Origin of the sequence: Kitasatospora gansuensis, assembly GCF_014203705.1 — a bacterium.
Taxonomy (GTDB): domain Bacteria; phylum Actinomycetota; class Actinomycetes; order Streptomycetales; family Streptomycetaceae; genus Kitasatospora; species Kitasatospora gansuensis.
Genome location: NZ_JACHJR010000001.1, coordinates 3,139,534 through 3,197,204 on the forward strand (window position 1 = coordinate 3,139,534; position 57,671 = coordinate 3,197,204).

Here is a 57,671-nt window from a genome sequence, read left to right on the forward strand (position 1 = left end):
AGGCTGTTCACCACCTCGAACGGGATGTCACCCGGACGGCCCACCATGATCCCGTCCGCCATGGTCGCGAACCGCTCCAGCGAGACCGGCCGGCCCGCCGCCAGCGAGGGCGGGTACGCGGCCGCGCCGGCCGCCTGCACCCCGATCACCTGGACGTCCGGGCGGAGCGGCTTGACCGCCGCCGCGATCCCGGCCAGCAGCCCGCCGCCGCCCACCCCGACCAGGATGGTGCGGACCTCCGGGCACTGCTCCAGGATCTCCAGGCCGACGGTGGCCTGACCGGTGACGATGTCCCAGTGGTCGAACGGGTGGATGAACACCGCGCCGGTCGCGTCCGCGTACTGCTGCGCCGCCCGCAGGGCCTCGTCCACGGTGCTGCCGTGCAGCCGCACCTCGGCGCCGTAGTCCCGGGTCGCCGCCACCTTGGGCAGCGGGGCCGCCAGCGGCATGAACACGGTGGACCGCACCCCCAGCAGCGAGGCGGCCAGCGCCACCCCCTGCGCGTGGTTGCCCGCGCTCGCCGCCACCACACCACCGGCCCGCTCCACCGGCGACAGCCCGGCGATCCGGACGTACGCGCCGCGCAGCTTGAACGAACCGGTGCGCTGCAGGTTCTCGCACTTGAGGTGCACCGGCGAACCGATCAGCCCCGCCAGGTACCGGCTGCTCTCCATCGGCGTGACCCGGGCGACCCCGGCGAGCATCTTGTGCGCACCGCGGACGTCGTCCAGGGTGATCGGCCAGCTGTCCATGGAATCCTTACTTGGCAGAACCCAGGGGCTCGAGGAACGGCGACGCCGACCTCAGGAGCGTTGCAGATACGTGGGTGGTCAGGCACTTTCGCAGTGATACCCGCCAGCCACGAACCGTCGCCGTTCCCCGAGCCCCTGGTGGTGCAACCGACTGTGCTGCCTAGCCGAGCGCGCGGGTCAGGTCCGCCAGGAGGTCGTCGATCGCCTCGATGCCGACGGAGACGCGGACCAGGTCCGAGGGGACCTCCAGCGCGGAGCCCGCCACCGAGGCGTGCGTCATCCGGCCCGGGTGCTCGATCAGCGACTCGACGCCGCCCAGCGACTCGCCGAGGGTGAAGAGTTCGGCCCGGTTGCAGACGTCCACCGCGGCCTGCTCGCCACCGTTGACCCGGAACGAGACCATGCCGCCGAACGCCTTCATCTGCTTGGCGGCGATGTCGTGCCCGGGGTGCGAGGGCAGACCGGGGTAGATCACCTGGCTGACCTTGGGGTGGGCGGAGAGCAGCTCGGCGACCTTCGCGGCGTTGGAGCTGTGCCGGTCCATCCGGACGCCCAGGGTCTTGATGCCGCGCAGCACCAGCCAGGCGTCGAACGGCCCGGCCACCGCGCCCATCGCGTTCTGGTGGTACGCCAGCTCCTCGCCGAGTCCGGCCTCGGCCGCCACCAGGGCGCCGCCGACCACGTCGGAGTGGCCGCCCATGTACTTGGTGGTCGAGTGCACCACCACGTCGGCGCCGAACGAGAGCGGCTGCTGCAGGTACGGGCTGGCGAAGGTGTTGTCCACCACCAGCAGCGCACCGGCCTGGTGGGCCACCTCGGCCAGCCCGGCGATGTCGGAGATCCCGAGCAGCGGGTTGGAGGGGGTCTCCACCCAGAGCGCGCGGGTGTTGGGGCGCAGCGCGTCCCGGACGGCGGCCAGGTTCTGGGTGTCGGCGACGGAGAACTCGACGCCCCAGCGGGTGAGCACCTTGGCGAACAGCCGGAAGGTGCCGCCGTAGGCGTCGTTCGGGATGACGATGTGGTCGCCCGGCTTCAGCACGGTGCGCAGCAGGGTGTCCTCGGCGGCGAGGCCGGAGGCGAAGGCGAGGCCACGGGCGCCGCCCTCGATCGCGGCGAGGCACTCCTCGAGCGCGGTCCGGGTGGGGTTGGCGGAACGGCTGTACTCGTAGCCGTTCCGGAGGCCGCCGACGCCGTCCTGCTTGTAGGTGGACACCTGGTAGATCGGCGTGACGACGGCCCCGGTCTGGGGGTCTGCTTCCTGACCCGCGTGGATGGCGAGAGTCTCGAAGCCCTGGGGAAGCTGGTGCTCGGTCATACCGCTGAGCCTAGTGGTCGAAACGGGCCAAGGGCGGGCAGAGCGCCCGCGTTGCCGACCGCCCGTCAAGTGCGGCCCGCCGGGCGGCTACGATCTGCACTTTCCGCACACATGTTCAGGCTGCGGACGGAACGTCAAGGGGAGGACCGCATGGGCACGCCCGCGCGACCCACCGGAATGAGCACTGCGGGGCGGGCCGCCCTGGCGGTCGCCATGCTGGTCGGCTTCTATCTGCTCGCGGCCGGCATCGTGCTCGGTGTGCTGGGCCTCGACATCGCGCTGGTGGTGGAGACCGGGCGGTTCAACGCGCTGATCGGCAAGGTGGTCCTGGTCAGCCTGGCCTTCGCGTACCCGGTGCTCCGGGTGGTCTTCCTGACCCGCCGTCCGCGGGAGCGGGGCGAGGCGCACGGCCTGCTGGTGACCCGGGCCCAGCAGCCGGAGCTGTGGGCCAGGGTGGACCGGATCGCCGAGCGGACCGGCGTCCGCGGCCCGGCCGAGATCCGGCTGATCCCCGAGGTCAACGCGGGCGTCCGGGAGGAGACCAGGCTGCTCGGGCTGATCCCCGGCAAGCGGCACCTGGTGATCGGCGCGCCGCTGCTGATCGGTCTGACCGAGGCCGAGCTGGACTCGGTGCTGGCCCACGAGTTCGGCCACTACAGCAACCGCGACGTCCGGCTGGCCGGGGTCACGGTGGCCGGGCGGACCGCGATCCTGCACACCATCGAAAGCCTGCACGCGCGCGCCGACGGCCACCAGGCCGAGCAGGAGGCCGAGCTCAGGGCGAAGGCCGCCAAGCGGCTGGCCAAGGGCAAGAAGGTCTCCGACGAGGAGGCGGGCGGCGGTGTCGACCGGGTGCTGGCCAAGCTCTTCACCCAGTACGCCAAGCTGTACTTCCGGGTCTCCGAGTCGGTGAGCCGCCGTCAGGAGTTCGCCGCCGACCGGTCCGCCGCCGCCATCGCCGGGCGGGACGCCACCGCCGCCGCGCTGCGCCGGCTGCCGCTGCTGGCCGCCGCCGAGGACTTCTACCTGCACCGGTACGCCACCATCGGCTGGTCCGCCGGCCTGCTGCCGATGCCGGGTCAGGTGTACGGCGGGCTGGCCGAGCTGCTCGCCGACCCGAAGCGCCGGCAGGAGCTGGCCGAGCTGACGCTGGATCAGGACGAGGACCAGGCCGACCCGTACGACTCGCACCCGCCGATCGCCCAGCGGGTGGCCGCGATCGAGGCGCTGCCCGAGGACGGCCGGGCCGCCGAGGGGTCCGGCTCCGCGCTCGTGCTGCTGCGCGAGGCCGAACGGACGCTGGCCGACCTGGAGTCGGTCTCGCTGGTGCCCGAGGCCGCGACCAAGCGCCGGGTGGAGTGGCCCGAGCTGGTGCAGACCGCCTGCCTGGCCGACTGCCGCGAGGACTGCCAGCCGGTCCTGACCGCGCTCACCTCCGCCGGGCTGCCCGGCACGGTCGAGGCGCTGCTGGACGCGATCGACGCCGGCCGCACCTGGGAGCTGGCCGGCCGGCTCCCGCGCGACGAGCGGACCACCGCCGCGACCGGCCTGGCCGCCCGGGAGGCCGCCCGTCCGGTCTTCCGCGGCAGCCTGGCCCGGCTCACCGTGCTGGCGCTGGCCGAATCGGGCCTGGCCCACTGGGAGTTCTCCTGGTCCACCGCCGCCGTCCTGCACCTGCCGGACGGCTGGGACGAGGCCTTCACCTCCGCCCTGGACGCCGCGGTCGCGGACGCCCCGGACACCGCCCCACTGCGCACCCTGCTCACCACCGCCGGGCTCACCCCGGCCGCTCACTGAACCACCGGAGCCCCACGCATGCTGTTCCTCACCATCGCCGTCTGCGCGCTGCTGTTCACCCTGTTCAAGTCGCTGAAGGCCAAGCGGGCCGCCAACGTGAGCCACGCCGAGGTGCTGTCCGACCCGGCCCGGGCCTCCCAGTTCGGGCTGGTGCCCAACCAGGGCCTGGTGCTCGGCCGCACCACGGTCGACGACGACGCCCGGATCGCCCTGTCCGCCGTCCGGGACGGCAGCTGGCGGGAGGCCGCCGCGTACATCGACGCGGCGGGCACCGACTGGGACGAGCGCTGGAGCCGGACCGAGCTCTTCGTCGGCCCGGCCTCCCGGGACGACAGCTGGCTGAACGCCTGGCGGATGGAGCAGCCGGACAACTCCGACGCCGCCGCGCTGCACGTGGACGCCCTGGTCCACGCGGGCTGGGCGATCCGCGGCTCCGGCTACGCCAACAGCGTCACCGACGAGATGCGGGACGGCTTCGTACGGAAGCTCGAGCAGGCCACCGAGGCCGCCGCCGAGGCCGTCCGGCTGGCCCCGGCCGCCGACCCGAGCCCGTACCTGGCCCAGCTCGCGCTGGCCCGGGGGAACAACTGGTCGAACGACCAGTTCCGGGAGTTCTGGGCCGAGGTGGTCAAGCGCACCCCGCTGAACCGGGACGCGCACTGGCAGGCCATGCAGTACTGGTGCCGCAAGTGGCACGGCAGCGACGACCTGATGCACGCCTTCGTGGACGGCGCGATCGCCGCCGCCCCGGCCGGCAGCCTGCTCAGCACCCTCAAGCTGGACGCCCACAGCGAGCAGGACGGCAAGGCCGAGACCAGGAACACCGCCGAACTGCGGGCCGCCGTGGACACCGTGCTGGCCGACATCGCGGCCGCCCGGCCGGACCACCCGGAGCTGCCCGGCGCCCGTGGCCGGGTGGTCGGCTTCCTGGCCGGCCAGGGCCGGCACGCCGAGGCGCTGGCACAGTTCCAGGCGCTCGGCCCGGTGATCCCGGCCCCGTTCCTGGGCGAGCCGGACGAGTTCGTCGAGCTCCGGGCCCGGACCGTGGTCGCCCTCTCCCGCTGACGCCGACCGGTCGGCCGCCCGGCGGAATCCCGGGCGGCCGCCGGGCGTTGAAGGGGGCACCGTCCCCCGATCCTTGGGAGCAGCCGTGCTGTTCAACCGTCACAAGAGCGAGCTGGTCACCGCCGAGCAGGCCCTGCCCGGGCGGGCGGCCCCGCTGTTCACGCTGACCGAGCCGCACACCGTGCTCGGCACCCCGCTGACCGGCCCCTACCCCGCCGGTCTGGAGACCGCCGACTTCGCGATGGGCTGCTTCTGGGGCGCCGAGCGGAAGTTCTGGGAGCTGGACGGCGTCTGGACCACCCTGGTCGGCTACCAGGGCGGGCACACCGAGAACCCGACGTACGAAGAGGTGTGCAGCGGCCGGACGGGCCACACCGAGGCGGTCCGGGTGGTCTACGACCCGGCGCTGGTCAGCTACGAGACGCTGCTGAAGACCTTCTGGGAGGCGCACGACCCGACCCAGGGCTTCCGCCAGGGCAACGACCAGGGCACCCAGTACCGCTCCGCCGCCTACACCCACACCCCGGAGCAGGCGGCCGCCCTGGCCGCTTCGCAGGCCGCCTTCCAGCCCGCCCTGACCGCGATCGGCCTGGGCCCGATCACCACCGAGACCGGCCCGGCCGGCCCGTTCTACCCGGCCGAGCCCTACCACCAGCAGTACCTCTCCGACGCCAAGAACCCGAACGGCTACTGCGGCCTCGGCGGCACCGGCGCCAGCTGCCCGATCGGCGTGGCCAAGACGGACAGCTGAAGCATCCGCACACGGTTCGAGCCCTCCCCGGTCTTCCGGGTGAGGGCTCGAACCGTCGAGCGTCGTCCCGTCAGAGCGCAGTTCGCTCCACCGGGATCCACAGCTGGGTGTCCGACTCCGTCCAGTCCGCCGACGGTCGGGTACGCAGGATCTCGGGCCCCGGCCGACTCGCGTACGGGTTGGACGGGAACCACTGCGTGAACACGTCCCGCCACAGGTGCTGAAGCGCCTGCGGGTACGGCCCGGTGTTCTCGAAGACGGCCCACGTACCCGCCGGGACAGTAAGCACGTCAAGGTCCTCGGGTGCCTCGGCGCTGGTCACCACCGCATGCCAGTAGTCGAGTTCGCTTCCCTCCTCACGGCTGTCGGAGAGATGCGCGATCACCGAGAGGATCCCCTCCGGCTCCTGGTCGGACAGGCTCGCGATGCGCTGCACAGTCTCCGGTCCGATGCTCCGAACATGCTCGGCGATGTGCGGGTTCACCCCCTCGTGGATCAGAGGGACTGTGGCCTTCTTGCCGACGACACGGAACTCCTCCTTCTCCACGACCTGGTACTTCATGGTGCTGCTCCCTTCGATGACGAGTCGGAAGGACATCCGGGACTGGGACTGCAGAGCCGCACCGGTCCGCCTGGCCTCACCGGGACCGACACCGTGCACCGCGCGGAACGCCCGTGCGAACGCCTCGGCCGATCCGTAGCCGTACCGCGTCGCGACGTCCAGCAGCGTCCGCTCCCCCGCGAGCACCTCGGCCCCCGCGACGGTCAGCCGCCGGCGCCGGACGTACTCCGACAGCGGGATCCCGGCCAGCATGGAGAACAGCCGCCGCAAGTGGTAGTCGGACGTCAGCGCGATGCGGGCCAGCTCGGCCACATCGATCTGCTGGTCGAGATTGCCCTCGATGTGTTCCATGGCCTGGTTCAGCCGTTCCAGCACCCCGGTCTCCTTCCCTTTCGATCACTCACCCTAGGAAGTCCTCACCCTGCCGCACCCGACATCCTGTGCCCGCTTCGGTCGGGTACGAGAGACCACCGGCGGTCTCCTCACCCCCACGAATCGGAGTCGGACCAGCACCACGGCACGACCGCAGCACACTCGCCGGCCACCCGCTATGAAGCCACCGGCCAACTCGCCCTCCTACAACGGGCGCTGTGCCACTACGGGTCACATGGCAGAGCAGACTCGGCGGCACCGGCGCCAGCTACCCGATCGGCGTGGCCCGCACCGAGGGCTGACGGTCGCTCAGCACGACGAAGGCCCCGCCGGGAAACCGGCGGGGCCTTCGTCACGTACGGGGTGTCAGCCGGCGGCGTCGGCCAGCATCTTGAGCTGCTCGTAGGTCATGCCGCCCTGGTTCAGCAGCTTGATCTGGGCCTCGGGGATGCCCTTGGCCACCAGCTCCTTGACCTGGGCCGCGGTCAGCGGGGTCGCGGCGGTCTTGCCGCCGGTCGTCGCGCCGCCCTTGGCGCCCATCTTGCTGCCCATCATCGAGGTGACGATCTCCTCGAAGTCGGACATGGCGAACTTGGTCGCACCCTCCGGCGCCTTCGGGGCCTCGGCCGCGTCCTTGCTGAAGGTCATCTTGACCGGCAGGTGCGCCTCGGCCGGCAGCTTGCTGTCGATCTGGGCCAGGTCGAAGGAGAGCGCGGAGACCGAGCCGTCCTTGATGAAGACGTCCAGGCCGACCTTCTTGTCCGGGATCTCGGTCGGGGCGGCGGAAGGCAGCTCGTCGCCCATGCCCGGGATGTCCTTGAGCACCGGCCGGATGCTCTTCAGCAGGTCGTCCGCGAGGGCCTTGGCCGGAGCGGAGACGTAGACGTGGTCGGCGCCGTCCTGCTTGCCCTTGTCCTCGAAGGTGACGTTGCGGGAGAGGACGTCCTTGACGGTGTTCACCAGGCCGGAGGCGACCTTCGGGTCGACCGACGGGGCGGCCGAGGCGGCGCCCTTCTTGGCGCCGGCGGCCTTGGTGGCCTGGTCGGCGAACTCCTTGAGGGTCTTGCCCTCGATGGAGATCCACTTGCCGGAGACGGCGTCCTGGACCACCTTCGGGAAGGCCCCGGCGGCGCTCTTGAGCTCACCGGCGTCCTCGCCGGCCAGCTGGGCGATGCTGTCGACGTCGGCCTTCACGTAGAAGTTGCCGTCGACCCAGCGCAGCTCGGCGTAGCTCTTGCCGCTCTTGCCGGACAGCGCGTACGAGACGTCGAAGCCGGGGTCCTGGCCGAGCGAGTTGAGCGGGTCGGCGCCGGACTGGGCGTTCTTGAAGGCCTCGATGTCCTTGAGCGGCTTGTCCGCGCTGATCGCGACCGAGATCTTCAGCTCGGCCATCAGCTCGGCGGCCTTGCGCTCCATCGGCTTGCCCTTGGAGCTGGCGAGCTTGTCGAACGCGATGATCTCGTCGGCCGTCGCCCCGAAGGAGAGCTCGGCCTTGAAGGTCTTGCTGTCCTCGAGGTTGCCGAACGCGTCGGAGACCTTCTCGGCGGCGGACAGCTGCTTGACGGTGCCGCAGGCGGCGAGGCCGGTGGCGAGGACGACGGTGCAGGCGGTAGCGGCGACGGCCCCCCGGACCGTGCGGCGCATGGTGGTGTTGATGGTGCTCTCCCCCAGAGGCTGCGCCCTGGTGCCGTGTTACAACCGGGGCGACGAGGTTTGGCTGCTCGTGGATACGTCCCCAGACAAGCAGCTTTCACCCGCCGGGGCACCCCGATTTCACCGGTCGTGGCGGAATCGGGACGTGCCCCCTAACTTATCCGGTTCTTATGACAAGTCAGACACCCGGGGTCAGACCGCGCTGCCCGCCCGCCAGGTCGCCCAGTCCATGTTCCAGCCGTTCAGGCCGTTCGACGGATCCACCGTCTTGTCACCGGAGTTGATCACCTCGACCACGTCGCCCACGATCGAACTCGCGTAGAACTTGGCCCCGTTGGTGTTCGGATCCGAAGCACCCTTGGCATCCTTGAGCGCGATGCAGCCGTGGCTGGTGTTGGCGTTACCGAACTGCGAGTCGGGCGACCAGTAGTTGCCGTGGATGAAGGTGCCCGAGGTGGTCAGCCGCTGCGCGTGCGGGACGTCCGGGATGTTGTACTCGTCGCCCAGGCCGACCGTCGCGGAGTCCATCTTGGTCTGCTGGTACTGCTCGGAGATGACCAGCTTGCCGGCCCAGGTCTTGTGCTCGGGGGCACCGCCGATGATCGGGTAGGTCGCGGTGACCTGGCCATCGGTGGTGACCGTGAGGGTGTCGGCGGAGAGGTCGGCCACGCTGGTCTGACTGCGGCCGACGGTGAAGTTCACGTCCTTGGACTGGGTGCCGTAGACGCCCTTGGCGCCCTCCACGTCCTTCAGCCGGAGCTGCAGGGTGACCTTGGTGCCCTTCGCCCAGTACTGCTCCGGCCGGAAGTCCAGCCGGGTGCTGGAGAACCAGTGGCCGACGATCTCGACGCCCGGCTGCGCGGTCACCGTGATCGCCTGCTGGACGGCCTTCCGGTTGGTGACCGGCTTGTTGAAGTTGATCGAGACCGGCATGCCCACCCCGACGGTCGCGCCGTTCTCCGGGGTGAAGTAGCCGATGAAGGTGTTGGCCGGGGAGGCGGTGCCGAACTTGGTGTTGGCGTCCGCCTCCAGCTTGTCCGCGTCCGTCGCGACGGCCGCCACGGTGTACTTGGTGCCGCTGGTGAGCGGCCCGGTGGAGGCCCAGCTCGTCGCGTCGGCGGCGAGCTGCCCGGGTATCTCCTTGCCGTCCTCGCCGGTGAGCTTGACCGAGCCGAGCTTCCCGTCGACGACGGTGACCTTGACCGGGTCGGTGAAGGAGGCGTCCGTCACACCGTCCGCCGGGCTCACCGTGATCTTCGCGACCGAGGTCTTCGGCGAGCTGCTCGCGCCGCTGGCGGCACCGCCGCCACCGCCCTTGTCGGAGTCGCCGCTGCAGGCCGCCAGCAGGAGCACCGGCGCGCCCAGCAGGCCGCCCAGCACTCCACGTCGGGTCCAGCTGCCGCCGGGGCTGGGGCGCTGCTCTTCGGCTGACGTCACGGTGGGTCTCCCTGCTCTTCACCTGCGGGCGTTACGGATACAAACAACGCAATCCAGGACGAACCGGTTCCGTCACCAAACGGTTGAGATCGTATGAGACTACTGAAGATGCCGCCATAACGGACGAATCGCCCGCCCGGAGGAGTCCGGACGGGCGATTCGGTGGTGCGAGGGGGCGGACTACTCGGCCGGCTCGACGGAGTACTCGTCCCAGTTCTCGTCCGTCGGGTCGAACTCGGTCTGGGCGGACTCCCAGGTGGCCGAGGTCAGCTCGATGCCCGGCACCTCGCCGAGCAGCGCGACCGGGTCGATGAAGTGCGCGAGCGAACCGGACGGGTCCACCTCGATCGCCTCCACCGACTGGGTGCGCTCCTCGTCGTCCAGGTACTCGTCGCTCTGGACCTGGGCCAGGGCGGCGGCCTTCAGGGCCTGCTCGTCGGTGATCTCGGCGATGATCTCGATGCTGAGGCGTACGTAACGCGGGGCGTCCTGCTCGGGCAGGTCAGTGCTGGTCATGTGTGCGAGCGTAGGCGAGTCGCGCCGCTCCCGGAAAACAGGGAGGGCCGGCCCCCGGAAACCGGGGACCGGCCCTGCCGTCTCCGTCGGACTCCCCCACCCGGGAGTCACGGAGACGCGCCTCGCGGCGCGGTAGGTGCCGCAGGAGCCGCCGCACCCTGACTCCGGTCGAGACCGTTGCCAGGGGCGGGACGACGGCAGCCCCTACGGGCGGACACGGTGGGCCGGGTCAGGGCCGACCGACGTGTCCGTGGTGACCGCGGTGCCGGGGAGCCGCTCCCGACTGTTGCTGTCACCATGCTCGGCGTCTTGCCGTGAGACATACATTGCCCGAGCCGTGTTAACCGCGTGATGCGCGGAGGTGACGCCGGTGTACCACTTCGTCGGAAGACGAATCCTCACAGCTCAGACACACCAGGCGGCCTGACGACGGGTCAGTGACCGGCCCGGCTGGCCAGGAAGGCCAGCAGGTCGTGGCTGGTCACGATGCCCTGCGGCTTGCCCTCGACCAGCACCACGGCGGCGTCGTCCTTCTCCAGTACGGTCATCAGACTGGTGACCGTCTCGCCGGAGCCGACCACCGGCAGCGGCTTGGACATCACGCTCTCCAGGCTGTCGGTGAGCGCGATCCGCTGGGTGAACAGGCCCTCCAGCAGCTCCCGCTCGACCACCGAGCCGATCACCTCACCCGCCATGATGTCGGGGTGCCCGGCGCCCGGGGAGACCACCGGCATCTGCGAGACGCCGAAGTCCCGCAGCACCCGGACGGCCTCGGCGACCGTCTCGCTCGGGTGCATGTGGACGAACTGCGGGATGCCCCCGTGCTCGATCGCGTCCTTGCGGGCCAGCACCTCGCCGATGTGCGCCTCGTCGGTCCCGGACGGCAGGAAGCCGTAGTCGGCCATCCAGTCGTCGTTGAAGATCTTCGACAGGTAGCCGCGGCCGCCGTCGGGCAGGATCACCACGACCACGTCGTCCGGGCCGAGCTGCTTGGCCACCTCCAGCGCGGCCACCACGGCCATCCCGCAGGAGCCGCCGACCAGCAGGCCCTCCTCCTTGGCGAGGCGGCGGGTCATCTGGAACGAGTCCTTGTCGGAGACCGCGACGATCCCGTCCGCCACGTTCCGGTCGTAGGCGGTCGGCCAGAAGTCCTCGCCGACGCCCTCGACCAGGTACGGGCGGCCGGTGCCGCCGGAGTAGACCGAGCCCTCGGGGTCGGCGCCGATCACCTTGACCGCGCCGCCGGAGACCTCCTTGAGGTAGCCGCCGGTGCCGGAGATGGTGCCGCCGGTGCCGACGCCGGCGACCAGGTGGGTGATCTTCCCCTCGGTCTGCTCCCAGAGCTCGGGGCCGGTCGAGTGGTAGTGCGAGGCCGGGTTGTCCGGGTTGGAGTACTGGTCCGGCTTCCAGGCGTTCGGGGTCTCCCGGACCAGGCGGTCGGAGACGTTGTAATAGGAGTCCGGGTGCTCGGGGGCGACCGCGGTCGGACAGACCACCACCTCGGCGCCGTAGGCCCGGAGCGTGTTGATCTTGTCGGTGGAGACCTTGTCCGGACAGACGAAGATGCAGTGGTAGCCCTTCTGCTGGGCCACGATCGCCAGACCGACACCGGTGTTGCCCGAGGTGGGCTCGACGATCGTGCCGCCCGGCTTGAGGGCGCCGGACGCCTCGGCGGCCTCGATCATGCGCATCGCGATGCGGTCCTTGATCGACCCCCCGGGGTTGAAGTACTCGACCTTCGCCAGCACGGTGGCGCTGATCCCCTCGGTGACCTTGTTGAGCTTCACCAGAGGTGTGTTGCCGACCAGGTCGATGATCGAATTGTGGTACCGCACGGGGGTCCTCCCGGTCTGGGGCACTACGACAGTTATGGGTACTTCAAAGCCTAGGGCGTCTCAAGGGGTGGACGTGCACCCACGGGGCGTCCGATTCGACCGGTTCCCTTCCCGCACGTTCACCCACCGGATGGACGATCCGCCCCGATAGGCCCCCGGATCGGTGGGTACCTAACAGGAACAGAGCACTGGCGGCGCCCCGGGAGGGGCCAGGTGAAGGGGGACCGGGGTGGCAGCGTCAGAGGTGTCACGGGCCCGGGTGGCCCGGAAGATCGCCACGGCGGCCGCGTACGGGGGCGGCGGTCTCGGTCTGCTCGGGGTCGGGCTGATCGGCCTGCTGGTGACCGAGAGCAAGCTGGCGGTCCGCGCGGTCGGCCTGCTGGAGGGCGACCCGCCGCCCGCGGACGGGGTGTACGGGGCGGCCTTCGCCGACCCCGCGAGCGACCAGCCGCCGCTGGTGCTCGCCTTCCTGGGTGACTCGACGGCGGCCGGGCTCGGCGTGACCAAGGGCGAGGAGACCCCCGGCGCGCTGCTGGCCACCGGGCTCGCCTCGGTGGCCGAGCGCCGGGTCAGGCTGGTGAACGTGGCCCGGTCCGGCGCGCAGTCCGTCGAGCTGGCCGGCCAGCTCGAGCTGGCCCTGCCGCACCGCCCCGAACTGGCCGTGATCATCGTCGGCGCCAACGACGTGACCAAGCACACCGCCGCCCCGGTGGCGGTCCGTCAACTCGGCGAGACCGTACGGGCGTTGCGGGCGGCCGGCTGCCAGGTGGTGGTCGGCACCTGCCCGGATCTGGGCACCATCAAGCCGGTCCGGCCGCCGCTGCGCTGGGTGGCCAGGCGGCTCAGCCGGCAGCTGGCGACCGCCCAGACCATCGCGGTGGTGGAGCAGGGCGGCCGGACGGTGTCGCTCGGCTCGCTGCTCGGCCCGGAGTTCGCGGCCCGCCCGGAAATGTTCGCGGCCGACCGCTACCACCCGTCCGCGCAAGGCTACGCGACCGCCGCGATGGCACTGCTGCCCTCGCTCTGCGCCGCGCTGGACCTCTGGCCGGAGGAGTCGGGCCCGCGGATCGAGGCCGAGCAGGTGCTGCCGATGGCGGTCGCGGCGGCCGCGGCGGCCGGGCGGTCCGGCACCGAGGTGGCCGCCGCCGAGCGGCTCGGCGACCTCGGCCGCCGCTGGGCGCAGGTCAAACTGCGGCTGCGACTCGGCCTGCCGGACAGCTCCGAGAGCGTCCCCGAGGCGGGGTCGGCGAACTCACACACGGGAACGGGTGACGTCCGGGCTACTTAGCGGTAACTTTCCTCCCGGGCTGCCCGCTTGACCCGGAGTACGGTCATAAGTGAACGCCCACTAGCCCGGACACCCAGAGGAGCCCGCCATGCCCGAAGCCGTCATCGTCAGCGCCGCCCGTTCGCCGATCGGCCGGGCCTTCAAGGGCTCCCTCAAGGACATCCGGCCGGACGACCTGACCGCGCAGATCATCGGCGCCGCGCTGGCCAAGCTCCCCGAGCTGGACCCGCGCGACATCGAGGACCTGATGCTCGGCTGCGGCCTGCCCGGCGGCGAGCAGGGCCACAACCTGGCCCGGATCATCGCGGTCCAGATGGGCATGGACTACCTGCCCGGCGCCACCATCACCCGGTACTGCTCCTCCTCGCTGCAGACCACCCGGATGGCACTGCACGCGATCAAGGCGGGCGAGGGCGACATCTTCATCTCGGCCGGCGTCGAGACCGTCTCGCGCAGCATCAACGGCACCTCGGACGGCATGCCGGGCACCCAGAACCCGCTGTTCGGCGACGCGGTGGCGCGGACCGCCGACCGGGCCGCCAAGGGCGGCGGCGAGTGGCACGACCCGCGCGAGGACGGCCTGCTGCCGGACGCGTACATCGCGATGGGCCAGACCGCCGAGAACCTGGCCGCGCTCAAGGGCATCACCCGGGCCGAGCAGGACGAGTTCGGGGTCCGCTCGCAGAACCTGGCCGAGGCCGCCATCAAGTCCGGCTTCTGGGCCCGCGAGATCACCCCCGTCACGCTGCCCGACGGCACCGTGGTGAGCACCGACGACGGCCCGCGCGCCGGGGTCACCCTGGACGCGGTCTCCGGCCTGAAGCCGGTGTTCCGCCCGGACGGCACCGTTACCGCCGGTAACTGCTGCCCGCTGAACGACGGCGCCGCCGCCCTGGTGATCATGTCCGACACCAAGGCCCGCGAGCTCGGCCTGACCCCGCTCGCCCGGGTGGTCTCCACCGGGGTCAGCGGCCTCTCCCCCGAGATCATGGGCTACGGCCCGGTCGAGGCCAGCCGCCAGGCGCTCAAGCGGGCCGGGCTGACCATCGACGACATCGACCTGGTGGAGATCAACGAGGCCTTCGCGGCCCAGGTCATCCCGTCCTACCGGGACTTGGGCATCCCGCTGGAGAAGCTGAACGTGAACGGCGGCGCGATCGCGGTCGGCCACCCGTTCGGCATGACCGGTGCCCGCCTCACCACCACCCTGATCAACTCGCTGCAGTGGCACGACAAGCAGTTCGGTCTGGAGACCATGTGCGTCGGCGGCGGCCAGGGCATGGCGATGGTGATCGAGCGACTCAGCTGAGTGACCGAGCGGGTCTGAACCACCCGTTCGGAGTGACCCTGTGTGACTGAGGGCCGGATCACATCGCGATCGTGATCCGGCCCTCCGCATGCCCTTTCCGGCCCGTTTTGTCGACGCCCCGAAGTCGGTCAACTCCGCTGCGTAGAACGGCACTACCTAACAATTTGAGGACAAGGCAGAAAGTCCCGGACAAATCGGACATCTGCCACTGCAGTAACTCGCCCCCATGCGGCAGTGTGGAGACGTAACCCCGTTCCGCTCCTCGCTAGGAGTACGTTCCGTGAGCGCCGTGTACATCTCCCTGCTGCTGGTCCTGATCGCCCTCTGCACCGCTGTGTTGCTGCAGCTGCGCAGCCTGACCCGTCGGCTCGCCGTCCCGTCCGAAACCTCAACTGCCGCCGCCCCGGCACCGGTTGACGAAGCCGTGATCCGCCGTGCGGTCAACGAGGCGCTGGCCGCCGACCGTGAGCGGGAGATAGCCGAGGCCCGGGCGTTCTGGGCCGAGCAGGAGGCCAGGGCGGCCGAGGACGCCCCGCTCTTCGACTCCCCCTTCACCAGCGCCGGGCTGAGCGCTGCCGAGGAGTGGCCGCTGTTCTTCCCGCGGCCGACCGGCCCGCAGGACGCGGCCGACCACTCCGGCACGATGGACCCGGAGTTCGGCGAGGCGCTGCGCTCCGCGTTGGAGGACCTGATCAACGAGGACGGCGGCACCCCGGCCCGCCCGGCCTCCGCCGGCCACCCCTCCGCCGGTCACCCCTCGGGCGGCCACCCCGCCGGCGCCGGTGAGACCGGCGAGGCCCGCGCCCGCCGCGAGGCCGACCTGCTGGCCACCGGCCTGGAGGCCGGACTGCTCGACACCGAGCCCGCCCAGGGCGCCGAGCCGGTGGCCGCGCCCGACCCGCGCCGGCACCCCTCGCACCCCGACTTCGTACCGAGCCAGGCACCGTCCCGCGAGTGGACCGACACCCGGCTGGCCTCGCTGGCCGAGGAGGCCGTCGCGCTCACCGACGTCCGGCCCGGCCCGCTCGGCACCCTGGACGTGTACGCCTTCGCCGACGGCACCACGCTCTGCGTCGCCCCCGGTGACCGGGAGGCGGCCTACCGGCTGATCGACGCCGTCCGGGCCGGTGAGGACGTCCGTCTGCTCGGCGGCTCGCGGTTCTCCGGCTCGTACTCGCTGACCTTCTCCACCGACGAGGAGACCGTCTACGTGCTGGCTGACCGGGTGGTCGCCAGCATCTGATCCACCGCGTCCGATCCACCGCGCCGAAGGCCGGTCGAGTCCCTGGGGTTACCGACTCGACCGGCCTTCGGCGTGCCCGGCCGTACTCAGGCGGTCAGTTCGTCGACGCTGCGGACCTCGGCCGCCGCCTCGGCCAGCGTCGGGGCGTCCGCCACCGCCGCCAGCTCCCGCCCGGCGACCGCGAGTTGGTCCCCGGCCGCGAAGGCCCCGGCGTCCGGGAACGGGCGGTCCCGCTCCCCCGCCGCCGCCAGCGCCCGGCCGGCCAGCCGGGCCGCCAGCGCGTGCACGGCGGCGGCCCGGCTCGGGTACCCGGGCACCGGCCCGAGCAGCCGGCTCTGCGGCATCGAACGGAAGCGGTCGGCCAGCCGGTCCACGGCGGTCAGCAAGGTCTGAGGGTCTGCCATGCCGCGAGCCTAGGGCCTCTCTTGCTGCGGAAACGCCGGAGGCGCGGCGGACCGGGTGGTCCGCCGCGCCTCCGAAGTGCGGGTGGTGACTAGTCGTCGCCGCGCAGGATCGCGATCAGCCGGAGCATCTCCAGGTAGATCCAGACCAGCGAGACGGTCAGCCCGAAGGCCGCCCGCCAGGACTCCTGCTGCGGGGCGCCGCCCTGGATGCCCGCCTCGATCTCGGCGAAGTCCAGCGAGAGGAAGAAGGCGCCGAGCGCGATGCCGACGATGCCGACCAGGATGCCGAGCGGGCCCGAGCGCAGGCCCATGTCGGCGCCGAACATCGAGGCCACCATGTTGACCAGCATCAGCAGCACGAAGCCCATCGCGATCGCGATGCCGATCCTGGTGTAGCGCGGGGTGACCCGGATCCGGCCGGACTTGTAGGCGATCAGCATCGCCGCGAAGACCGCCGCCGTGCCGAGCACCGCCTGGATCGCGATGCCCTCCCAGATCGTGTCGAAGGCGTGGCTGATGGCGCCGAGGAAGAAGCCCTCCAGCGCCGCGTAGGCGATGATCAGCGGCGCGCTGACGCTGCGCTTGAAGCTGATCACCATGCCGACCACGAAGGCCGCCAGGGCCGCGACCACGGCCGGGCCGAAGTTGGCGGCCGGCAGCGCGAACCAGGCGATCGCGCCGGACGCCACCAGCGTGAGCAGGGTGAGCGCGGTCCGGGCGACCACGTCGTCCATGGTCATCCGGCCGGTCTGCAGCGGGCCGGCCGACGGCGCCTGGTACATCTCGACCAGCTGCTCGTCCGTCAGCTGACCGCCCTGCGGCTGAGCGTAGGGGTTGTTGCCGTACGGGTTGCCCGCGTTCGGGGCCCCGGCCTGCGGCTGGCCCGTGTGGAACCCCGCGTAGCCGGTGCCGTTGTCGCGGGTGAAGGAGCCCTCCCGCGAGAAGACCGGGTTGCTGCTTCTCATGTCATTCCCTCCGGGGCGGCGTGGTGCCACCCGCACCGCTCCAGGGTAATGCCTTGGCAAAGGGATCAGCCTACGCCGCGAGGATGATCCCTCGGGCCGGAACGGCGCGGATTCTCGCGGTCGGACGACGCGGCGCGGAGTGGTGCCCGGGGCCGGACTCGAACCGGCACGGCCTCGCGGCCAAGCAGTTTTAAGCTGCCCGTGTCTGCGTTCCACCACCCGGGCGGGTACCCCATCCGCCCCTGTGCGGGCTACCCCCGAGACTAGTCGCCCGGTGCGCCCTTTCGCACACTCTCCGCCAGCTAATTTGTCATGTTTCCTTGCCATCTGACGAATCGTCGGTGATTCGGCCACACCCCGATCCGGAATCGGCCACGCCCCCACCGTCAGGGGTTGTGTCATACCGCAGGAGGAGGTAGCCCGGCCCCGTGTACGCCCAGCGGCGGTGCTGCCAACCGTCCCCGGGAGCGACGAATTCCATGATCATCCAGCGGAGGATGGGGTAGCGGTCGGTGTTCTGCGCACCGATCGCCCACACCCTTTCCGCACGCCCCGTCCGCAAGGAGTCCCCCCGTGACCACCACGACCGCATCCGCCGTCAAGACCGGCCAGGCGGCCGCCCGAGCCACCGGCCTGAACAAGGTCTACGGAGAGGGCGAGACCCGGGTGGTCGCGCTGGACAACGTCAGCGTGGCGTTCCCGCAGGGCCAGTTCACCGCGATCATGGGCCCGTCCGGCTCGGGCAAGTCGACGCTGATGCACTGCATGGCGGGCCTCGACACGGTCTCCTCCGGCTCCTCGATGATCGGCGACACCGAGCTGGTCGGGCTGCGTGACAAGCAGCTCACCAAGCTCCGCCGGGACCACATCGGCTTCGTCTTCCAGGCCTTCAACCTGCTGCCCACGCTGACCGCACTGGAGAACATCACGCTCCCGATGGACATCGCCGGCCGCAAGGTCGACAAGGCCTGGCTCGACCGGGTGGTCGAGACGGTCGGGCTCTCCGGCCGGCTCTCGCACCGCCCCTCGCAGCTCTCCGGCGGCCAGCAGCAGCGCGTCGCCTGCGCCCGCGCGCTGGCCTCCAAGCCGGACATCGTCTTCGCCGACGAGCCCACCGGCAACCTCGACTCCCGCTCCGGCGCGGAGATCCTCTCCTTCCTCCGCAACTCGGTCCGCGAGCTCGGCCAGACCGTCGTGATGGTCACCCACGACCCGGTCGCCGCCTCCTACGCGGACCGCGTGATCTTCCTCGCCGACGGCCGCATCGTCGACGAGCTGGCCAACCCCACCGCCGACAGCGTCCTGGACCGGATGCGCCGCTTCGACGCCAAGGGCCGTACGAGCTGACGCTCCGCCACCCTCCGGCCCGAACCCGACTCCCCCCAGGACACCCCATGTTCCGCACCGCACTGCGCAATGTGCTGGCCCACAAGGGCCGACTCCTCATGACGGCGCTGGCCGTCATGCTCGGCACGGCCTTCGTGGCCGGCACCATGGTCTTCTCCGACACGCTCGGCCAGGCCATGAAGAACAGCTACTCCAAGAGCTACTCGGACGTCTCCGTCCTGGTCACCGACAACGCCGCCGGTTCCGGCGCCACCGCCCGGGACCGGAGCGCCGGCGGCAAGACCGAGCTGACCAAGGCGACGGTCGACAAGATCGCCGCGCTGCCCGGCACCGCCAAGGCGCAGGGCGTGGTGGGCGGCTTCACCGGGGTGGCCGACCGCAAGGGCGTGCTGATCGGCGAGGCCTTCCAGGCCCGCGGCTCGAACTTCAGCCCGGACGCCACCGGTCAGGACAGCCGCTACCCGATGGCGGAGGGCCGCGGCCCTCAGAAGTCCGGCGAGATCGCGCTGGACCAGGAGACCGCGAGCAGGGGCGGTTACAAGGTCGGCGACAGCGTCCGGATCGCCGGCAACGGCCCGGCCGTGGACGCCAAACTGACCGGCGTCTTCACCACCGACGACCCGCAGGTCACCTCCGGCGGCACGCTCACCCTGATGGACACCGCGAGCGCGCAGCAGTTCCTGCTGACCCCGGGTCAGTTCAGCACCATCACCGTGCAGGCCAAGCCCGGCGTGGCGCAGAGCGCGCTGAGCACCGAGGTGCTGACCACGCTGCCGCAGGGCACCCAGTTCGTCGTCGAGACCGGTGAGCAGCTGACCGCCGAGCAGACCAAGATGATCTCCGCGGGCATGGCCGGCATGAAGACCATGCTGCTCGCCTTCGCCGGGATCTCGCTGTTCGTCGGCATCTTCATCATCGCCAACACCTTCACCATGCTGGTCGCCCAGCGCACCAAGGAGCTGGCGCTGCTCCGCGCGGTCGGCGCCGGGCGCTGGCAGGTCACCAAGTCGGTGCTGATCGAGGCCCTGGTGATCGGCGTGACCGCCTCGGTGGCCGGCCTGCTGGCCGGTATCGGGATCGGCGCCGGGATGCAGTCGCTGATCCACGCGCTGTCCTCCGGCATGCCCACCGGTTCGCTGGTGGTCGCCCCGGTGACCGTCGCGGTCGCCCTGGTGGTCGGTGTGCTGGTGACCGTGCTGTCCGCCGTGCTGCCCGCCGTCCGGGCCTCCCGGGTCGCCCCGGTGGCCGCGATGAGCAGCGGTGACCAGCCCTCCACCCAGAAGAGCCTGCTGATCCGGAACATCATCGGTTCGGTGGTCGCGGCCGGCGGCTTCGCGCTGATCCTCGGCGGCGCCGCGACCGGCGGGGAGAACGGCCGGTACCTGATCGGCGGCGGTGCCCCGTTCGCGATGATCGGCATCTTCATCCTGCTGCCGCTGCTCTCCCGCCCGGTGATCGCCCTGGTCGGCCCGCTGCTGGCCCGGCTGTTCGGCACCCCCGGCAAGCTGGCCCGCCGTAACGCGGTCCGCAACCCGCGCCGGACGGCCACCACCGCCGCCGCGCTGACCATCGGTCTGACCCTGGTCTCCGCGATGACGGTGCTCGGCGCCTCGGTCAGCGGCGCGGTCGACCGGATCGTCACCAAGGGCATGGTCGCGGACTACAACGTGACCACCGCCAACCGGATGGGCATGTCGCCCGAGCTGGCCGCGGACGTGGCCAAGGCCCCCGGCGTGGCCGCCTCCAGCCCGCTGACCAACGTCTACTGGGAGCTGAACGGCCGGACCAGCGCGATCAGCGGCGTCGACGCCAAGAGCCTGGACAAGCTGCTCGACCTCACCATGGACAGCGGCTCGGCCAAGGCCCTGAGCCAGGGTCAGATCCTGGTCAGCAGCGAGCGGGCGAAGAGCGCCGGCCTCGCGGTCGGCAGCGCCGTCCAGGTCGCCTACGGCGACGGCAGCACCGGCACGGTCACCGTCGGCGGCGTCTTCCAGCCGATCGACCTGCTCTCCGGCACGGTGATGTCCAACGAGGAGATCACCAAGCACGGCAAGGAGGACGTCGACATCCGCGACGTCCTGGTCCGCGGCACGGACGGTGCCACGGCGGCCCTCCAGCAGTCCATCAAGGACGCCACCGGCAAGAACCCGGTGATCGAGGTGAAGAGCCAGGAGGACATGAAGGAGGAGTTCAGCAAGATCATCTCCTTCGCGCTGAACATGATGTACGGCCTGCTGGCCATGTCCGTCCTGGTCGCGGTCCTCGGCGTGATCAACACCCTGGCCATGTCGGTCTTCGAGCGGAAGAGGGAGATCGGGATGCTGCGGGCGATCGGTCTGGACCGGAGCGGGATCAAGCGGATGGTCCGGCTGGAGTCGGTGGTGATCTCGCTGTTCGGCGCGACCATCGGCGTCCTGCTCGGCGTCTTCCTGGCCTGGGCGGTGAACGACACCCTGGGCTCCAGCATCCCGGGCCTGGTCACCGAGCTGCCGTACGGTCAGCTGCTGCTCTTCCTGCTGCTGGCCGGCCTGGTCGGCCTGGTGGCCGCGCTCTGGCCCGCCCGCCGGGCGTCCAAGCTGGACATCCTGGAGAGCATCAAGACCGACTGACGGTCCGTGGAACGCAGCGGGCCCCACCGGGAGGGTTTCCGGTGGGGCCCGCTCTTGCTTCGCTCTAACTGCTGTACTCCGCCCGGTCGCACGGCCGGCTGAGCACCACGGAGGTCGTGGTCCGGCGACGCTGCCGGGCGGAGAGCCTCCGACTCATACCCCGGGTCGTCCCGGGGCCAGTCGTCCTACTTGCTGCTCGCGAGCTCCTTCACAGGCTCGGCCGGAGCGGCGACGGCCGCCGGCTTCGGCGCGGGGGCCGCGGCCTCCTGGAACGCCTCGAACGGCTTCTCCATCTCGGCCAGACCCACGGTCTCGCGCTTGAGGAACATCGCCAGCGTCCAGTCGGTGAAGACCCGGACCTTGCGGTTCATGGTCGGCACCCGGCTGCCGTGGTACAGGCGGTGGAACCACCAGGCCGGACGGCCCTTCAGCTTGTACTTGCCGAAGAGGATCGCCACGCCCTTGTGCAGGCCGAGACCGGCCACCGCACCGAGGTTCTTGTGCTTGTACTCGGCCTGCGGGAAGCCCCGCATGCCCGAGATCACGTTGTCGGCGAGCACGATGGCCTGACGGACCGCGTGCTGCGCGTTCGGCGGGCACCAGGCGCCGTCGCCGACCGCGAGGTCGGGCACCTGGGCGTTGTCGCCGGCCGCCCAGACATAGTCGAAGCCCTGGACCTGGAGGGTCGGGGCGGTGTCCACGTGACCGCGCGGGCCGAGCGGCAGACCGAAGTGGTTGAGGATCGGGTTGGGCTTGACGCCGGCCGTCCACACGATGGTGGAGGCGTCCGCCTCGACGCCGTTCTTCAGCATCACGTGCTGGTCGACGCAGGAGTCCATCGAGGTCTCGATGTAGATCTCGATGTTGCGCTCTTCGAGCTTCTCCTTGGTCCACAGACCGAGGTCCGGGCCCATCTCCGGGAGGATGCGGTTGGCCGCCTCCACCAGGATGAAGCGCATGTCGTCACGGCTGACGGTCTTGTAGATCTTCGCCGCGTCCCGGGCCATGTCCTCGACCTCGGCGATGGTCTCGACGCCGGCGAAGCCGCCGCCGATCACCACGAAGGTCAGGGCCTTGCGGCGGATCGCCTCGTCCGTGGTGGACTCGGCCTTGTCCAGCTGCGCCATGACGTGGTTGCGGAGGCTGATCGCCTCTTCGACCGTCTTCATGCCGATGCCGTGCTCGGCCAGGCCGGGGATCGGGAAGGTGCGGGAGACCGAGCCGGTGGCCACGACGAGGTAGTCGAAGGGCAGCTCGTACGCGTCGCCCGCCGCGGGGTGAATGGTGGCGACCTTGCGGGCGTGGTCCACAGCGGTCACGTGACCGGTGAGCACCTCCGCCTTCTTGAGGGCGCTGCGCAGCGGGGCAACGAGGTTGCGAGGCGCGACGTTGCCGCCGGCCGCCTCGGGGAGGAAGGGCAGGTACGTCATGTACGACCGCGGGTCGACGACCGTGACGGTCGCTTCGCCGTAGCGCATCTTCTTGAGGATGCGCATCGCGGCATACAGGCCGACGTAACCACCGCCGACGATCAGGATGCGAGGACGCTCCGTGGTGCTCATATCCGAAAGTATCCACCCCCGATTGGGGGCACCTTCGTGAGGCCCGTCACAAGCCTCTGGACAGCACCTGCTACACTGCCCGGCCACACTTCCCCGGCCGATCCGTCACCTCACACCGCCGAAACGACCGGTGTGCGTCGGCCCGTCGGCAGGGGGGCTCTGAGCAGCAACGATCCCGGCGTTGAGCGGGTTCCCGCACTGGTGTTTCGATTCCATCACCGGTCCCGAAACCTGCCTGCGATCCGATGGACACCCACTGGAGTCGACCTTCGGTCCCGCATTCCGGACGGAGCGGGCATCGGAGTGCGACGAATGACTGGATCGCCATGTGAAGAAATTCACGAAGTTTCTCGCGGCACGCCGTGCAGCACGCGGCCCCGGGTGCCACAGCGGCGTCCCGGGGCCGTCCGGACGGGGTCCGGCAGGGGCTCGAAGAGGGTCGGTCAGGAGACCAGGCTCCAGGCGATCCCGTCCAGGATGTCGTGCTCGCTCACCACCAGCTCGGTGGCACCGGTCCGCTCCATGATCTCCAGCAGCACCAGGGCGCCCGCCCCGATCACGTCCACCCGGCCCGGGTGCATCACCGGGATCGCGGCGCGCTGCTCGTGCGTCATGGTCAGCAGCCGGCCGGTCACCTCGCGGACCTGGTCCACCGTCAGCCGGGCGTGGTGGATGACCTCGGAGTCGTACGAGGCCAGCTCCAGCGCGATGCCCGCCACCGTGGTGACGGTGCCCGCCAGGCCGACCAGGGTGGCGGCGGTGGTCAGCGGGACGGCCTCGGCCGCCACGTCCAGCGCGGCCCGGACGTCGGCCTTGGCGCGGGAGATCTGGCCGAGCTCGGGCAGCTCGGACCCGGCGAAGTGCCGCTCCGTCAGCCGGACGCAGCCGATGTCCACCGAGCGGGCCGCCTCGACGTCCTTGCCGCCGAGCACGAACTCGGTCGAGCCGCCGCCCAGGTCGAACACCAGGTACGGGGAAGGGAACTGACCACCGGTCAGCTCCTTGGTGGCGCCGGTGAAGGACAGCCGGGCCTCCTCGTCACCACTCACCACGACCGGCTCGACACCGAGGATCTCGCGCACCCCGGCGACGTACTCGGCGCTGTTCTCGGCGTCCCGGGAGGCGCTGGTGGCGACGAACCGCAGCCGGTCCGGGCCGACCCCGTACTCGGCCAGCACCGCGGCGTACTCGCGGCAGGCCGCGAAGGTGCGCTCCAGGGCCTCGGGCGCCAGCCGGCCGGTCCGGTCGACGTCCTGGCCGAGGCGGTTGATCACCATCCGGCGGTCCAGGTCGGTGATCTCGCCGGTTTCGGGGTCGAGGTCGGCGACCAGCAGGCGGATCGAGTTGGTGCCGCAGTCGATCGCGCCGACCCTGGTGACGGTCACTCCGACTCCCCCGTCTGCTCGGCCTCGGCCTCGGCCTCGGCGCGCTTGGCCGCGCGCTCGGCGGCCAGCTGCTCCTTGGCGGCGATCACGGCCGCGTGGTCCTGGGCCTTGGCCCGGTTCCTGGCCACCCGGCCACCGGCCGCCTCGACCTCCTCCGGCGAGACACAGGGGCCCTTGGCCCACCAGTCCTCCAGCATCCCGATCGCCTCGTCGCCGAGCGGGTTGACCCCGGGGCCCGCCGCCAGCGAGTGACCGACCAGCACGTGCAGGCACTTCACCCGGTCCGGCATGCCACCGGCGCTCGGGAAGCCCTCCAGCACCTCGATGGCGTCCCGGCGCGCGATGTAGTCCTCGTGCGCCTTCTGGTACGCCGCCGCCAGCTCCGGGTCCTCGGCCAGCCGGGCGGTCTGATCCTTCATCACCCCGTCCGCCTCCAGGGTGCCGATCAGCGAGGCGGCCTTGGGGCAGGTCAGGTAGTACAGGGTGGGGAACGGCGTGCCGTCCGGCAGCCGGGGCGCGGTCTCCACCACGTCGGGGTTGCCGCACGGGCAGCGGTGCGCCACCCCGCGCAGGCCGCGCGGGACGCGGCCGAGCTGGGCCGCGATCGCGGCGACGTCCTGGTCCGGGACGGTCGGGTTCTCAGTCATGGGGTGTGCTGCCTCTAGCGTTGTGCGGAGGTGGAGTCGGCCTGGTCGACCGAGTCCCAGACGCTGGCGTACCAGGGCTGGGCGGCCTTGGCCTGCGGGGCTGACCCCGCGTCGGCCGAGGAGGACTTGGTGCTCGGCGGGTTCGGGTCCACCGAGATGAAGGGGGTCTCGCCGGGCATCGCGTAGTGCAGCCGCTCGCGGCCCTGCGCCTTCACGAACTCCGGGTCCTGCCAGCGGGCGCGCTCCCGGCGGAGCTGCTCGACCTGCTGCCTGGCGTGCTCGGCCTTCGCCCGCTGGGCGGAGATGTCCGAGCGCTGCGAGATGAACTGCCGGGTCGGGTAGGCGAGGATCGCCACCAGCGAGCAGAGTACGAGCACCAGGACGGTGGCCCGGCTGGTGAAGCGCGGTCGCGCCGCCAAGCCCGGAATCTTCCACATCGCTGGTACCCCTCCTGATCACATGCCGGTGCCCCGGCCCTCCACCCTACGGGGTGGGAGCCGGGGCACCGGTTCGTTCAGCTCTGTGTCAGCCCTCGTGCTTGCTGTGCCAACTACTCCGCGGAGCGGAACCGGGGGAAGGCACCACGGCCGGCGTACTCCGCGGCGTCGTCGAGGATCTCCTCGATGCGCAGCAGCTGGTTGTACTTGGCGACGCGCTCGGAGCGGGCCGGGGCACCGGTCTTGATCTGGCCGCAGTTGGTGGCGACGGCGAGGTCGGCGATGGTGACGTCCTCGGTCTCGCCGGAGCGGTGCGACATCATGCAGCGGTAGCCGTTGCGCTGGGCCAGCTCGACGGCGTCCAGGGTCTCGGTCAGCGAACCGATCTGGTTGACCTTCACCAGCATCGCGTTGGCGGTGCCGGTCTCGATGCCACGGGCCAGGCGGACCGGGTTGGTGACGAACAGGTCGTCACCGACCAGCTGGACCTTGTCGCCCAGCTCGTCGGTCATGGCCTTCCAGCCGTCCCAGTCCTGCTCGTCCAGCGGGTCCTCGATCGAGACCAGCGGGTACGCGGCGACCAGCTCGGCGTAGTACGCGATCAGCTCGGCGGAGGAGAGCGCCTTGCCCTCGAACTGGTAGGCGCCGTCCTTGAAGAACTCGGAGGCGGCGACGTCCAGCGCGAGCGCGACGTCCTTGCCCGGGGTGTAGCCGGCCTTCTTGATGGCCTCGACGATGAGGTCGAGCGCCTCACGGTTGGAGTCGAGGTTCGGCGCGAAGCCGCCCTCGTCGCCCAGACCGGTGGAGAGGCCGCGCTCCTTCAGCACGCCCTTGAGCGTGTGGTAGACCTCGACGCCCCAGCGGACGGCCTCGGAGAAGGACTCCGCGCCGATCGGCGCGATCATGAACTCCTGGATGTCGACGTTGGAGTCGGCGTGCGACCCACCGTTGAGGATGTTCATCATCGGGACGGGCAGCACGTGCGCGTTCGGGCCACCGAGGTAGCGGAACAGCGGCAGGTCGCTGGCCTCGGAGGCGGCGTGCGCCACGGCGAGCGAGACGCCGAGGATCGCGTTGGCGCCGAGCGAGGACTTGTCCGGGGTGGCGTCCAGGTCGAGCATGGCCTGGTCGATCAGCCGCTGCTCGGTGGCGTCGTAGCCGACCAGCTCCGGGCCGATCTGCTCGATGACGGCCAGCACGGCCTTCTCGACGCCCTTGCCGAAGTAGCGGTTCTTGTCGCCGTCGCGCAGCTCGAGAGCCTCGAAGGCGCCGGTGGAAGCACCCGACGGGACGGCGGCACGGCCGGTGCTGCCGTCGTCCAGACCGACCTCGACCTCAACCGTGGGGTTGCCACGGGAGTCGAGAATCTCACGGGCTACGACGACATCAATGGACGGCACGAGGCATCTCCTTGACGGAAGCGGGATGTGTTGTCGTTACGACCAGAGCCTAACCGCACCGGAGCCCGGGGCCACGCTGCCCTTGGTCCCGTCTCACCGTGTGGCCCGGCTACTCATCGGTAGTTCACCTGAATGACCGCAAACGGGGCCGTACCACCCGGAAGCGGTACGGCCCCTGCTGACGGAGTGTCGCGTCAGCCGAGCTTGAGCACCTGGCCCGGCAGGATCAGGTCGGGGTCGCCACCGATGGTGGACCGGTTGGCCTGGTAGACCTGCTGCCAGTCCTGGCCGTGCGCGGCGGCGATGTCCGAGAGCGTGTCGCCGGACTTGACGGTGTATCCGCCGGTGGCGGGCGCCGGGGCGGCGTGCTTCGGGGTGCTGACCTTCGGCGCGTCCACCTTCGGGGTGGCGGGCTTCGGCGCGGTCTGCTGCTTCGGCGCGGCGGCCTTCGGGGTGGCCTTCGGCGCGGTGGCGCGGGTCTCCGAGCGGGAGGCCTGGCCGGCCGAGGTGTCGACCTGGGCGGGCGAACCACCCTTGCTCAGACCGGCCTTGACGGAGCAGACCGGCCAGGCGCCGGGGCCCTGCGAGGCGAGCACCTTCTCGGCGACGGCGATCTGCTGGCCCTTGCTGGCCTGGTTGGCCTGCGGGGCGTAGGACTGGCCGCCGAACGCCTTCCAGGTGCTCGGGGTGAACTGCAGGCCGCCGTAGAAGCCGTTGCCGGTGTTGATGCTCCAGTTGCCGCCGCTCTCGCACTGGGCGACCTTGTCCCAGGTGTCGACCGGGGCGGCGTGCGCGCCGGTGGCGCTCAGCAGCGGAAGTGCGAGGCCGACGCCCGCGACACCCGCGACGGCGATGACCTTCTCGGCCTGCGTACGACGACGATGACGGCCCGAACCGGTGAAGAGCATGAAGAAGTCCCTCTCCGCACGCCTGCGAGGTGAGCTGTCGGGTTCGGACCGGGAGGTGGCCCGGCCGCCACTGCTGGCGGCTTCACCCCAAGCCGTGGGGGACGGCGACGTACGTGGGTCCCCCGCCCCTGCCCAAGGGTCTGGTCGGTGTCCCGGCGGCGCGGCGGGCAGGATTCGGCGTTCCGCGCTCGGGGTTCGCAGCTGCGAACAGGAGGGAGAGTAAGCAGATGACCAGATGGATCACAAGCTTATGTCGAACAGATCACACAGAAATCACGCTGCGCGTCCAGTCGTCCACAAACCGTACTGGTATGTCCGGGTTGATGCGTACTCAGATCACGACTGATCAGATCTGACCGACACGCCGTCAGCGCGGGTCGGTGATCTCCGGCGTGAACGACACCGGCAACTCCCGCAGCCCGCGCATGATCAGACCACCCCGCCAGCGCAGCTCGTCCGGCTCGGCGGCGAGTTGGAGGTCGGGCAGCCGGGTGAGCAGCGTGGCCAGGGCGAATTGGCCCTCCAGCCGGGCCAGCGGGGCGCCGATGCAGTAGTGGATGCCGTGCCCGAAACCCAGGTGCGGATTGTCCTTGCGGGCGAGGTCCAGGGTGTTCTCCGCGGCGAACCTGGCCGGGTCGCGGTCGGCCGCCGCCAGCACCACCAACACCGGGTCCCCGACCGGGATATCCACCCCGCCGATGGTCAGCGGCTCGGTGGCGAACCGCCAGGTGGCCAGCTCCACCGGCCCGTCGTAGCGCAGCAGTTCCTCCACCGCCGTGGCCAGCAGCTCGGTCTCGCCGCGCTGCACCGACTCCTGCAGCAGGGCGCGCTGCACCGGGTTGCGCAGCAGCGCGTAGGTGCCGTTGCCGATCAGGTTGATGGTGGTCTCGAAGCCGGCGAACAGCAGGATGAAGGCCATCGCCGCGGCCTCGTTCTCGGTCAGGTGCTCACCGTGGTCACTGGCCCGGATCAGACCGGAGATCAGATCGTCGCCCAGGTCGGCCCGCTTACGGTGGATCAGCTCCAGCAGGTACGTCCGGATCTTCTTCACCGCCCGGCCCACCCCGCCGCGCTGGCCGCCGTGGTGGCGGATCATCGCGCCCGCCCAGTCCCGCAGGTCGTCCTGGTCCTCCGGCGGCACGCCGAGCAGGTCGCAGATCGCGTAGATGGGGAGCGGGAAGGCGAACTCGTGGATCAGGTCGGCCGAACCGCGGGCCGCGAAGTCGTCGATCAGCCGGTCCGTCAGCTGCTGCACCCGCGGCTCGAACTCGGCCACCCGGCGCGGCGTGAACGCCTTCGACACCAGCCGCCGCAGCCGGGTGTGGTCCGGCGGGTCGATGTTCAGCAGATGCGTCATCAGATCCGCCTGCCGCTCACCCGGGATGCCCACCCGCCCGGTCTTGTGCGCCTGCCCGCTGTGGTGCGCCGGGTTCTTCGACAGCCGCCCGTCCGCCAACGCCTGCCGGGCGTCCGCGTACCGGGTGACCAGCCACGCCTCCACCCCGCTGGGCAGCGTGGTGCGGTGCACCGGTGCGTGCTCGCGCAGCCACGCGTACGCGGGGTAGGGGTCGGCGGCGAACTCCCAGGTGAAGAGTTCCGGCTGGGGGTTTCGGTACGTGTCCGGCATGTCGTGCACCGTAACCTGCCAGGACAGGAGTGAGCTGGGTCACCTGGCGGGTAATTGCTCTTGCGGAGGATCGTGGCGTGCTTACGATCCTCCGATACGGTCTCGGTGGACGCCGGTGCGGCGTGCTCCACCGGGCGTAGCTCTCAGGGAGGAGCAGGCCATGCGGGTAGCCGGGGCAGTAGTGGTCATCGCGGTGCTCGAAGGCGGTTCAGGTATCGGCCTGGCCCGCCGGTTCTCGGCGGCCGGCGCCGCCGGCATGCTGATCGCCGACCAACGCCCCGGAGTGGCCGAGGACCTCGCCACCGAACTCGACCGGCCCGGCTGCCCCGTGGTCGGCGTCAGCGGCGACGCCCGGCAGCCCAGCGACGTCGCGGCGCTGGTGGCCACCGCCGCGAAGCACCTCGGCCCGATCGACCTGTTCTGCGTGGCCGGCCCCGACGGCGAACGCATCCTCCCGCTCGCCGAACTCCCCGACCACCTCGACCCGCTGGCCGAGCTCCTCGCCCAGATCGGCGACGCCATCAGCGAGGTCATTCCGCGTCAGCGGGGCGTGCACATTTCCCACTGAGCTTCGGAAGACAGGGGCTCGGGGAACTGCGAGGAGATCTGGCGTGCGGGGCAAAATGCAAAGTGCCTGACCACCTATGCACGGATCACCTTTTCCGAGGTCGGCGTCGCAGTTCCCCGAGCCCCTGGCCGTAGACACTCAGCTCTCGGCGGAGCGGATCTCGTCGCGGTAGGCGCGAGCCGCGGCTCGGAGCGCCGCGTCGATGTCCACGTCAGCGTCGTAGGCCCGTTGGGCGACCGCGAGGAGCAGGCGGCCGGCCGACTCCTGGGTGAGCTCTTCCGGGAGGGCGTACGGGGCGTCGGGGACGGCGGTGAAGCCGGCCCGGCGGACCCGGGAGACCAGTTTGGCCGCGTAGGCCAGGGCGGGGAGCCCGGCGGGGACACCGTCCAGGAGCGAGTCGCGCTGCTTCTCGGCGGCCTTGAGCTGCTCCCAGTTGGCCTCGACCTGGGCGGATTCGGTGGCCTCGACGTCACCGAAGACGTGCGGGTGGCGGTACATCAGCTTCTCCACGATGTCGCCTGCGACGTCGTCGATGGAGAACGGGTCCTCGGCGTCCTCCTCGGCGATCCGGGAGTGGAAGAAGACCTGGAGCAGCACGTCGCCGAGCTCCTCGCGGAAGGTCTCGCGGTCGCCGTCCTCGATCGCCTCGACCAGTTCGAAGGTCTCCTCGACCAGGTACTTCACCAGCGAGTCGTGGGTCTGCTCGGCGTCCCAGGGGCAGCCGCCGGGCGAGCGGAGCCGGTCCATCACCGAGGCCAGGTCGAGCAGTCGGGCACCCGGCAGGTCGTAGGAGCCGGGCAGCACCTCGATCTCGGGGACCCGGCCGGCCTCCTCGACGGCGATCCGGGCCAGCGCATCGGTCAGCCCCGGGTCGCCGTCGATGCTGCCGAGCCACACCACGGTGCCCTCGGTGCCGGTGAGCAGCCGGGCCAGCGCCGGGGCGGTGCCGCGCTCGACGAGTTCCACCTCGACCCCGGACTGGCGTACGGCGGGCAGTTGGGGGTGGTCCGGGTCCGCGGCGAGGACCCGGGCCGCCCCGTGCAGTGCCTGCCAGGCGGGCCAGGAGAGCAGGCCGGGGGCGACCCGGTGGGTGGTGGTGAGCAGGATCAGCTTCGGAGTGTCCACGCCTCGAACTTAGACCCTCCGGCAATTGGGGGGTGGGTGAAGGAGCGGCGTTGGGGTGCGTGCCTCGGCGGCGCCGAGGAGGAAGTCCATGCGGAGCATCGGCGACCGACGAGAAGCCGGCGAAGGGCCACTCCTGCCCGATGCCGGGCAAGGAGGGCGCGTGCCCCGGCGACGCGACGCCGCCCACCAAGCGCCGGAGGGTCTTGACGCCTCGGTGGATCAGGCCGTGGTGGCGGCGGGCTGCCGGAGCCAGTCGGAGACGGTGTTGGTGAGGCCGATCTGCTTGACGTCCCAGCGGCCGTAGCGCGGGTTGACCTCGATCCGCAGCTTGGTCCCGGCGTCGGTGAGGGCGGCCCGGACCACCGCGTCGCCCTCGGCGCTGCGGGCGTCCTTGCCCTGGGCGGCGGCGAGCTTCTGGATGCCCAACTGCTGGCGGTAGAAGGCGGAGACCTCGGCGGCCGGGACGCTCTGCTTGAACAGCAGCTCGCGCTGGAGCTCGGCGACGCCGCCGAGCAGCTTGGCCTCGCTCTCCCTGGCCTCGTCGATCTCCCCGTCGGTGACGGTGAGTCGGCGGTCCGCCAGTGCCTTGTCCACCACCTGGTTGAGCACCAGCTCGGCGACCGTACGCCGGACCAGTCCGGCCCGTTCGGTGGTCCGCCGACCGCCCGACTCGGCCGCCACCGCGTCCCGCAGGCCGGTCACCCTGGACTCGACCGCCGCGATGGTGATCTGCTCACCGCCGACCACGGCCGCCGACCCCTGGTGGGGTGCCCCACTGCCACAGGCGGCCAGGGCGGCCCCGGCGAGCAGGACGCCGACGGCGGTTCGGCCGTGGCGGAGCGCGGTGCGGGTGCGGATCACGTGGGGCTCCCGGGAGTTGTGGGGTGCGCGAGGTTCTCCTGACGGTGCTCAGTCTCCAAGCTCCGGGGCGTTTGGCCAAGGGTGTCGACGCGGGCCAAAAGGCTTCTTTCCCCGGCTTTCCGGACATCGGTAACCGGTTGTACTCCCCAATAGTTGGCGAACTATCATTCGATCCTCTGATCATCTTGTGCAGGTGGGGGTCCGCCCAATGAAGTTGTCCCGTGTTTCGGCCGTCCTGACGGCGGTGGCTCTCGCCCCGGCGATCCTGTTCCCCGCCTCGGCCAACGCCGCCGACGGCCCGGCGCCCACCGGCGTCTCGGCCCCGGACCAGACCGACCCGGCGGCACGGACGGACGCGGAGAACATCGCCGAGATCGAGGCGATGATCGCCGACAAGGCCAGCGGGCGCGGCATTCGGGAGGCAGGCCGACGCGCGCTGGACGGCACCCCGGCGGACCGGGTCCAGTTCCTGATGGTCGGCCAGTACAAGGCTCGGGAGGACGACGACCGCGTCCACGCCACACAGCTCCTGGCCACGGGCGGGCCTGCGGTGAAGAAGGCCGCCAACGCCGCGCTGAGCGGCACGATCGAGGACGTCCGGCAGTTCCTCAACGTCGGCTACAAGATCGCCCAGGACGACGACCGGGTCCACCTCTCCCAGCTGATGAGCGTCGGCGGACCCGCCGTCAAGAAGGCCGCCGGGGCGGCCCTGGACCGTGACTACGCCGCCGTCGCCGAGTTCCTCAACTCCGGCTGGGAGAAGGCCAAGAGCGCCGACCGGGTGCACACCAGCCAGCTCGCCGAGACCGGCGGCCCCCTCGTGAAGGCGGCCGCGCTCGCCGCCCTCGAGGGCACGTACGACGACGTCGCCGCCTTCCTGAACACCGGCTGGGCCAAGGCCGACGCCCAGGACAAGGCGAACGCCCAGGCTGCCGCCGACAAGGCGGCTGCGGACAAGGCGGCTGCCGAGCAGGCGGCGAAGGACAAGGCTGCCGCCGAGCAGGCAGCCAAGGACAAGGCCGCCGCCACCGCCACCCAGGCCGGCCTGACCACCACCACCACGACGTCGACCACCACGGGCGCGCTGGCCGCGACCGGCGGCGGCACCGACCTGCCGTGGCAGATCGGCGGCGGCGCGGCCGCCCTCGGTCTGGGTGCGGCACTGGTGGTGGCCTCGCGCCGCCGCCCGGGCACCGAGGGCTGATCACGCGTCATCGCCGAAGGGGCGGGCCAACTGGCCCGCCCCTTCGGCGTGTTCGTCAACCCGTCGCGTACGGGTTGCCCTGGACCGGGGTGGGCGGCGGGGTGGCCGCGCCGAGGCCGTTCAGGTGGGTGCGCAGGCGCAGCACGTCCGGGTGGTGCGGGCCGTGGCTGCGTTCGCGCTCCAGCAGCAGTTCCAGCAGCCACTGCCAGGCGCCCTCGCGGTCGCCCAGCTGGATGCGCAACAGGCCGATCTGCTCTCGGAGTTCGAAGCTTCGCTCGGGATCGGCCCCGGCGTCGGCGAGCAGCTGCCGGTACTCCGCCAGCGCCTCCCGGTAGCGCCGCTGCTCGCGCAGGGTGCGGGCGTAGATGGTCCGGACGGTCTGCACCAGCGGTGCGGCGTCGCCGAGTTGGGCCCGGGCCCGGGGCAGCAGGCGGCCGGCCAGTTCGGTCACCTCGGCGTACCGCCGGGCGGCGACCAGGTCGGAGAGCTCGGCGAAGGCGCCGGCAAGGCCGTCCGCCGGGCGCGGAGCAGCGGATGACGGGGCATCAGGCGACAGGACAGTGGCGGACGGCGGACGGTGCGGCTGGTGCGGGTACCGGTACGGCCGGGTCGGGTCGGGCAACGGGCCGAACGGCGGCTGGAGTTCGGCCCCGGCGGCCGGGAGCAGCGGCAGCAGTCGGGCGTACACCTGGCCGGCGTCGGCGGGGCGGTCCTCGGGGCGTTTGGCGAGCAGGTCGAGGACCAGTGCCTCCAGTACGGCGGGCACTTCGGGGCGGAGGGTGCGCAGGGCGGCGGGCGGCTCGTCCACGTGCCGCCGGAGCACCCCGAGCGCGGTCGGGGCCCGGAACGGAGCCTCGCCCGCGAGCATCTCGTGCAGCAGGCAGCCGAGCGCGTAGAGGTCGCTGCGCGGGTCGGCCGTGCCGGCGAGCGCCTGCTCGGGGGCCATGTAGGCGGGGCTGCCGATCGGTACGCCGGTCAGGGTCAGCCGGGTCGCGTCGGTGTCCAGCGCGGTGGCGATGCCGAGGTCGAGCAGCACCACCCGGCCGTCCTCACGGACCATCACATTGCTCGGCTTGAGGTCGCGGTGCACCACCGGGACGGCGTGCACGGCGGCCAGCGCGGTGCACACCTGGGCGGCGACGGCGACCGCCCAGTGGATCGGGAACGGCGCCTGCTCGGCGATCAGGTCGGCCAGGCTGAGGCCGGGTACCCGTTGCATGACCAGGTAGAGCTCGCCGCCGTCCTCCCCCGCGTCGAAAACGGTGACCAGTCCCGGGTGGTCGAGCGCGGCGGTGACCCGGCACTCGCGCAGGAACCGCCGGCGCAGTTCGTCGCCGCGGCTCGCGGTGGCGTCGGCCCCGGTGCCGTCGGCGGAGCTGAGCAGGTCGGTGCGGAGCAGCTTGACCGCGACCCGGCGGCCGAGCCGCTCGTCGTGCCCGGCCCAGACCTGGCCCATGCCGCCGTGGCCGATCTTCTCGGCCAGCCGGTAGCGTCCGGCGATCACCCGGGGAGCGGTCACCGGCTGCCGTCCTGGGCCTGACGGCGCAACAGTTCACCGAGCTGCTGGAGGTCGTCCTGGGTCGGCGCAGCAGCCTGCGGCGCGGGCCGCGGCGGAGCGGGCGGGGCCGGGTACTGCTGCTGCGGCGGCGGGTACCAGCCGACCGGCGGCGCCGGCGGGGCGGTCTTCGGGGCGCCCCAGACGTGCCGGGAGTCGAGCACCAGGAAGTGCGCCGGCGCCCCGAGCCAGAGCAGCATCACGGTGGTGGCGCCGACCACGTCGAAGGCGTTCCGGGAGTCCGGATCGGTGAGCCCGATGCTGACGTACAGGGCGAGTTGGAGCAGCACGAACACGGCGGCGCCGAGCACGTCGACGGCCCGCTTGCGGCGCAGCGCAAGCACCAGCGAGGGCACCAGGCCGAGCAGCCCGAGGGTGAGCAGCGGAACGAGACAGAACAGGATCTTCGGCCCGACCCGGAACGGACCGGGCGCGCCGAACTGCTGACCTGCCATGCGGACTCCCGTACGAGGACTGAACGTTCCCGCACACGGTACCCTCCGCCTCCGTCGCTCGCGGGAGGGTCTCAGGGTTCCAGGGTGCCCGCCGCCAGTCCGTCGGTCAGGCCCTGGGTGAGCGTCCTGGCCAGGCCGGTGGCCTGCTGGAGGGCGGCCTCGAAGTCGGCGATCCGGCGGAAGGCGGTGCCGAGTTCGCGTTGCCGCTCGACCGGGAGGCGGGGCAGTTCGAAGCGGCGGATGTCCAGCCGGGTGGTGCCGGAGGCGTAGCTGCTGGCCCGGCGGGTGGCGTCGGTGGCCCGCAGCAGGCCCGCCAGGTGGTCGGGGTCGAGCTGCGCCGGGTCGGGGCGCAGCAGGTGCACCCGGGCGCCGAGCGCGGCGCCGTCGTACGGGTCGTCAGGCCGGACCACCCGGGCGGCGGCGGTGGCCAGCGCGGGCACCAGGACGTCGCCGGGGCGGGCGGTCGGCGTCGCATCGGCGGCGGCCGAAGCGGCGGTCGGCGCCTGACCGTTGATCAGGTCCTGGTCGGTGAGCAGCGCGGTCTCGCCCGGGGCGAGCGGGGTGCGGCCCGGGGCGCCCTGACCCGCCGGGTAGACCTCCAGGGCGCCGGACCTGGCGAGTTCGCCGACCGTGACGGTCGGCACCGTCCCGGCCCCGGTCACCGGGCGGGCGTGCGGCAGCAGGGCGTCCAACTCGGCCAGTGCGGCCAGGCGTTCGGCCAGCCGGAGCTGAAGGTGGGTCAGCCCGTCGGCGTCCCCGGCGGGGGCGGCCGGCGGGAGGTGGCGGGCCGGGGAGAGGTCGGTCTCGTCGTCGAGCAGGTCGATCGCAGGCACCGCCCGGTGCACGCCGGGACGGTCGGCAGGCAGCGCGGTCCCGGCCGTGGCGGCGGTGTCGAAGCCGTGCCAGGCGTCCAGCACGGTGCGGTGCAGCCGCGGCCAGTCGATCCGGTCCCGGCCGCCGTCGCCGGGGGCGGCCTGGGTGGCGTCCAGCAGCAGGACCTGGCGGAAGTCGTCGCCGGGCGCGGGCCTGCGCAGCACCCACAGGTGCAGCGGCACGCCGTACGGCGGGGCGGCCCCGGCGGGCAGCGCGACCACCGCCCGCAGCGCACCGCTGCGCAGCAGTTCGGCCCGGACCCGGCGGCCCGCCCGGCGGGAGGCGACGGTCGGCGGCAGCAGCAGCGCGGCCAGCCCGCCCGGCGCGGTGTGCGCCAGGCAGTGCAGCACCCAGGCGAGTTCGGACTCGCCGCGCGGCGGGACCACCCCGGCCAGCCAGCGGCTGTCGTACTGGAGCTCGTCGTGGCCCCAGTCGCGCTCGTTGTACGGGGGCTGGCAGAGCACCGCCTCGGCGAGCCCGCCCGGGTGGGCGTCGGCCCGCAGGGCGCTGCCGGGGCGGAGGTCCAGGCCGAGCGGGCCCGGGGTGTCGGCGGGGGTGTGCAGGGCCAGCCGGAGCAGGGCCAGCGCCCCGAGCACCGGATCGGCCTCCTGCCCGGCCCGGTGGGCCGCGGCCGGTACGGCGAGCAGCAGGGCGCCGAGGCCGCAGGCCGGGTCGAGCACCGAGACGGGCCGCCCCGCCAGCGCCCCGAGCAGGGCGGCGGCCTCCGGCGGGGTGGGGCTGAGCTGACGGCTGTTCGCCTCGGCGTACCGGGCCAGCAGTTGCTCGTACGCCGCCACCGGACCGTGCTGCCCGGCCAGCCGGGCCAGCAGCCGGACCAGGTCGAGGTAGGTGGCCCCGGCCAGCGAGGGCAGGTCGAGCAGGCCGGGAGCGTCCGGGCCGAGCGAGCTGACGGTCAGTCGGCGCAGCTCCCGGGGCAGGGCGGTGGCCAGCGTGGTGTCGGGTTCGCCGGCGAGCGCGGGCCAGGCCGCCGGGGCGCGGTGCAGCAGGAGCAGGAAGGCTCCGGCGGCCGGGACGGCACCGGCGGGGTGGCCGGCCGGATCGCGCAGGGTCTCCAGCTGACGCCAGGTCTGCTCGATCAGCGGCAGTTCGGCGATCTTGCCCTGCTCGCGGAGCCACCGCTCGACCTGGTCGAGCCGGAAGGTGGGGCTGCTGTCACTGCCGCCGGCCGGGCGCGGGAAGTCGGGGTGGCGGCGGCGCCAGTTGCTGACGGCGGCCCGGCCGACCCCCGCCAATCTGGCGATCTCGACGGCGGTCACCTCGGGGCGGTCCGGCATCTGGGGCTCCTTCAGGGCGGCGTGTGACCACACAGCATAGCGATCGACCCCACTCCGTCGCGTTCACGCGTGAACAGAGAGCTTTCATTAATCACTGTTGACAACGTTCACAGCTGATGGTGTGATCTACCCATCGCAAGCGGCAGCCGCCGCGAAGCAGCCCGAGACCCTGGGAGTCCGACATGGCCATCGCCACCACCACCCGCCGCCGCGCCGCCCTGCTGCTCACCGCGGGCCTGGTCGTCCTCGGTGCCACCGCCTGCACCGACACCAAGCCCTCGGTCTCCACCGAGGCCAAGCCGGCCGCCACCGCCCCGGCTGCCTCCGGTACGGCCGGCGGGAGCAAGGCCGCCGACCCGAGCAAGAGCGCGGAGGGCGCGAAGGCCGCCGCCAAGCTCGGCGACACCATCGCCCTCAAGGGCTCCCTCGCCGACAACACCGCCGACGTCACGGCGGTGAAGCTGGTCGACAACGCCGAGGGCGCCGACGAGTTCACCAAGCCGGCCGACGGCAAGCGCTTCGTCGCCGTCCAGTTCCGGATCAAGGCCACCGGCAAGGGCTACAACGACTCGCCGTCCAACAGCGCCAAGCTGATCGACGCCCAGGGCCAGGCCTTCAACACCAGCCTGGACGACACCAAGGCGGGCCCGTCCTTCGCGGCCGGCACCACCATCGCCGCGGGCGAGAGCGGCCTCGGCTTCCTCACCTTCGAGGTGCCCGCCGACGCCAAGCTCGACAAGGTCCAGTTCACCCTGGACAGCGGCTTCGCCCCGCAGACCGGCCAGTGGAAGCTCGGCTGACGGCCACTCAGCCGGCCCGGAAACACCACGGCGGCCTCGGGCACCAGGCCCGAGACCGCCGACGCGGCGCCCTTCGGCGCTACTTCTTCGCACCCGCCAGGTCGTCGAACATCGTGGTCAGGAACTCCCGGCACCAGTCCAGCAGTTCACGCCCGACCAGCGGCTTGCCGCCGATCCGGCCGGTGGACGGCCGGGGCACCAGCAGCTGCTGGGCGGTGGCCTTGACCTGACTGCGCGGGTAGAGCCGGTTCAGCCGCAGCTGCTGCGACTCGCGCAGCTCCACCGGACCGAACCGGACGTTCGCCCCGGCCAGCGTGATGTCGCCGATCCCGCAGCGCCGCGCGTACAGCCGCAGGGCCGCGACCAGCAGCAGGTTCTCCACCGCCTCGGGCAGCTTGCCGTAACGGTCCGTCAGCTCCTCGCGGACCTGGACGATGTCCTCCTCGGAGTTGACCGCCGCGATCGAGCGGTACGCCTGCAGGCGCAGCCGCTCGCCGGGGGCGTAGTCGTGCGGCACGTGGGCGTCCACCGGCAGCTCGATCTTCACCTCCAGCGGCTCCTCCTCCGGCTCCGCACCGCCACTGGCCAGCGAGTCGCGGAACTCCGCCACCGCCTCGCCGACCATCCGCATGTAGAGGTCGAAGCCGACGCCCGCGATGTGCCCGGACTGCTCGCCGCCGAGCAGGTTGCCCGCGCCGCGGATCTCCAGGTCCTTCATCGCCACGTACATACCGGCACCCATCTCGGTGTGCTGGGCGATGGTGGCGAGGCGCTCGTGCGCGGTCTCGGTGAGCGGCTTCTCCGGCGGGTACAGCATGTAGGCGTAGCCGCGCTCGCGGCCACGGCCGACCCGGCCCCGCAGCTGGTGCAGCTGGGACAGGCCGAAGGTGTCGCCGCGCTCCACGATCAGGGTGTTGGCGTTCGAGATGTCGATGCCCGACTCCACGATGGTGGTGGAGACCAGCACGTCGAACTCCTTCTCCCAGAAGTCGACCACCACCTTCTCCAGCGCGTTCTCCCCCATCTGCCCGTGCGCGGTGGCCACCCGGGCCTCCGGCACCAGCTCCTTCAGCCGGGCGGCCGCCTTGTCGATCGACTCGACCCGGTTGTGGATGTAGAACACCTGGCCCTCGCGCAGGAGTTCACGCCGGATCGCGGCCGAGATCTGCTTCTCGTCGTACGGGCCGACGAAGGTCAGCACCGGGTGCCGCTCCTCCGGCGGGGTGGTGATGGTGGACATCTCCCGGATGCCGGTGACCGCCATCTCCAGGGTGCGCGGGATCGGGGTGGCCGACATGGTCAGCACGTCCACGTTGGCCCGGAGCTTCTTCAGCTGCTCCTTGTGCTCGACGCCGAACCGCTGCTCCTCGTCGACGATGACCAGGCCGAGGTCCTTGAACTTCGTCTCGTTCGAGAACAGCCGGTGGGTACCGATCACCACGTCCACCGAGCCCTCGAAGAGCCCCTCCAGCACGGCCTTCGCCTCGCTGTCGCTCTGGAACCGGGACAGCGCCTTCACGACCACCGGGAAGTTGGCGTACCGCTCGGCGAAGGTGGAGAAGTGCTGCTGAACCAGCAGCGTGGTCGGCACCAGGACGGCCACCTGCTTGCCGTCCTGCACCGCCTTGAACGCCGCCCGGACCGCGATCTCGGTCTTGCCGTAGCCGACGTCGCCACAGATCAGCCGGTCCATCGGGACCGACTTCTCCATGTCCGACTTGACCTCGGCGATGGTGGTCAGCTGGTCGGGCGTCTCCGCGTACGGGAAGGCGTCCTCCAGCTCGCGCTGCCAGGGGGTGTCCGGGCCGAAGGTGTGGCCCGGCGCGGCCATCCGGGCCGAGTACAGCTTGATCAGGTCCCCGGCGATCTCGCGCACGGCCTTCTTGGCCCGCTGCTTGGTCTTCGCCCAGTCCGCGCCGCCGAGCCGGTGCAGGGTCGGGGCCTCGCCGCCGACGTACTTGGTCACCTGGTCCAGCTGGTCGGTCGGCACGAACAGCCGGTCGCCGGGGTGGCCGCGCTTCGCGGGCGCGTACTCCAGCACCAGGTACTCGCGGGTGGCGCCCTGGACGGTGCGCTGCACCATCTCCACGTACCGGCCGACGCCGTGCGCCTCGTGCACCACGTAGTCGCCGGCGGCCAGGGCGAGCGGGTCGATCGCGTTCCGGCGCCGCGAGGGCATCCGGCGCATGTCCTTGGTGGAGGACTTCTGGCCGGACAGGTCGGTCTCGGTGATCACGGTCAGCTTGAGCTGCTCGTCCACGAAGCCGTGCTCGATCGAGCCGCAGGAGACGTACACGACGTCCCGGGTCGGCGCCTCGGCCAGGTCGGCGACCAGCCGGGCCGCGATGCCCTCGCCGGCCAGCACCTCGGCCAGCCGGGAGGCCGGTCCGTGACCCTCGGTCACCATGACGACCCGCCAGTCGGCGTTCAGCCGCTCCTTGGCGTCCGCGATGGCGCGGGCGGTGTCGCCCCGGTACGCCTCAACGGCGTGCATGCCGAGGGTCAGCGTGTTGGCGTCGAACTCGAGGATCTCGGTCACCGACGAGTCGCTGGTGGCAAAGGGGCTGACGGACCACCAGGGCAGCCCGACCTCGGCCGCGTGCTCCCGGACATCGGCCAGCGACCAGAGCGAGGCGGCGGACACGTCGATCATCTCGATGTCGATCGGACGGTCACCGCCGGAGGCCGCCGCCACCCAGGAGGCGTGCAGGAACTCCTGACTGGTCGCCACCAGGTCGGCCGCCCGGGTCCGGACCCGCTCCGGGTCGCAGACCACCGCGACCGAGCCGCTCGGCAGCACGTCGAGCAGCAGCTCCATCTCGTCCACCAGGACCGGCGCCAGCGACTCCATGCCCTCGACCGCGATGCCCTGGGCGATCTTGTCCAGGATCTCGGCCAGCTCCGGGTGACGCTCCGCCAGCTCGGCGGCCCGCGCCCGCACCTGGTCGGTGAGCAGCAGCTCCCGACAGGGCGGCGCCCAGAGGCCGTGCTCGGCGATCTCCAGCGAACGCTGGTCGGCGATCTTGAAGAACCGGATCTCCTCGACGTCGTCGCCCCAGAACTCCACCCGGAGCGGGTGCTCCTCGGTCGGCGGGAAGACGTCCAGGATGCCGCCGCGGACGGCGAACTCGCCGCGCTTCTCGACCAGTTCGACCCGGGAGTAGGCCGCCGCCGCGAGCTTGCGGGCCACCTCCTCCAGGTCGTGCTGCTCGCCGCGCAGCAGCGCCACCGGCTCCAGCTCGGCCAGCCCCTTCACCTGCGGCTGCAGCACCGAGCGGACCGGCGCCACGATCACCTGGACGGGCCCCGCCGCCGGGTCGTCGGCGCGCGGGTGAACGATTCGGCGCAGCACCGCCAGCCGGCGGCCGACGGTGTCCGAGCGCGGCGACAGCCGCTCGTGCGGCAGCGTCTCCCACGCGGGGAACTCCGCCACGGCGTCCGGCGGCAGCAGCGAACGCAGACTCGCCGCCAGGTCCTCCGCCTCCCGGCCGGTGGCGGTCACCGCGAGCACCGGGCGGCCCCGCTCCCCCGCCTTCCCGGCCAGCGAACGGGCCAGCGCGGCGATCGCGAACGGGCGGGCGGCGGGCGGTCCCACCAGGTCGAGGTGCTGCCGCTGCCCGGCAGCCGCGGCCTCGATCGCCTCGGCGAGGGCGGCGTCCCGTACGACGACATCGAGCAGTCCGGACAGGCTCATACTTCTCGGCTCCACGGCTGGAGTGCCCAGGCGCCGGAGCGACCGGCCGGGCAACGCGAACGGCCCGGAACGCGGAGCGCCCCGGGGGTGTCCAGCCTACGCCGACGGGGCACCCACCGCCGTGAGCAACCGCCTACGGAGATCGGGGCAACCAGGGCGTTTGCCCAGAGGCCGGACACCCCACAGATCACGAACTCGACATATTGCTGTCACTGCACGTCCATGGTGATCGCGCAGGATGGTGTTCGTGCCCGCCGCACCCAACCGTGGGGGATGGCTGCGGCGGCGCGGACGCACCCCGATGGGGGTCGGAGTGCGTGGCCGGGCGGCCCTGGGTGGGGGCGCCCGCGCCCATTCGCGGGAGCCGTGGTGCCCTTTCCTGAAGGGCACCACGGCACTCGGCTTTTCCGGGGTCGTACCGTTCCCGCCACTTTGCCCGAAGGCCCACGCGGCCCGGCCGGGCTCCGTACTCTCTCGTGTGAAGGCGGTGTGGGGACACCGTGAATCGCGATGGAGGGGGTACTTCGTCATGCGCGTCGTCATCGCAGGCCAGGGGTACGTGGGGCTGCCACTGGCGGTCCGGGCCGCCGAGGTCGGGCACCAGGTGGTCGGGTACGACGTGGACGAGCGGCGGATCAAGCGGCTGGCCCTCGGCGAGTCGTACGTCGAGGACATCCCGGCCGAGCGGCTGCGGCCGCTGCTGGAGAGCGGGGTGTACCAGCCGACCGCCGACCCGGCCGAGGTGGCGGGTTTCGACGTCGCGGTGATCACCGTGCCGACCCCGCTGCGGGACGGGGTGCCCGACCTCTCGTACATCGAGTCCTCGGCCCGGCTGCTGGCCCGGTACCTGCGGCCCGGCGCCACCGTGGTGCTGGAGTCCACCACCTACCCCGGCACCACCGAGGAGCTGCTCGCCCCGCTGCTGGAGCAGGGCTCGGGGCTGACGGCCGGTCAGGACTTCCACCTCGGCTACAGCCCGGAGCGGATCGACCCGGGCAACCCGACCTGGAAGCTGGAGAACACCCCCAAGGTGGTGTCCGGCACCTCGCCGGCCGGGCTGGCGGCGGTGGACGGCTTCTACGCCCAGTTGGTCGAGCGCACCGTGCCGGTCTCCTCCACCAAGGAGGCCGAGCTGACCAAGCTGCTGGAGAACACCTTCCGGCACGTCAACATCGCCCTGGTGAACGAGCTGGCGATGTTCGCGCACGACCTCGGCATCGACGTCTGGGAGGCGATCGACGCCGCCTCCACCAAGCCGTTCGGCTATCTGCGCTTCACCCCCGGGCCGGGCGTCGGCGGGCACTGCCTGCCGATCGACCCGTCCTACCTGTCCTGGCGGGTGGAGCGGGCGCTCGGCCAGTCGTTCCGCTTCGTCGAGCTGGCCAACGACGTGAACAGCCACATGCCCGACTACGTGGTGCGCCGGCTGACCGAGGCGCTGAACGACCGTCAGCGGTCGGTCAACGGCTCCCGGGTGCTGCTGCTCGGCCTGGCGTACAAGAAGAACACCGGCGACGCCCGGGAGACCCCGGCCGCCCGGGTGGCCGAACTGCTGGTCAGGATGGGCGCCGAGGTCCGGGCCGCCGACCCGCACGTGGTGGTCGGCGTGCACGTGCCCGACCCGGTGATCCCCGGCCAGCGCGCCGCCGAACCGGACAGCCACGGCGACCCGTTCGCCGCCGTCCGCCGGGTCGAGGCCACCCCCCAGGAGCTGGCCGCCGCCGACGCGGTGGTGCTGCTCGCCGACCACGACGACTTCGACTACGAGGCCGTCACCACGCACTCCCGCTACGTCCTGGACTGCCGCCGCCGGCTCAGCGGCGCGGCCGTCGAGGTGCTCTGAGCGGACGTCAGCCCCGGCGGATCACCTCGCTGGGGTACTCGTTCCCGTCGTCCACGATCACGATCTTGGGGATCACCCGGGTCTCCGCGTCGCCGGGGGCGGCGGGCGGGGCCGGGGGCTTCGGCGGGACGGCCGGGGCCACCGGGATGACGGTGGTGGGCGCGTCGGCGGGCTGCTGCTCACCGACCGCGTCCCTGGGTGCGTCCTGAGGTTCGTCCTCGACCTCGGCCTCGACCTCGGCCGGGGCGTCGACGGGGGCCGGCTTCTCGATCTGGCCGACCGCCGCGCCGGTCAGGGCGGCCAGGGTCTGCTTGATGTGGTCGAGGTGCTGCTGCACCTGCTCCAGCTCGGCGGCGAACTCGCGCTGCTCGCGCTCGCTCGCGGACTGGACCTTCCCCGCCTCCTGCCGGGCCTGCGCGATCAGCTCCTCGGCCTTGGCGTTCGCCTGGGCGTCGGACTGCTTGATCTGGGCGAGCACCGACTCGCGGTGCTGCTCGGCCTCCTTGAGGCGGCGCTCGGCGGTCGCGGAGATCTTGGCGTCCTCCGCGTCGGCCTTGGCCTCGGCGGCGGCGAAGGTCTCGTCGGCCCGGCGGCGGCGCTCGGCCAGCTTGTCCTCGGCCAGCTCCTCGGCCTCGGCCGCGGCGACCCTGATCTTGGCGGCCTCGGCGGTCGCACCGTCCCGGACCGCCCTGGCCTCCCGGTCGGCGGTCGAGCGGAGCTGCTCCGCCTCGGCCCTGGTCCGCTCCTCGGTCCGGCGGGCGGCCTGGTCGGCGTCGCTGCGGGTGGTGGCGGCGAACTCCTTGGCCGCGACGGCGGCGGCCTGCCCGGCCTCGTACGCGTCGTCCCGGGCATCCTCGGCGGCCCGCTCGGCGAGCTCCCGGACGGCCAGCGCCTCGGCCTGCGCGATGCCGAGCAGCTTGACGGCCTGCTCGCTGAGCACCCCGTAGTCCGGATCGGGCGCGTCGGCGGCGGCCTGGCTGACCTCGGCGAACCGCTTCTCCATCTCGCGGACGCCCGCGCCGAGCACGCCGAGCTGCTCCCACGCGCGGTCCCGCTCGGCGGTGAGTGCGGCCAGCGCCTGTTCGACCTGCTCGGGCGCGTAGCCCCGTCGGGCAGCGGTGAAGCCGTGCTGGGAGACTGCGTCGCTCATGGGCTCTTCCCCTCGTGCTCGCGGGCTGCGGAGCCCCGGTGGCGGACGTGACGGAGGAGCGTCGGTACGACGTTCCTCTTGACCTATTTTGCGCAGATGGGATCGAAACCCAAACAAGGCAGAGCCGGGGTGCAGCCATCAAAGCGGCCGCACCCCGGCTCTGCGTGACCGAGCTCACCTCGGTCGTCACTCGGTTCGGATCAGAACAGCCCGTCCCAGAACTGCTCGAGCAGCACCGACCACCAGGTCTCCGGCGACTGCAGGGCGGCCGGGTCGACGGCCAGCAGCTGGGCCTGGAAATCGGTGGTCCAGCGGCCCGCCTGATCGGGCGTCAGCCCGTAGCGCAGGCGCCACATCCGGCCGAGCAGGGCGAGCGAGCGGACGAACTCCGGGACGCCGGTGTTGACGAAGCGCGGGGCCTCGCCGCCGTTCTCCAGGTCGACCGCCACCACGGCGGCGGTGCCGTACTGGACGCAGAGCTGACGGCCGTAGTCGTTGCCCAGCACCAGGTAGCCGCCGAAGTCGGGCCCGGCGGGCAGACCGCGCTCGGCGGCCAGCTCGGCCAGCGTCGGGATCGGGCGGCCCTCCTGGGCCTGGGCCCAGAAGAACGGCGCGAAGTCGCGCGGCAGCCCGGCCCACATCAGGGTCTGCGCGACCGGCTCGGGCACGCCCTGCCGGGAGACCGCGCGCTGCTCGAACCGGAACACGCTCGGCCCGAAGACCTGCCCCAGCTCGGCGGCCAGCTGCTGCGGCGCGGCCGGCGGCAGCGGTACCGGAACGCCGGACAGCGTGGCGGACTGCGGCATCGGCGCGCGGACCGGGCGGGGGCGCTGCGGGGCGGCCGCGAGCTGGTGCAGCTGGTCCACGTGGTCGAGCAGCACCGCCATCCCGGCCTGCCGGGCCTGCTGGTCCCGGCCGTACGGAGCGGTGTGGCTGAGCCGGACGTTCGGCCAGGCCGCCCGGACCATCCGCAGGCAGTAGCCGCCGGGCAGGTCGCAGCACTCCAGGTCGGTGTGCAGTTCGAGCACCTGGTCCGGCGGGACGTTGAGCCGGCGCAGCTCCTGGAGCGCCTTCCACTCCGGGTGCGGGGTGCCGGGCTCGCTGCGCTGGATCAGGGTCTGCTCGGAGCCGTCGGGGCCGCGGTAGCGGACCACCGCGCTGCTGCCCGGACCGATCGACGGCACGCCCGGGTTCACCGGCGGCGCGACCGGCGCGGGCATCGGCGCCGGGGGCACGGCCGGGGCCGGGGCGCCCAGCGAGGCGGCGTCCGGGTAGCCGTAACCGACCGGCGGCGCACCGGGGACCGGCACCGAGCCGGGTACGGGCGTCGCGGGCTGGGCGAGCGGGGAGCGCAGCTCGGCGGGCGGGGGCGGTGGCGGCGCGCTCGGGGCCCGGCCCGCGACCGGCGGGGCGGGCGGCGGGGTCGCCGGACCGCGCAGCTCCACCGGCGGCGGGGGCGGCGGCGCGGCCGGGTGGCCCGGCGGCGGCGGGAGCGGCGCACCGGGTGGGCCGACCGGTGGCGCCGGCGGCGGCGGGACGGGCCCGCCGGGCAGGCCGTGCAGCCCGGGCACGCCCTCGGCCGCCAGCAGGGTCGGCGCGTACGGGGAACCGGACGGCGGTCCGGCTGGCGGAGTCGGCGGCGGTGCCAGCATGGTCGGGGCGTCACCGGCCGGGCGGCCGGAGGCCGGCGGGGTGGTGAGCATCGCGGGCGGAGCTGACGGACCGTCGGGCGCACCGGGCGCAGGCAGAGCAGGCTGCGTCGGCTGCGGCGCCGCCACCGTGAACGGCGCCGGGGTGTCGGCCGCGCCGGGCTCCGGCAGGGTGGTCTTGGTCAGCGTCGGGCCGTCGCCCGAGCCGGGCTCGCCGAGCCGGGCGTGCTCGGCCGCGATCGCCGCCTCGCCCGCGTCCTTGAGCCACTGCGGCGGGCTGAGCAGGAAGGAGGTGGCCTCCACCGCGCCCTGCACGGGCTTGGCCGCGCCGGCCGGGTTGGGTTCGACCGGGCTGCCGTAGGCGGTCTCGTAGCGGCTGACCACCTCGTTGACCGGCAGGGCGGGCCAGAGCGTGCTGGCCCCGCTGTCCCGGGCGATCACCAGTCGGGGACCGGGCGCCGAACCGGGGTCGGCCGACGGGGCGTCCGTCCGCGGCTCCGCCCAGCAGACGAAGCCCAGGTCGAACTCCCGGACCCGGACCTCGCGTTGCTGCGAGCGCGGCACCCCGGCGTTGATCCAGTCCTCGGCCAGCTCCTGCGCCTGCGCGTACGTCACCACGCCCGCTGCACCCCTTCCCCGTTCACCGGGACATTCGCCGGGACGGCGCGGACGAAGCCGCCGTCCACCATCATCGCCGCCACCGTCTCCAACTCCTGCGGGCTGCCCGCCAGTCGGAGCAGGAACTGGTCGAAGTCCGCCCCGCACGGCAACAGCAGCCGGGTCGCCCGCTGCTCGGGGGTCTCCGCCGGGTCGCCCGCGTCCCGGGCGTCGTCGTACAGGCAGAACCAGACCGAACCGGTGTCCTCGCCACGCACCTTGAGCGCCAGCAGGCCGCCCTGCACGTACGCGATGCCCAGGTAGTCCTTGGTGAGGTGGTCGCGCAGGCACTTGTTGGCGTACACCAGGTCGTGGACGCCGTACTCCTCACTGAGCGTCAGGAACGGCTGGTCCAGCAGCAGCCCGAGCTCGGTGTCCAGCGCGACGCCGACCGGGGCCCGGCCGCCCGCGAGCTTGAGGAAGTCCCGGTAGGCGGGCGGCAGCGGGTGGCCGAGGCGCTGCTCGGCGCGCTGCACCAGGTCCTCGGTGACGGCCAGCGGGTCGCCGCCGTCCAGCGCAAGCGGGAAGTGCGCGGGGCGGTGCTCCTGCAGCGGCCTGGTCCCCCGGCGGCCGTGGTCGGCACCGGAGTGGGCCAGCCCGCCGTGGTGCCGCAGCAGCGCTTTGACCTCGACCGGGACCAGCTCCATCCGCCGCCAGCCGGGCGCGGCCCGCCCGCTGACGTGGTGCCAGGTCCAGCCGGGCGGCGTGGCCACGGCGGTGTCCTGGTCGGCCCAGAGCTCGTGCCCCTGGGTGTACAGCGCGGCGTTCGCCGACACGTAGTCGGTCAGCCGCAGCTCGTCCACCCCGAAGCCGTCCGGCGGATCGGCCACCTCGGCCACCGCCACGGCGTACGGACCGAAGTCCGGCAGCCCCGCCTCGTCCACCCGCACCCCGGCCGGGTACTTCCCCGCCCGCAATGGATCGGGAAACTGCACCACCTGCCCCGCGTACGCCCCGTTGGGCGCGGCGGCAGTACCGGGCCGACCTGTCGTCATCTGGGTGCCCCCACTGGCTGCTGCGACGATTGCTGCAGACAGCCTAGGGGGTGCCGAGGGACCCGAGTGGCGGCAGCCCGGGTTGTCCGGACGCGGACCACCCGGGCCCTTGCTGCTCCGTCAGATCCTGGCCAGCGCCTTGGCCAGGGTTTCGGCGATGAAGATCTGCTGGTCCTCGGTGAGGTGCGGGTGCAGCGGGAGGGTGAGGATCTCGCGGGCCGCGCGCTCGGTGACCGGGAAGCTGCCCTCGGGGTGGCCGAGGTACTGGAAGGCGGGCTGGAGGTGGACCGGGACGGGGTAGTGGATGCCCGCGCCGATGCCGGCCGCGTGCAGGGCGGCGAGCACCTCGTCGCGGGCGTGCGGCACCCGGACCGCGTAGAGGTGCCAGACGTGCTCATTGCCGGGCAGGGTGACCGGGAGGGTGAGGCCCGGCAGTCCGGCCAGCAGTAGTTGGTAGCGGGCGGCGGCGGCCCGGCGGGCGACGTTCCAGCCGGGCAGGTGGCGGAGCTTGGCGCGCAGCACCACGGCCTGCAGGGTGTCCAGCCGGGAGTTGAAGCCGAAGCGCTCGTGGACGTACTTCTGGCTGGAGCCGTGGTCGCCGATCTCCCGGACCAGCGAGGCGAGTTCGGCGGAGTCGGTGACCACCGCGCCCGCGTCGCCGTAGGCGCCGAGGTTCTTGCCGGGGTAGAAGCTGGTGGCGGCGAGCAGGCCCCAGGAGCCGGACGGGCGGCCGTGCCGGGTAGCACCCTGCGACTGGGCGCCGTCCTCGATCACCGGGCGGCCTTCGGCGAGCTCCAGGATGTGCTCCATCGGCGCGAGCTGGCCGTTCAGGTGCACCGGCAGGTACGCGTCGGCGGCGGCCTCGGCGGCCCGGGCCGGGTCGATCAGCAGCGCGTCGGGGTCGACGTCCACCAGGACGGGGTACAGCCCGGCCCTGACCACCGCCTCGGCGGTGGCGACGAAGGTGTTGGCGGGCAGCACCACCCGGGCCCCGACCGGGAGTTCGAGGGCGCGCAGGGCCATCTCGATCGCGTCGGTGCCGTTGGCGGTGCCGATCGCGTGCGAGACGCCGGAGAAGGCCGCGTACTCGGCTTCGAAGGCGGTCACGTCCGGGCCCTTGATGTAGGCGCCGGAGGTGAGCACCCGGTCGAAACCGGCCCGGACCTCCTCGGCGACCTCGGCGTGGGCGGCTTGCAGGTCGACGAGCGGGATCGGGTTCATCCGACGGGCCCTTCCAGGGAGAGGTGTTCGACGAGCAGGGGCAGGGAGCCGCCGGAGAGGCAGCGGCCGGTCCGGGCGTCCCACTTCCAGTGGTGCCGGGGGCACTCGATCACGCCGTCCGCGATCGCGGCGTGGCCCAGGTCCTCGCCGGCGTGCGGGCAGTAGCGCTGGAACCGCAGGCCGTCCCGCTCCACCAGCTGACCGGCGGCGGCGGTCCGCTCGCGGACCAACTGCCGGGTCTGGGCGGGCTGGTGACCGTACCGGAGCAGGCTGAGCAGGGTGAGGTCGAAGACGTCCGGGTCGCGGTGCAGGGTGAGCCGCATGGAGAGCAGCGCCTCCTCCCAGCCGGCCCGGCCGTCCAGTACGGCGCGCAGGGCCCGGGCCGGGACCTTGATGGTGTAGGCGGGGTCGACCGGTTCGTCCTCCAGCTCGACCCGCAGCGCCAGTTCGCCGAGCGGCAGGGCGCAGACCGTGCCGTCGGTCTCCAGCCGCAGGTCGCGCCGGTAGTCGGCGAGCAGCGACCGGTTGAGCCGCTGGAGCCGGGCGAAGTGCGCGGCCACCTCGGCGGCGTCCACCGCCGGGACCTGGCCCCGGTGGTAGCCCTCCCACTCGTCCCGGCGGCGCTCCCGGTACGCGGCCAGGTACCCGGCCGGGTCGGTGGCCCAACTGCCGGGCTCGGACGGGGAGTCGACCAGGTCACCGGGGGCGGCGCGGAGCACCTCGGTGTCGGGGCAGGCGTCCGCGAAGGCCCCGGCGACGTCCTCCCAGTGCGGGAAGATGGTGGCCGCCCGGTCGTTGAAGCGATCCAGCTCGGGGTCGAGGAAGCAGGCCGGACCGGCCGAGGGCAGGTAGGCCCGGGCGCCGGTCAGCTTCACCTTGCGGACCAGGGTGTCCAGCAGGTCGGCCCGGACGGCGGCGGTCTTGGCGGCCATCGCCTCGGGCGGGTAGTCGTAGGCGTTCGGGTACCACATCGCGCCGGAGTACTGCGCGGCCAGCAGGTCGATGCCGTCCGGGAGTTCGGACATCGGGGTGTTGCAGTCGTTCAGGTCCAGGAAGCGGTAGCCGCCCAGGTCGAGCAGCAGGCCGCTGTCCTCCTTGTGGCTGGTGTCCAGCAGCATGGTGGCGGTGGTGTCGGGCCCGAGCCGGTACGTCTCCCGGTGGCCGAGCAGCACCTGCCGGCCGAAGCCGAGCCGGTTCAGCCGCTTGCGCAGCCCGTGCGAGCGGAACCTCGGCACCAGCACGGTGACGTCCCGGGAGAGCCGGCCGAGCAGCCGCTCGTCGAAGTGGTCCTCGTGGGTGTGCGAGACGTACAGGAAGTCGTACCGGTCCTCAACCACCTCGGGCAGCAGCGCCCGGTTGTCGGGGTAGGGGAACCAGGCGTCCAGGAAGGCGGGGTGGAACCAGGGGTCGATCAGGATGCGCAGACCGGCGTGCCCGACCACGAATCCCGCGTGGCCGAGGTGCCTGATCTCGGTCAACCGAGGATCGCCCGGAGCGCGCCGACCACGGTGTCCTGCTGCTGCTCGGTGAGCGTGTGGTAGAGCGGCAGGATCAGCGAACGCCCGGTCAGCAGCTCGGTGTTGGGCAGCGCCACCCGGGCGGCGGCCTTGTACGGGGCCTCCAGGTGGGCCGCCATGATGCCGCGCCGGGCGGACACCCCGGCCGCCGCCAGCCGGGTCAGCACCTCGGTGCGGTCCGGCGCGTCCTCGGGCAGCAGCAGCCAGCAGGCCTGGAAGTTGCCGGTGCCGTGCGCCGGGTCGGCCACCAGCCGCTCGCCCAGCGGGCCGAGCAACGACCGGTACCTGGCTGCCAGTTCGCGCCGCCGGGCGACCATCGCGGGCAGCTTGCCCAGCTGCACCAGGCCGATCGCGGCCTGGATGTCGGTCATCCGGAAGTTGTAGCCGATCTCGTCGTACGTCTCGACCACTCCGGCCCCGCCGCTCGCGGCGTGCCGGTCGGCGGCCGAGACGCTCATCCCGTGCTCGCGCAACCGCCGCAGCCGGGCGGCGAGTTCGGCGTCCTGGCAGGTCACCATGCCGCCCTCCCCGGTGGTCAGCAGCTTGCGCGGGTGGAACGAGTACGCGGCGATCGCGGCGCCGCTGCCCACCGGGCGGCCGCGCAGCAGCGACCCGGCCCCGCAGGCGGCGTCCTCGATCACGGTGATGCCGCGCGGCCCGGCCAGCGCCTCGATCGCGGTCAGGTCGACCGGCACACCACCCTGGTCCACCGCGATCACCGCCCTGGTGCGCTCGGTGAGCAGCGGCGCGACGGTCTCCGCGGTCAGGTTGCCGGTGGCCGCCTCGACGTCGGCGAAGACCGGGACGGCACCGACGTAGGTGACCGCGTTGGCGGTGGCGATGAAGGAGAGCGAGGGCACCACCACCTCGTCCCCCGGGCCGACTCCGGCACCGATCAGCGCCAGCTGCAGCGCGGTGGTGCAGGAGGAGACCGCGACGGCGTGCGGCACGCCCAGGTACTCGGCGAAGGCCCGCTCGAACTCGGCCACCCGGGGGCCCTGGGCCACCCAGCCGGAGCGGACCGCCTCGGCGGCGGCCTGGGCCTCCTCCTCGCCGAGCCAAGGAATCATGACAGGAATGGTGGACACAGGTGCGCTCCGAAGTGCGTTGCGGGAAAGGAGGGTTACTGCTCGCGCCACCAGGCGACCAGCTGACGCAGGCCCTCGTCCAGGCCCAGCTCCGGCTTCCAGCCGAGCTCGCGCTCGGCGGCCGTGATGTCGGCCAGCCGGCGGACCACGCCACCGGCGGTGCCCCGGGCCGGGCCGTGCTCGACGTCCAGCTCGGAGTCCATCGCGCGCAGCAGTGCGTCGGCCAGGCCGCGCAGCGAGACCTCGGTGGAGCTGGCGATGTTGTAGACCCGGTCGGTGACCGGGGCGGCGGCGGCCAGCAGGTTGGCCCGCGCGATGTCCTCGGTGTGCACGAAGTCCATGGTCTGCGCGCCGTCACCGAAGATCAGCGGCGGCTCCCCGCCGTTGATCCGCTCCATCCAGCGGATGAACACCTCGGTGTAGCGGCCGTGCACGTCCATCCGGGGGCCGTACACGTTGAAGTAGCGCAGCGCCACGTAGTCCAGACCGGACATCGCGTGGAAGCTGCGCAGCAGGCCCTCGTTGAAGACCTTGGCCGCGCCGTACAGCGTGTCGTTGTTGTAGGGGTGCTGGGTCTCCGGCGTCGGGAAGGTGTCGGCCAGGCCGTAGACCGAGGCGGTGGAGGAGGCGATCACCTTCTTCACCCCGCACTCGGCGGCGGCCTCGACCACGTCGAAGGTGCCGTCGACCATGATCTCCAGGGCCAGCCGGGGCTCGGCGGCGCACTGGGTGATCCGGATCGCGGCCAGGTGGAACAGCAGGTCGGTTTCGGTGCCGAGCAGCTCGCGCAGCAGCGCGCGGTCCCTGATGTCGCCGTCCACCACCCGCAGTTGGCCCGGGGCGGCGATCGACTCGGCGTGCGCCAGGTTGGCCATCCGGCCCCGGACGAAGTTGTCGAGCACGATCACCTCGCGGGCACCGGCCACGAGCAGTTGGTCGACCACGGTGGAGCCGATGGTCCCGGCCCCACCGGTGACCAGACAGCGGGATCCCTCGATCGGGACAGCGTTCATCGGGCGGTGGCCCTCTCCTGAGCAGTGATCAGTTCTACGTCTCCGGTGGACTCCACCGGCACGGTGGCGCCGCCGAGTTCGAGGCTGCGCGAGGCGGCGTGCAGCAGTCGCAGCACCCGCAGTCCGGACCGGCCGTCGGTGAGCGGCGCGCGGCCCTCGGTGATCGCGGCGGCGAACTCCGCCATCACGTTCCGCAGCGCCTCCTGCTCGACCAGCGCGGGGGCGACCATCTCGCCGACCCGGTACGAGATCAGCGCCTGGTGCCGGATCGCGTCGGTCAGCTCGTCCGGCGGGGTGAGGTCCACCCCCCGGTCGTGCACCGCCAGCCGGGCCTGCGGGTTGAGGTCGTCCCAGACCAGGGTCCGGCGGGAGCCGCCGATCATGGTGGTGCGGACCTTGGTCGGCGAGAGCCAGTTCACGTGGCAGTGCGCCAGCGCGCCGTTGCTCAGCCGCACCGTCAGGTACGCCACGCAGGCCCGCCCGGCGCCGATCGGGTCGGCCCCCTGGGCGCTCACGCCGACCGGCTCGACGCCCGGCGGCAGTACGAAGTCCAGGATCGACAGGTCGTGCGGGGCGAGGTCCCAGAGCACGTCCACGTCGGGCTGGACCAGCCCGAGGTTGATCCGCACCGAGTCGAAGAACTGGATGTCGCCCAGCTCGCCGCCGTGCACCAGCTCCCTGATCCGGCGCACCACCGGCGTGTAGCAGAAGGTGTGATCGCACATCAGCACCAGACCGCGGGCCTCGGCCAGCTCGCAGAGCTCGGCGGCCTCCTCGGCGGAGGTGGTGATCGGCTTCTCCACCAGGACGTGCTTGCCGGCCTCCAGCGCGGCCCGCACCAGCTTGTAGTGCGCGGACGCCGGGGTGGCGATCGCCACCGCCCGGACCCGCTCGTCGGCGAGCACCTCCTCGAACGAGGTGGTGGACCTGACGGTGCTGTACTCCCCCAGCACCCGCCGGGACTTCGCCTCGTCCAGGTCGCACAGCCAGTGCAGCCGCAGCGCGGCCGTCTGCTGGGCGTTCCGGACCAGGTTCGGCCCCCAGTACCCGGCGCCGACCACGGCCATGCCGATCCGCTCGGCCGGCCTGGGCTCGGGCACCCCGGGCGTCGGCACGTGCTCACCGGGCGCCTCGTGCGCCTGCTCCATGGAAGACACCCCACCGGACGACGTCATCGCAAGACCCCCCTTGCTCGGTACCGGTGGGCCCCTTCGCCCCCGGCTGCCCCGCAGTCGGCCCGGCCCGCCCGCTCCCCCGCGGTGGCCCCGGCCCTGCTGCCGGAACGCTATCGGCTGGCGTCGGCGTACGGGGGCCGAATCGGGAAAACGTGGGGGAATGGTGAAGCCCGGTCAGCGGACGTCGGACGGTGGGTCAGCGGACGGCGGGTCAGACCCCGGACCGGCCCCCGACGTCGGCATTGTCGGTGGCGTTTGGCAGTCTTGACACCTACCGTCGGACACCTGCCGTCGGACAGCACGGTCCACCGACCGCCGAGACCCGGTGAGGAGCAGCCGCCCATGGAGCAGACCGAGCCGTCGCACGCCCCGGCGCTGCGCCACCTCCGGGACAGCCTGCTCCCCGCGGTGGCGGCCGCGCTCTCGCTGAAGAACGGCACCGTGCACACCCTGGCCGGGCACAAGCCCGACCGGCTGCCCGAGCTGCACCCCCTGGTCGCCGAGTTCCTGGCCGGGCTGCCGGCCGAGCAGCGCGAGCGGTTCGTCGGCCGCTGCCCGGAGGCGGAGCTGCTGTCCCGGTTCCTGACCGAGGTGGACACCACCCGGTCGAAGCGGTCCGCCCGCAAGCCGCTCACCCTGCACGACGCCCGCAAGGCGCTGAAGGGCTCGCGGCTGACCACCGTCCGGATCCGGGAGGAGGGCGACCCGGCGCACGGCACCCACGCGCCGCCCTGCCGCTCCTGCGAGCCGCTGCTCGGCCACCTCCAGGTGGCCAGTGTCGCGGTCGGCCCCGCCGCGTCCTGACCCCGCCCCCGTACGACTGGAGCCCGCCCTGAACTCCGCCCTCCGCACCCAACCGCGCTTCCCCGCCGACGTCGCCGCCGCGCTCAAGCAGGCCGGCTGGCACCCGGGCCGCTGGCAGATCCGGCAGGCCGAGGAGTGGGCCGACGCGCTGGTCGCGCACGGCTCCCCGGACGGGGTCCAGCACGCCGTCTTCCCGGCCGCGATCGAGGCCTGGGCCGAGTTCGGCGGGCTGGCCGTCGAACTGACCGGGGCCGGCCGGGAGATCGCCCGGACGCCGTTCCTGCTCGACCCGCGCTGCGGGCTGCACCAGCCGCGCACCCTGGCCGACCTCGGCCGGGCGCTGGGCAGCCGGGTCGCGCCGCTCGGCGAGGAGGCGTACGGCCAGGCGCTGCTGGCCGTCGACGAGGAGGGCCGGGTGTACAGCCTGGACCACACCGGCGAGTGGTACCTGGGCCGTTCGGTCGACCAGGCGGTGGCCACCCTGGTGCTCGGCCTCCGGCCCGAACGGCTGAGCGCGCTGACGGTATGACAGGTCCCGTCGGCACGTGACACTTTCGCCAATCCACTGCCGCTGACGACCCGTTGAGTCCACACTGACCCCCAGCCCGATTGTGGAGCTTTCGCGGGGAACAGCAGGAGGATTCGCGTTGGAACGCCAACCGCTCTTCGACAACGCCAAGTTCGCCGCGGTCGCGCTGGTGGTCTGCGCCCACACCTGGATGCCGCTGCTGGAGAAGAACCGCACGGTCGGCGTCGTGGTGCTGACCATCGCGGCCTTCTCGATGCCGGTCTTCATCGTGCTCTGCGGCTACTTCTCGCAGCCCAGGCCGGGCCGCCCGCAGGTGGACGGCGGCCGGCTGATCGCCCAGCTCGCGGTGCCCTACCTGGTCTTCCAACTCCTGTACAACCTGGTCGGGATGGCCCTGGAGCAGGAGCTCCAGCCGATCCGGCTGCTGGAGCCGCGCTGGCTCACCTGGTTCCTGCTCTCTCTGCTGATCTGGCGGCTCAGCGTGCCGCTCTGGACCGCACTGCGGCACCCGCTGCCGGTGGCCGTGCTGGTCGCGGCCGGTTCCGGCGCCCTGCACGCCTACCCGGCCGAACTGGCGCTCGGCCGCACCATCGGCTTCCTGCCCTGGTTCGTACTCGGCCTGGTGCTCCGGCCCCGGCACTTCGCACTGCTGCACCACCGGACCGCCCGCGCGCTGGCCCCGCTCGGTCTGCTGACCGCGTTCGCCGCGGTCTGGCTGGCCTACCCGAAGCTGCTGGACACCGCCTGGCTCGAGTACACCGAGACCGCCGCCCAGCTCGGCGTCGGCTACCCGGTCTGGCTGGCCGTCAAGACCGCCCTCGGCCTGCTCTCGCTGGTCGCCGCCGCCTCGTTCCTGGCCCTGCTCCCGGCCCGCCGGCTGCGCTGGACCTCGCTCGGCGCCGCCTCGCTGTACGTCTACCTGCTGCACGGCCTGCCGCTCAAGGTGCTGCAGGCCAGCGGCGTCTACCACGCCCGCTCGCTGCACCACACCTGGACGGCGCTGCCGGTGTACGGCGGCTTCGCCCTGGTCCTGGCGGTGCTGCTCAGCCTGCCGGTCAGCGTCCGGCTGTTCGGCCCGCTGGTGCAGCCGCCGGTCGGGTGGCTGCTGATCCGCAGGCCGGTGCCTACTGCAGTCGACCGTCCCGAACCGCGAGCCGGGACGGCAGTACCGCCTCCACCCGGAACCCCCCGTCCGGCTCCGGCCCGGCGCTGAAGCTGCCGCCCAGCGCGAGCACCCGCTCGCGCATCCCGACCAGCCCGTTGCCCCCGCTCGGCAGCCCCGCCTCGCGCTCGCCGCCACCCGGACAGTCGTTCAGCACCGCGACCCGGACACCGTTCGGCACGAAGGCCAGCAGCACCGACACCCGGGCCCCGCCGGCGTGCTTGTGCGCGTTCGTCAGCCCCTCCTGCACCACCCGGTACGCGGTCTGTTCCGCCTCCGGCACGTAACTCCGCCGGGTCCCACTGACCGTCAGGGTGACCAGCATCCCGGCCGCCTCCGACTGCTGCACCAGCCGGGTCAGCTCGGCCAGCCCGGCCGGGGCCGCCGCCGCCTCCTCGGACATCCGCAGCACGCCGAGGATCTCGCGCAGCTCGTTCAGCGCCTGCCGGCCCACCTCGCCCATCAGCTTGGCGCTCTCCTGCGCCTTCGCCGGGTCCTTCGGGATCACCCGCTCCAGCGCCCCGGCGTGCACCACCATCAGGCTCACCCGGTGCGCCACCACGTCGTGCATCTCGCGGGCGATCCGGGTGCGCTCCTCCAGCCGGGCCCGGCGGGCCCGCTCCTGCGCCTGCTCGGCCAGCAGGTCCAGCTCGGTCTCCAGGCCGTGCGCCCGGTCCTTCAAGCTCTCCACCAGCCGACGGCGGGCCCCCAGGTACAGCCCGGTCACCACCGGCGGGACGGTCACCCCGATCGCGATCAGCACCGCCATCACCACGAACACCCAGGTCGGCGGCGCCTGCTGATCGGTCGTCCGGCCGTCCGGCAGCAGCATCGCGGTCAGCACCACCACCAGCGTCTCGACGAACGCCAGCGCCGACAGCGCCACCACCCGCCAGCGTCTGGTCGGCCACTCCCAGGTCGCCGCCAGGGTGTACAGCGACACCACCATCAGCACCACGCCGAACGACCCCGGTACGAAGACCAGCGCCACCACCACCGGTACGGCGGGCCACCTGCGGCGCACCACCAGGCTCGCGCCCGAGAGCGCCCCCAGTACGGCGGCCGTCACGGCGAACGGCAGCGCCCAGTCCAGCTGCACCCGGACCATCGAGAACGCCCCGAGGGCACACTCCAGCCCGGCCAGCCCGGCCAGTCCGACATCCAGCACCACGCTGCGGCGCCGCCCCCACCACCACAGTGATCGGCCCGGCCCGCCCCCCTCCGGCGAGTTGCTCATGAAGGCCAGCCTATG

Annotated in this window: 45 protein-coding genes, 1 tRNA gene, 1 pseudogene and 1 riboswitch (1 of these 48 running past the window's edge); of the genes and pseudogenes, 15 read left to right on the forward strand and 32 right to left on the reverse strand. The window is 72.3% G+C overall.

Annotation, left to right across the window (positions count from 1 at the left end; translation table 11 throughout):
• Positions 1-752, reverse strand: the 5' portion of a protein-coding gene (gene ilvA / locus F4556_RS13770) for a threonine ammonia-lyase (RefSeq protein ID WP_184914882.1). It extends 460 nt beyond the left edge of the window; the window shows 752 of its 1,212 coding nt (coding positions 1-752); its start codon is at positions 750-752; its stop codon lies off the left edge, out of view.
• A 160-nt stretch (positions 753-912) separates the two neighbouring features.
• Positions 913-2,067, reverse strand: a complete 1,155-nt coding sequence (locus tag F4556_RS13775; RefSeq protein ID WP_184914884.1) for a cystathionine gamma-synthase — start codon at positions 2,065-2,067, stop codon at positions 913-915.
• Between the two features lie 150 nt (positions 2,068-2,217).
• Here F4556_RS13775 and F4556_RS13780 point away from each other — a divergent pair, with 150 nt between their 5' ends.
• The 3 genes from F4556_RS13780 (at position 2,218) to msrA (ending at position 5,680) form a co-directional block, all read left to right on the forward strand.
• A complete protein-coding gene (locus F4556_RS13780; RefSeq protein ID WP_184914887.1) occupies positions 2,218-3,864 on the forward strand; it encodes a M48 family metalloprotease in 1,647 nt (548 codons plus the stop codon).
• Positions 3,865-3,882: 18 nt separating this feature from the next.
• Positions 3,883-4,929 carry a DUF4034 domain-containing protein gene (locus F4556_RS13785; protein ID WP_184914890.1) on the forward strand — a complete coding sequence of 349 codons (1,047 nt, stop codon included), beginning with the start codon at positions 3,883-3,885 and terminating at the stop codon, positions 4,927-4,929.
• Between the two features lie 85 nt (positions 4,930-5,014).
• Positions 5,015-5,680 carry a peptide-methionine (S)-S-oxide reductase MsrA gene (gene msrA, locus F4556_RS13790; RefSeq protein WP_184914894.1) on the forward strand — a complete coding sequence of 222 codons (666 nt, stop codon included), beginning with the start codon at positions 5,015-5,017 and terminating at the stop codon, positions 5,678-5,680.
• A 70-nt stretch (positions 5,681-5,750) separates the two neighbouring features.
• Here the strand turns inward: msrA and F4556_RS13795 are convergent, their stop codons facing one another.
• The 5 genes from F4556_RS13795 to F4556_RS13815 all read right to left on the reverse strand — a co-directional run bounded on the left by F4556_RS13795 (position 5,751) and on the right by F4556_RS13815 (position 12,055).
• Complete coding sequence (locus tag F4556_RS13795; protein ID WP_184914897.1) at positions 5,751-6,617, reverse strand: AraC family transcriptional regulator; 867 nt, start codon at positions 6,615-6,617, stop codon at positions 5,751-5,753.
• A 363-nt stretch (positions 6,618-6,980) separates the two neighbouring features.
• Entirely contained in the window at positions 6,981-8,258 is a 1,278-nt protein-coding gene (locus F4556_RS13800; RefSeq protein WP_184914900.1) for a hypothetical protein, read from the reverse strand.
• Between the two features lie 201 nt (positions 8,259-8,459).
• Positions 8,460-9,704 carry a L,D-transpeptidase gene (locus tag F4556_RS13805; protein WP_184914903.1) on the reverse strand — a complete coding sequence of 415 codons (1,245 nt, stop codon included), beginning with the start codon at positions 9,702-9,704 and terminating at the stop codon, positions 8,460-8,462.
• A gap of 180 nt (positions 9,705-9,884) precedes the next feature.
• Entirely contained in the window at positions 9,885-10,220 is a 336-nt protein-coding gene (locus F4556_RS13810; protein WP_184914906.1) for a hypothetical protein, read from the reverse strand.
• A gap of 434 nt (positions 10,221-10,654) precedes the next feature.
• Positions 10,655-12,055 (reverse strand): cystathionine beta-synthase, encoded by a 1,401-nt coding sequence (locus tag F4556_RS13815; RefSeq protein WP_184914908.1) that lies wholly within the window; start codon positions 12,053-12,055, stop codon positions 10,655-10,657.
• A 229-nt stretch (positions 12,056-12,284) separates the two neighbouring features.
• Here F4556_RS13815 and F4556_RS13820 point away from each other — a divergent pair, with 229 nt between their 5' ends.
• The 3 genes from F4556_RS13820 to F4556_RS13830 all read left to right on the forward strand — a co-directional run bounded on the left by F4556_RS13820 (position 12,285) and on the right by F4556_RS13830 (position 15,895).
• Positions 12,285-13,343, forward strand: coding sequence for an SGNH/GDSL hydrolase family protein (locus F4556_RS13820; protein WP_313068296.1), 1,059 nt, complete (start codon positions 12,285-12,287; stop codon positions 13,341-13,343).
• 88 nt (positions 13,344-13,431) lie between these two features.
• Entirely contained in the window at positions 13,432-14,652 is a 1,221-nt protein-coding gene (locus F4556_RS13825) for an acetyl-CoA C-acetyltransferase (protein WP_184914912.1), read from the forward strand.
• Positions 14,653-14,932: 280 nt separating this feature from the next.
• Positions 14,933-15,895 carry a hypothetical protein gene (locus tag F4556_RS13830; protein ID WP_184914914.1) on the forward strand — a complete coding sequence of 321 codons (963 nt, stop codon included), beginning with the start codon at positions 14,933-14,935 and terminating at the stop codon, positions 15,893-15,895.
• 86 nt (positions 15,896-15,981) lie between these two features.
• Here the strand turns inward: F4556_RS13830 and F4556_RS13835 are convergent, their stop codons facing one another.
• From F4556_RS13835 to F4556_RS13845, 3 genes are all read right to left on the reverse strand, one after another.
• Positions 15,982-16,299, reverse strand: a complete 318-nt coding sequence (locus tag F4556_RS13835; protein WP_184914916.1) for a hypothetical protein — start codon at positions 16,297-16,299, stop codon at positions 15,982-15,984.
• Positions 16,300-16,388: 89 nt separating this feature from the next.
• The gene (locus tag F4556_RS13840; protein WP_184914919.1) at positions 16,389-17,264 is read right to left on the reverse strand and encodes a Bax inhibitor-1/YccA family protein; all 876 of its coding nucleotides are present in this window, start codon (positions 17,262-17,264) and stop codon (positions 16,389-16,391) included.
• A gap of 140 nt (positions 17,265-17,404) precedes the next feature.
• Positions 17,405-17,489, reverse strand: a tRNA-Leu gene (locus F4556_RS13845).
• Between the two features lie 348 nt (positions 17,490-17,837).
• On the opposite strand from F4556_RS13845, the gene F4556_RS13850 reads away from it, so the two are divergent.
• On the forward strand, positions 17,838-18,611 hold the full coding sequence (locus F4556_RS13850; RefSeq protein ID WP_184914921.1) for an ABC transporter ATP-binding protein: 774 nt from the start codon (positions 17,838-17,840) through the stop codon (positions 18,609-18,611).
• 47 nt (positions 18,612-18,658) lie between these two features.
• The gene (locus F4556_RS13855) at positions 18,659-21,220 is read left to right on the forward strand and encodes an ABC transporter permease (RefSeq protein WP_184914924.1); all 2,562 of its coding nucleotides are present in this window, start codon (positions 18,659-18,661) and stop codon (positions 21,218-21,220) included.
• Positions 21,221-21,405: 185 nt separating this feature from the next.
• Here the strand turns inward: F4556_RS13855 and F4556_RS13860 are convergent, their stop codons facing one another.
• The 7 genes and pseudogenes from F4556_RS13860 to F4556_RS13890 form a co-directional block, all read right to left on the reverse strand.
• A complete protein-coding gene (locus tag F4556_RS13860) occupies positions 21,406-22,782 on the reverse strand; it encodes an NAD(P)/FAD-dependent oxidoreductase (protein WP_184914927.1) in 1,377 nt (458 codons plus the stop codon).
• 443 nt (positions 22,783-23,225) lie between these two features.
• Positions 23,226-24,167, reverse strand: a complete 942-nt coding sequence (locus F4556_RS13865; RefSeq protein WP_184914930.1) for a Ppx/GppA phosphatase family protein — start codon at positions 24,165-24,167, stop codon at positions 23,226-23,228.
• Between the two features lie 155 nt (positions 24,168-24,322).
• Positions 24,323-24,814: pseudogene (locus tag F4556_RS13870) on the reverse strand (DUF501 domain-containing protein); the annotation flags it as partial.
• 14 nt (positions 24,815-24,828) lie between these two features.
• Positions 24,829-25,251 carry an FtsB family cell division protein gene (locus tag F4556_RS13875; RefSeq protein ID WP_184914936.1) on the reverse strand — a complete coding sequence of 141 codons (423 nt, stop codon included), beginning with the start codon at positions 25,249-25,251 and terminating at the stop codon, positions 24,829-24,831.
• A 113-nt stretch (positions 25,252-25,364) separates the two neighbouring features.
• The gene (gene eno, locus F4556_RS13880; protein WP_184914939.1) at positions 25,365-26,651 is read right to left on the reverse strand and encodes a phosphopyruvate hydratase; all 1,287 of its coding nucleotides are present in this window, start codon (positions 26,649-26,651) and stop codon (positions 25,365-25,367) included.
• Between the two features lie 194 nt (positions 26,652-26,845).
• Positions 26,846-27,559 carry a LysM peptidoglycan-binding domain-containing protein gene (locus F4556_RS13885; RefSeq protein WP_184914941.1) on the reverse strand — a complete coding sequence of 238 codons (714 nt, stop codon included), beginning with the start codon at positions 27,557-27,559 and terminating at the stop codon, positions 26,846-26,848.
• Positions 27,560-27,564: 5 nt separating this feature from the next.
• Positions 27,565-27,715: riboswitch (cyclic di-AMP (ydaO/yuaA leader) on the reverse strand.
• Positions 27,716-27,926: 211 nt separating this feature from the next.
• On the reverse strand, positions 27,927-29,186 hold the full coding sequence (locus F4556_RS13890) for a cytochrome P450 family protein (protein ID WP_184914944.1): 1,260 nt from the start codon (positions 29,184-29,186) through the stop codon (positions 27,927-27,929).
• 160 nt (positions 29,187-29,346) lie between these two features.
• Between F4556_RS13890 and F4556_RS13895 the strand changes: the two genes are divergently transcribed.
• A complete protein-coding gene (locus F4556_RS13895) occupies positions 29,347-29,754 on the forward strand; it encodes an SDR family NAD(P)-dependent oxidoreductase (RefSeq protein ID WP_184914947.1) in 408 nt (135 codons plus the stop codon).
• A gap of 138 nt (positions 29,755-29,892) precedes the next feature.
• Here F4556_RS13895 and F4556_RS13900 read toward each other — a convergent pair whose 3' ends face one another.
• Positions 29,893-30,879, reverse strand: a complete 987-nt coding sequence (locus tag F4556_RS13900) for a nucleoside triphosphate pyrophosphohydrolase (RefSeq protein ID WP_184914950.1) — start codon at positions 30,877-30,879, stop codon at positions 29,893-29,895.
• A 219-nt stretch (positions 30,880-31,098) separates the two neighbouring features.
• Positions 31,099-31,740 (reverse strand): SurA N-terminal domain-containing protein, encoded by a 642-nt coding sequence (locus tag F4556_RS13905; RefSeq protein WP_184914952.1) that lies wholly within the window; start codon positions 31,738-31,740, stop codon positions 31,099-31,101.
• A gap of 208 nt (positions 31,741-31,948) precedes the next feature.
• On the opposite strand from F4556_RS13905, the gene F4556_RS13910 reads away from it, so the two are divergent.
• Positions 31,949-32,944, forward strand: coding sequence for an ALF repeat-containing protein (locus F4556_RS13910; RefSeq protein WP_184914955.1), 996 nt, complete (start codon positions 31,949-31,951; stop codon positions 32,942-32,944).
• Between the two features lie 55 nt (positions 32,945-32,999).
• Here the strand turns inward: F4556_RS13910 and F4556_RS13915 are convergent, their stop codons facing one another.
• The 3 genes from F4556_RS13915 to F4556_RS13925 all read right to left on the reverse strand — a co-directional run bounded on the left by F4556_RS13915 (position 33,000) and on the right by F4556_RS13925 (position 37,122).
• Positions 33,000-34,463, reverse strand: coding sequence for a serine/threonine-protein kinase (locus F4556_RS13915; protein ID WP_313068297.1), 1,464 nt, complete (start codon positions 34,461-34,463; stop codon positions 33,000-33,002).
• A complete protein-coding gene (locus F4556_RS13920; protein ID WP_184914958.1) occupies positions 34,460-34,954 on the reverse strand; it encodes a hypothetical protein in 495 nt (164 codons plus the stop codon). The genes F4556_RS13915 and F4556_RS13920 overlap by 4 nt, the downstream gene beginning before the upstream one ends.
• A gap of 71 nt (positions 34,955-35,025) precedes the next feature.
• The gene (locus F4556_RS13925) at positions 35,026-37,122 is read right to left on the reverse strand and encodes an N-6 DNA methylase (RefSeq protein WP_184914961.1); all 2,097 of its coding nucleotides are present in this window, start codon (positions 37,120-37,122) and stop codon (positions 35,026-35,028) included.
• A gap of 182 nt (positions 37,123-37,304) precedes the next feature.
• On the opposite strand from F4556_RS13925, the gene F4556_RS13930 reads away from it, so the two are divergent.
• On the forward strand, positions 37,305-37,922 hold the full coding sequence (locus tag F4556_RS13930) for a DUF4352 domain-containing protein (protein ID WP_184914964.1): 618 nt from the start codon (positions 37,305-37,307) through the stop codon (positions 37,920-37,922).
• Positions 37,923-38,001: 79 nt separating this feature from the next.
• Here F4556_RS13930 and mfd read toward each other — a convergent pair whose 3' ends face one another.
• Complete coding sequence (gene mfd, locus F4556_RS13935; RefSeq protein WP_184914966.1) at positions 38,002-41,616, reverse strand: transcription-repair coupling factor; 3,615 nt, start codon at positions 41,614-41,616, stop codon at positions 38,002-38,004.
• Positions 41,617-42,145: 529 nt separating this feature from the next.
• Between mfd and F4556_RS13940 the strand changes: the two genes are divergently transcribed.
• Positions 42,146-43,459: a nucleotide sugar dehydrogenase gene (locus F4556_RS13940; RefSeq protein ID WP_184914969.1), complete on the forward strand. Its 1,314-nt coding sequence runs from the start codon at positions 42,146-42,148 to the stop codon at positions 43,457-43,459.
• A 7-nt stretch (positions 43,460-43,466) separates the two neighbouring features.
• Here F4556_RS13940 and F4556_RS13945 read toward each other — a convergent pair whose 3' ends face one another.
• The 8 genes from F4556_RS13945 to F4556_RS13980 all read right to left on the reverse strand — a co-directional run bounded on the left by F4556_RS13945 (position 43,467) and on the right by F4556_RS13980 (position 53,897).
• Complete coding sequence (locus F4556_RS13945; RefSeq protein ID WP_184914971.1) at positions 43,467-44,609, reverse strand: hypothetical protein; 1,143 nt, start codon at positions 44,607-44,609, stop codon at positions 43,467-43,469.
• Positions 44,610-44,809: 200 nt separating this feature from the next.
• The gene (locus F4556_RS13950; RefSeq protein ID WP_184914974.1) at positions 44,810-46,876 is read right to left on the reverse strand and encodes an SUKH-4 family immunity protein; all 2,067 of its coding nucleotides are present in this window, start codon (positions 46,874-46,876) and stop codon (positions 44,810-44,812) included.
• Positions 46,870-47,910, reverse strand: coding sequence for an SMI1/KNR4 family protein (locus F4556_RS13955; RefSeq protein ID WP_184914977.1), 1,041 nt, complete (start codon positions 47,908-47,910; stop codon positions 46,870-46,872). Before F4556_RS13955 ends, F4556_RS13950 begins: the two co-directional genes overlap by 7 nt.
• Positions 47,911-48,030: 120 nt before the next feature.
• Positions 48,031-49,131, reverse strand: coding sequence for a DegT/DnrJ/EryC1/StrS family aminotransferase (locus F4556_RS13960; RefSeq protein ID WP_184914979.1), 1,101 nt, complete (start codon positions 49,129-49,131; stop codon positions 48,031-48,033).
• Positions 49,128-50,609, reverse strand: coding sequence for a Rieske 2Fe-2S domain-containing protein (locus tag F4556_RS13965; protein WP_184914982.1), 1,482 nt, complete (start codon positions 50,607-50,609; stop codon positions 49,128-49,130). The genes F4556_RS13960 and F4556_RS13965 overlap by 4 nt, the downstream gene beginning before the upstream one ends.
• A complete protein-coding gene (locus tag F4556_RS13970; protein ID WP_184914984.1) occupies positions 50,606-51,718 on the reverse strand; it encodes a DegT/DnrJ/EryC1/StrS family aminotransferase in 1,113 nt (370 codons plus the stop codon). Before F4556_RS13970 ends, F4556_RS13965 begins: the two co-directional genes overlap by 4 nt.
• A 53-nt stretch (positions 51,719-51,771) precedes the next feature.
• The gene (locus F4556_RS13975; protein ID WP_184914986.1) at positions 51,772-52,749 is read right to left on the reverse strand and encodes an NAD-dependent epimerase/dehydratase family protein; all 978 of its coding nucleotides are present in this window, start codon (positions 52,747-52,749) and stop codon (positions 51,772-51,774) included.
• A complete protein-coding gene (locus F4556_RS13980; protein WP_184914988.1) occupies positions 52,746-53,897 on the reverse strand; it encodes a Gfo/Idh/MocA family protein in 1,152 nt (383 codons plus the stop codon). Before F4556_RS13980 ends, F4556_RS13975 begins: the two co-directional genes overlap by 4 nt.
• Before the next feature lie 369 nt (positions 53,898-54,266).
• Here F4556_RS13980 and F4556_RS13985 point away from each other — a divergent pair, with 369 nt between their 5' ends.
• The 3 genes from F4556_RS13985 to F4556_RS13995 all read left to right on the forward strand — a co-directional run bounded on the left by F4556_RS13985 (position 54,267) and on the right by F4556_RS13995 (position 56,470).
• Complete coding sequence (locus tag F4556_RS13985; protein ID WP_184914991.1) at positions 54,267-54,728, forward strand: YwqJ-related putative deaminase; 462 nt, start codon at positions 54,267-54,269, stop codon at positions 54,726-54,728.
• Between the two features lie 28 nt (positions 54,729-54,756).
• Positions 54,757-55,257, forward strand: coding sequence for an SUKH-3 domain-containing protein (locus F4556_RS13990; protein WP_376775790.1), 501 nt, complete (start codon positions 54,757-54,759; stop codon positions 55,255-55,257).
• 118 nt (positions 55,258-55,375) lie between these two features.
• Positions 55,376-56,470 carry an acyltransferase family protein gene (locus F4556_RS13995; protein ID WP_184914997.1) on the forward strand — a complete coding sequence of 365 codons (1,095 nt, stop codon included), beginning with the start codon at positions 55,376-55,378 and terminating at the stop codon, positions 56,468-56,470.
• On the opposite strand, the gene F4556_RS14000 is transcribed toward F4556_RS13995, so the two are convergent.
• A complete protein-coding gene (locus tag F4556_RS14000; protein WP_184914999.1) occupies positions 56,382-57,656 on the reverse strand; it encodes a sensor histidine kinase in 1,275 nt (424 codons plus the stop codon). The two genes, F4556_RS13995 and F4556_RS14000, sit on opposite strands and share 89 nt — an antisense overlap.
• Positions 57,657-57,671: the final 15 nt, after the last annotated feature.

Bases quoted from the DNA above. Each gene is read 5' to 3' on its own strand.
- F4556_RS13825 (WP_184914912.1), top strand. From the start codon at position 13,432: ATGCCCGAAGCCGTCATCGTCAGCGCCGCCCGTTCGCCGATCGGCCGG.
- F4556_RS13780 (WP_184914887.1), top strand. From the start codon at position 2,218: ATGGGCACGCCCGCGCGACCCACCGGAATGAGCACTGCGGGGCGGGCC.
- F4556_RS13810 (WP_184914906.1), bottom strand. From the start codon at position 10,220: ATGACCAGCACTGACCTGCCCGAGCAGGACGCCCCGCGTTACGTACGC.
- F4556_RS13940 (WP_184914969.1), top strand. From the start codon at position 42,146: ATGCGCGTCGTCATCGCAGGCCAGGGGTACGTGGGGCTGCCACTGGCG.
- F4556_RS13945 (WP_184914971.1), bottom strand. From the start codon at position 44,609: ATGAGCGACGCAGTCTCCCAGCACGGCTTCACCGCTGCCCGACGGGGC.
- F4556_RS13785 (WP_184914890.1), top strand. From the start codon at position 3,883: ATGCTGTTCCTCACCATCGCCGTCTGCGCGCTGCTGTTCACCCTGTTC.
- F4556_RS13800 (WP_184914900.1), bottom strand. From the start codon at position 8,258: ATGCGCCGCACGGTCCGGGGGGCCGTCGCCGCTACCGCCTGCACCGTC.
- F4556_RS13895 (WP_184914947.1), top strand. From the start codon at position 29,347: ATGCGGGTAGCCGGGGCAGTAGTGGTCATCGCGGTGCTCGAAGGCGGT.
- mfd (WP_184914966.1), bottom strand. From the start codon at position 41,616: ATGAGCCTGTCCGGACTGCTCGATGTCGTCGTACGGGACGCCGCCCTC.
- F4556_RS13920 (WP_184914958.1), bottom strand. From the start codon at position 34,954: ATGGCAGGTCAGCAGTTCGGCGCGCCCGGTCCGTTCCGGGTCGGGCCG.
- F4556_RS13855 (WP_184914924.1), top strand. From the start codon at position 18,659: ATGTTCCGCACCGCACTGCGCAATGTGCTGGCCCACAAGGGCCGACTC.
- F4556_RS13930 (WP_184914964.1), top strand. From the start codon at position 37,305: ATGGCCATCGCCACCACCACCCGCCGCCGCGCCGCCCTGCTGCTCACC.
- F4556_RS13960 (WP_184914979.1), bottom strand. From the start codon at position 49,131: ATGAACCCGATCCCGCTCGTCGACCTGCAAGCCGCCCACGCCGAGGTC.
- F4556_RS13890 (WP_184914944.1), bottom strand. From the start codon at position 29,186: ATGCCGGACACGTACCGAAACCCCCAGCCGGAACTCTTCACCTGGGAG.
- F4556_RS13885 (WP_184914941.1), bottom strand. From the start codon at position 27,559: ATGCTCTTCACCGGTTCGGGCCGTCATCGTCGTCGTACGCAGGCCGAG.
- F4556_RS13840 (WP_184914919.1), bottom strand. From the start codon at position 17,264: ATGAGAAGCAGCAACCCGGTCTTCTCGCGGGAGGGCTCCTTCACCCGC.
- F4556_RS13980 (WP_184914988.1), bottom strand. From the start codon at position 53,897: ATGGAGCAGGCGCACGAGGCGCCCGGTGAGCACGTGCCGACGCCCGGG.
- F4556_RS13925 (WP_184914961.1), bottom strand. From the start codon at position 37,122: ATGCCGGACCGCCCCGAGGTGACCGCCGTCGAGATCGCCAGATTGGCG.
- F4556_RS13970 (WP_184914984.1), bottom strand. From the start codon at position 51,718: ATGATTCCTTGGCTCGGCGAGGAGGAGGCCCAGGCCGCCGCCGAGGCG.
- F4556_RS13955 (WP_184914977.1), bottom strand. From the start codon at position 47,910: ATGACGACAGGTCGGCCCGGTACTGCCGCCGCGCCCAACGGGGCGTAC.
- F4556_RS13985 (WP_184914991.1), top strand. From the start codon at position 54,267: ATGGAGCAGACCGAGCCGTCGCACGCCCCGGCGCTGCGCCACCTCCGG.
- F4556_RS13860 (WP_184914927.1), bottom strand. From the start codon at position 22,782: ATGAGCACCACGGAGCGTCCTCGCATCCTGATCGTCGGCGGTGGTTAC.
- F4556_RS13910 (WP_184914955.1), top strand. From the start codon at position 31,949: ATGAAGTTGTCCCGTGTTTCGGCCGTCCTGACGGCGGTGGCTCTCGCC.
- F4556_RS14000 (WP_184914999.1), bottom strand. From the start codon at position 57,656: ATGAGCAACTCGCCGGAGGGGGGCGGGCCGGGCCGATCACTGTGGTGG.
- F4556_RS13975 (WP_184914986.1), bottom strand. From the start codon at position 52,749: ATGAACGCTGTCCCGATCGAGGGATCCCGCTGTCTGGTCACCGGTGGG.
- F4556_RS13775 (WP_184914884.1), bottom strand. From the start codon at position 2,067: ATGACCGAGCACCAGCTTCCCCAGGGCTTCGAGACTCTCGCCATCCAC.
- F4556_RS13835 (WP_184914916.1), bottom strand. From the start codon at position 16,299: ATGGCAGACCCTCAGACCTTGCTGACCGCCGTGGACCGGCTGGCCGAC.
- F4556_RS13875 (WP_184914936.1), bottom strand. From the start codon at position 25,251: ATGTGGAAGATTCCGGGCTTGGCGGCGCGACCGCGCTTCACCAGCCGG.